33 protein-coding genes (1 of these 33 running past the window's edge) are annotated in these 45,358 nt (G+C 35.9%); 19 read left to right on the top strand and 14 right to left on the bottom strand.

Annotation, left to right across the window (positions count from 1 at the left end; genetic code table 11):
- The first annotated feature begins 86 nt into the window (after positions 1-86).
- Complete coding sequence (locus EKL97_RS11090) at positions 87-431, top strand: metal transporter (RefSeq protein WP_317125142.1); 345 nt, start codon at positions 87-89, stop codon at positions 429-431.
- Positions 432-703: 272 nt separating this feature from the next.
- Complete coding sequence (locus EKL97_RS11085; protein WP_126461885.1) at positions 704-1,384, top strand: DedA family protein; 681 nt, start codon at positions 704-706, stop codon at positions 1,382-1,384.
- A 72-nt stretch (positions 1,385-1,456) separates the two neighbouring features.
- On the opposite strand, the gene groL is transcribed toward EKL97_RS11085, so the two are convergent.
- The 11 genes from groL to EKL97_RS11030 all read right to left on the bottom strand — a co-directional run bounded on the left by groL (position 1,457) and on the right by EKL97_RS11030 (position 13,085).
- Positions 1,457-3,085: a chaperonin GroEL gene (gene groL, locus EKL97_RS11080; RefSeq protein WP_126452813.1), complete on the bottom strand. Its 1,629-nt coding sequence runs from the start codon at positions 3,083-3,085 to the stop codon at positions 1,457-1,459.
- A gap of 59 nt (positions 3,086-3,144) precedes the next feature.
- Positions 3,145-3,420 carry a co-chaperone GroES gene (groES, locus tag EKL97_RS11075; RefSeq protein ID WP_126452815.1) on the bottom strand — a complete coding sequence of 92 codons (276 nt, stop codon included), beginning with the start codon at positions 3,418-3,420 and terminating at the stop codon, positions 3,145-3,147.
- Between the two features lie 140 nt (positions 3,421-3,560).
- On the bottom strand, positions 3,561-3,908 hold the full coding sequence (gene secG / locus EKL97_RS11070) for a preprotein translocase subunit SecG (protein ID WP_126461888.1): 348 nt from the start codon (positions 3,906-3,908) through the stop codon (positions 3,561-3,563).
- A gap of 3 nt (positions 3,909-3,911) precedes the next feature.
- Positions 3,912-4,763 (bottom strand): tetratricopeptide repeat protein, encoded by an 852-nt coding sequence (locus EKL97_RS11065; RefSeq protein ID WP_126563816.1) that lies wholly within the window; start codon positions 4,761-4,763, stop codon positions 3,912-3,914.
- A gap of 103 nt (positions 4,764-4,866) precedes the next feature.
- Positions 4,867-5,370: an LptE family protein gene (locus EKL97_RS11060; protein WP_126461894.1), complete on the bottom strand. Its 504-nt coding sequence runs from the start codon at positions 5,368-5,370 to the stop codon at positions 4,867-4,869.
- A gap of 91 nt (positions 5,371-5,461) precedes the next feature.
- Complete coding sequence (locus EKL97_RS11055; protein ID WP_126568875.1) at positions 5,462-6,718, bottom strand: sigma-54 interaction domain-containing protein; 1,257 nt, start codon at positions 6,716-6,718, stop codon at positions 5,462-5,464.
- A gap of 88 nt (positions 6,719-6,806) precedes the next feature.
- Positions 6,807-8,252: a tRNA (N6-isopentenyl adenosine(37)-C2)-methylthiotransferase MiaB gene (miaB, locus tag EKL97_RS11050; protein ID WP_126461900.1), complete on the bottom strand. Its 1,446-nt coding sequence runs from the start codon at positions 8,250-8,252 to the stop codon at positions 6,807-6,809.
- 161 nt (positions 8,253-8,413) lie between these two features.
- On the bottom strand, positions 8,414-9,199 hold the full coding sequence (locus EKL97_RS11045) for a hypothetical protein (protein ID WP_126568874.1): 786 nt from the start codon (positions 9,197-9,199) through the stop codon (positions 8,414-8,416).
- 23 nt (positions 9,200-9,222) lie between these two features.
- Positions 9,223-9,954: an MIP/aquaporin family protein gene (locus EKL97_RS11040; RefSeq protein WP_126554732.1), complete on the bottom strand. Its 732-nt coding sequence runs from the start codon at positions 9,952-9,954 to the stop codon at positions 9,223-9,225.
- Between the two features lie 18 nt (positions 9,955-9,972).
- Positions 9,973-11,469, bottom strand: a complete 1,497-nt coding sequence (glpK, locus tag EKL97_RS11035) for a glycerol kinase GlpK (RefSeq protein WP_126568873.1) — start codon at positions 11,467-11,469, stop codon at positions 9,973-9,975.
- Between the two features lie 32 nt (positions 11,470-11,501).
- A complete protein-coding gene (locus EKL97_RS11030) occupies positions 11,502-13,085 on the bottom strand; it encodes a glycerol-3-phosphate dehydrogenase/oxidase (protein ID WP_126568872.1) in 1,584 nt (527 codons plus the stop codon).
- Positions 13,086-13,231: 146 nt separating this feature from the next.
- Between EKL97_RS11030 and EKL97_RS11025 the strand changes: the two genes are divergently transcribed.
- The 8 genes from EKL97_RS11025 (at position 13,232) to EKL97_RS10990 (ending at position 23,991) form a co-directional block, all read left to right on the top strand.
- Positions 13,232-13,996 (top strand): DeoR/GlpR family DNA-binding transcription regulator, encoded by a 765-nt coding sequence (locus tag EKL97_RS11025; RefSeq protein ID WP_126461915.1) that lies wholly within the window; start codon positions 13,232-13,234, stop codon positions 13,994-13,996.
- A 341-nt stretch (positions 13,997-14,337) separates the two neighbouring features.
- Positions 14,338-16,866: a type I DNA topoisomerase gene (gene topA / locus EKL97_RS11020; RefSeq protein ID WP_126568871.1), complete on the top strand. Its 2,529-nt coding sequence runs from the start codon at positions 14,338-14,340 to the stop codon at positions 16,864-16,866.
- A gap of 66 nt (positions 16,867-16,932) precedes the next feature.
- Complete coding sequence (locus tag EKL97_RS11015; protein WP_126568870.1) at positions 16,933-18,084, top strand: formimidoylglutamase; 1,152 nt, start codon at positions 16,933-16,935, stop codon at positions 18,082-18,084.
- A gap of 127 nt (positions 18,085-18,211) precedes the next feature.
- On the top strand, positions 18,212-19,615 hold the full coding sequence (gene gldK, locus EKL97_RS11010; RefSeq protein ID WP_126568869.1) for a gliding motility lipoprotein GldK: 1,404 nt from the start codon (positions 18,212-18,214) through the stop codon (positions 19,613-19,615).
- Positions 19,616-19,656: 41 nt separating this feature from the next.
- A complete protein-coding gene (gene gldL / locus EKL97_RS11005) occupies positions 19,657-20,304 on the top strand; it encodes a gliding motility protein GldL (RefSeq protein ID WP_126461927.1) in 648 nt (215 codons plus the stop codon).
- A 46-nt stretch (positions 20,305-20,350) separates the two neighbouring features.
- Entirely contained in the window at positions 20,351-21,895 is a 1,545-nt protein-coding gene (gldM, locus tag EKL97_RS11000; RefSeq protein ID WP_126568868.1) for a gliding motility protein GldM, read from the top strand.
- Between the two features lie 50 nt (positions 21,896-21,945).
- Positions 21,946-22,836, top strand: a complete 891-nt coding sequence (gene gldN, locus EKL97_RS10995) for a gliding motility protein GldN (RefSeq protein WP_126462161.1) — start codon at positions 21,946-21,948, stop codon at positions 22,834-22,836.
- Positions 22,837-22,938: 102 nt separating this feature from the next.
- The gene (locus EKL97_RS10990; RefSeq protein ID WP_126562705.1) at positions 22,939-23,991 is read left to right on the top strand and encodes an NAD(P)/FAD-dependent oxidoreductase; all 1,053 of its coding nucleotides are present in this window, start codon (positions 22,939-22,941) and stop codon (positions 23,989-23,991) included.
- A gap of 2 nt (positions 23,992-23,993) precedes the next feature.
- Here the strand turns inward: EKL97_RS10990 and EKL97_RS10985 are convergent, their stop codons facing one another.
- Positions 23,994-24,377: a DUF983 domain-containing protein gene (locus tag EKL97_RS10985; protein ID WP_126461936.1), complete on the bottom strand. Its 384-nt coding sequence runs from the start codon at positions 24,375-24,377 to the stop codon at positions 23,994-23,996.
- Between the two features lie 73 nt (positions 24,378-24,450).
- Between EKL97_RS10985 and EKL97_RS10980 the strand changes: the two genes are divergently transcribed.
- Positions 24,451-26,358, top strand: a complete 1,908-nt coding sequence (locus tag EKL97_RS10980) for an ABC-F family ATP-binding cassette domain-containing protein (protein ID WP_126461939.1) — start codon at positions 24,451-24,453, stop codon at positions 26,356-26,358.
- 32 nt (positions 26,359-26,390) lie between these two features.
- On the opposite strand, the gene EKL97_RS10975 is transcribed toward EKL97_RS10980, so the two are convergent.
- Complete coding sequence (locus EKL97_RS10975; protein WP_126461942.1) at positions 26,391-27,359, bottom strand: App1 family protein; 969 nt, start codon at positions 27,357-27,359, stop codon at positions 26,391-26,393.
- Between the two features lie 64 nt (positions 27,360-27,423).
- Here EKL97_RS10975 and EKL97_RS10970 point away from each other — a divergent pair, with 64 nt between their 5' ends.
- Positions 27,424-28,323, top strand: coding sequence for a diacylglycerol/lipid kinase family protein (locus EKL97_RS10970; RefSeq protein WP_126461945.1), 900 nt, complete (start codon positions 27,424-27,426; stop codon positions 28,321-28,323).
- On the opposite strand, the gene EKL97_RS10965 is transcribed toward EKL97_RS10970, so the two are convergent.
- Positions 28,316-29,464, bottom strand: coding sequence for a GNAT family N-acetyltransferase (locus tag EKL97_RS10965; RefSeq protein WP_126461947.1), 1,149 nt, complete (start codon positions 29,462-29,464; stop codon positions 28,316-28,318). The two genes, EKL97_RS10970 and EKL97_RS10965, sit on opposite strands and share 8 nt — an antisense overlap.
- A 174-nt stretch (positions 29,465-29,638) precedes the next feature.
- Between EKL97_RS10965 and EKL97_RS10960 the strand changes: the two genes are divergently transcribed.
- From EKL97_RS10960 to EKL97_RS10930, 7 genes are all read left to right on the top strand, one after another.
- Positions 29,639-29,914, top strand: coding sequence for a 4a-hydroxytetrahydrobiopterin dehydratase (locus EKL97_RS10960; protein ID WP_126562706.1), 276 nt, complete (start codon positions 29,639-29,641; stop codon positions 29,912-29,914).
- A 318-nt stretch (positions 29,915-30,232) separates the two neighbouring features.
- Entirely contained in the window at positions 30,233-31,087 is an 855-nt protein-coding gene (locus EKL97_RS10955) for a leucine-rich repeat domain-containing protein (RefSeq protein WP_126461956.1), read from the top strand.
- Between the two features lie 600 nt (positions 31,088-31,687).
- On the top strand, positions 31,688-32,128 hold the full coding sequence (locus tag EKL97_RS10950; protein WP_126568867.1) for a hypothetical protein: 441 nt from the start codon (positions 31,688-31,690) through the stop codon (positions 32,126-32,128).
- A 174-nt stretch (positions 32,129-32,302) separates the two neighbouring features.
- Positions 32,303-33,589: a hypothetical protein gene (locus EKL97_RS10945; protein ID WP_126568866.1), complete on the top strand. Its 1,287-nt coding sequence runs from the start codon at positions 32,303-32,305 to the stop codon at positions 33,587-33,589.
- Between the two features lie 144 nt (positions 33,590-33,733).
- Positions 33,734-35,125 (top strand): gliding motility-associated C-terminal domain-containing protein, encoded by a 1,392-nt coding sequence (locus tag EKL97_RS10940; RefSeq protein WP_233588577.1) that lies wholly within the window; start codon positions 33,734-33,736, stop codon positions 35,123-35,125.
- Between the two features lies 1 nt (position 35,126).
- Complete coding sequence (locus tag EKL97_RS10935; protein WP_126568865.1) at positions 35,127-37,355, top strand: PorP/SprF family type IX secretion system membrane protein; 2,229 nt, start codon at positions 35,127-35,129, stop codon at positions 37,353-37,355.
- Between the two features lie 158 nt (positions 37,356-37,513).
- Positions 37,514-45,358, top strand: the 5' portion of a protein-coding gene (locus EKL97_RS10930; RefSeq protein ID WP_126568864.1) for a T9SS type B sorting domain-containing protein. Its footprint extends 2,007 nt past the window's final position; 7,845 of the gene's 9,852 nt are visible here — the first part of the coding sequence; the start codon lies at positions 37,514-37,516; the stop codon falls past the right edge of the window.

Here is a 45,358-nt window from a genome sequence, read left to right as displayed (position 1 = left end):
ACTGATAAATAGAATGATGAAAACTCAAAAGGTTTTATATCAAGATATTATAATAAGTAAATAAATGAACACCTCAAAAAAATTAAATGATGAAAAATATAACACTAGTAATGTTACTGATTTTTGTTGGGTTTACGGTTCAGGCTCAAGAAGGGAAAAGCAAAAATGCTAAGGTTGAATTTCATGTGAGCGGGAATTGTGACATGTGCAAAAAGAGAATTGAAAAAGTGGCATTTAGTGTTTCTGGTGTGAAATCTGCCGAATGGCATATGGATTGTGGTACTTTATATCTGATTATAAACGAACAAAAAACGAATGTTCCAACAATTCAAAAAGCGATTGCGAAAGTAGGTCACGACACAGAGGGAGCCAGGGCTTTAAAGGAAGATTATGACAGTCTTCATGCTTGTTGTCAATATAAACGAAAATAATTTTAAAGAAACGCCAAAGTGAAAACTTTGGTTTTTTTAATGCCATACTTTAATTTTTTTTGAGTAAAAATTGTAGTTGTTAACTATGAAAAACGGTTATACACATAACTAAAATCAGGATTTTTATAAACAACTTTTGGCTGTAAATAATGTAAAGATAATTCTGCTACTTTAAATAGTTAATAAAACTTTAAAATAGTATCATAAATTGTGGTTGAGATATATTATCCGTACTTTCACGCACGAATAATTTTAGCATAAAACACCTTAGAATGAACGATTTTGATTGGAAGAATTTAATTGACCCACTTTTTTATATTCATTTTGATGTTAATGGAATTAAATTGGGTATTTATATAGTTTTATTTATTGTTTTTGCGGAGACGGGTCTTTTTGCAGGTTTTTTTCTGCCAGGAGATAGTTTATTGTTTTTGGCAGGAATTTACAGTCGCGAATTGATAGAGAATATTTTAGTTATCAATAATGATTTTCTAAATGTGGTCCTCCTATCCACACTTGTCGCATTGTCAGGAATTTTAGGAAACGTAGTAGGCTACTGGTTTGGTTCTAAAAGCGGGTATTATCTATACAACAAGGAAGATAGTTTTTGGTTTAAGAAAAAGTACTTGGTTCAATCAAAAGATTTTTTTGAAAAATACGGAGGTAAGGCAATTATTTTTGCTCGATTTCTTCCAATATTGAGGACTTTTGCACCAATAGTTGCCGGAATCGTTTCAATGGATAAGAAGAAGTTTATGTTTTATAATATTTTAAGTTCTTTTATTTGGTCGTTCACCCTAATTTTTGCCGGACATTATTTATATGGTTTTTTACTTGAGAATTATCAGATTGATCTAAAGGAGCATATCGAATTAATTGTATTGATTTTAGTAGGGATTACTGTTTTACCGGTAATTTATAAGTTTAGCAAAAAAGCTAAAGTTCAAGAATAAACAAATTATAACTCATAAAAAAACCGTCTCAATTTTTTATCGGGACGGTTTTTTATTTGAAAAGAATTGAGATTACATCATCCCTGGCATGCCGCCACCCATTGGGTTTCCACCACCATTATCTTCTTTGATATCAATCAAAGCACACTCAGTAGTCAATATCATTCCGGCAACTGAAGCTGCATTCTCTAAAGCTACACGAGTTACTTTTTTAGGATCAATAATTCCTGCTTTAAGCATGTCGACATATTCGTCTGTTTTTGCGTTATAACCAAAATCACCACTACCTTCAGCGACTTTTGCAACAACTACAGACCCTTCAAGACCTGCGTTTTCAACAATAGTTCTCAATGGAGACTCCACTGCACGAGATACAATTTGAATTCCGGTTGCTTCGTCAGCATTATCTGCTTTAATAGCGCTAAGTGCATTTTTAGCTCTCAGTAAAGCAACTCCACCACCAGCAACAATTCCTTCTTCAACTGCAGCACGAGTAGCGTGAAGTGCGTCATCTACTCTGTCTTTTTTCTCTTTCATTTCTACTTCAGATGCAGCACCTACATAAAGTACAGCAACTCCACCAGCTAATTTAGCCAAACGTTCTTGCAACTTTTCTTTGTCATAATCAGAAGTGGTAGCTTCCATTTGACCTTTGATTTGGTTGACACGATTTTTGATCATATCCGCATCACCTGCACCACTTACAATTGTAGTATTATCTTTATCGATAGTCACTTTCTTAGCAGTACCTAACATTTCGATAGTTGTGTTTTCTAAAGTGTATCCTCTTTCTTCTGAAATTACAGTTCCACCAGTTAAAATAGCGATGTCTTCTAACATAGCTTTTCTTCGGTCTCCAAAACCAGGCGCTTTTACAGCGGCGATTTTCAAGGCTCCACGTAATTTATTTACCACTAGTGTAGACAATGCTTCCCCATCTACGTCTTCAGCAATAATCAATAATGGTTTCCCAGATTGTGCTACAGGCTCAAGAACCGGTAATAATTCTTTTAAAGAAGAAACTTTTTTGTCATATAAAAGGATGTATGGATTTTCTAGTTCTACCTCCATTTTTTCTGAATTGGTAACAAAATAAGGAGAAAGATATCCTCTGTCAAACTGCATGCCCTCAACAACATCAACATACGTATCTGTTCCTTTAGCTTCTTCAACAGTAATAACCCCTTCTTTTCCCACTTTTGCGAAAGCAGCAGCGATTAACTCCCCAATTACTTCGTCATTGTTAGCAGAAATTGAAGCGATTTGTTTGATTTTTTCAGAATCCGTACCTACTACTTTGGCTTGTTTAGCCAAATCAGCAACAATAGCATCAACTGCTTTGTCTATCCCGCGTTTCAAATCCATAGGATTGGCTCCGGCAGCAACATTTTTCAATCCTTCTTTTACGATCGCTTGTGCCAAAACGGTTGCAGTTGTAGTTCCGTCTCCGGCTAAATCATTCGTTTTAGAGGCTACTTCTTTTACCATTTGTGCGCCCATATTTTCTAGTGGGTCTTTCAATTCAATCTCTTTTGCTACAGTTACACCATCTTTAGTAACGGTTGGTCCGCCAAAAGCTTTTCCAATAATAACATTACGACCTTTTGGCCCTAGCGTTACTTTTACTGCATTTGCCAATGCATCAACACCTCGTTTTAATCCGTCACGTGCTTCTATATCAAATTTTATATCTTTTGCCATTTTAAATTTTGTTTAATGTTTATTTGAAGGGACAAGTCACGACTTGTCCGTACTTTAATTTAGATAATTGCAAGAATATCGTCTTCACGCATGATCAAATAATCTTTTCCTTCTAGTTTCAATTCAGTACCAGCATATTTTCCGTACAAAACAGAATCACCAATTTTCACTGTCATAGTGTGGTCTTTTGTTCCGTTTCCTACAGCAACAACAGTTCCTTTTTGTGGTTTTTCTTTGGCAGTATCAGGGATGAAGATTCCTGACGCCGTTTTTGTTTCAGCAGCAACGGGCTCGATAAGGACTCTGTCTGAAAGAGGTTTAATGTTTAAATCCATGATTTTATATTTTTTAGTATTCAATATTAATTAATAAAGATGAAGATTTCAGAAATTGTGCCATCTTAATCAAACTGACACATTTTCTTATAAAAAATGCCAGCTTTGACAGGCTGGCATTTAGAATATGTAGAAGTGATTTATTTTACTGGATTTGTAGCTGCAGGTGTGTTTTGAGCAGGTACTGCTATAGGAGTAGTTGTGTTTGGTGCAGCGGTTCCCATATTGTCAATGATTTTAGAATCAGTATCACTTAATGTTCCTGTAAAGCTCAAGCTTGAAAGTAATATAAGTGCGATTAATATAGTTGCCAATGTCCAAGTGCTTTTGTCTAAAAAGTCAGTTGTTTTTTGTACCCCGCCTAACATTTGAGAACCACCTATTGTAGAGGATAATCCACCACCTTTAGGGTTTTGAACCATGATTACTACGATTAATAGAAAACAAACTATAGTTATTAAAACTAAAAAAATTGAAAATGTGCTCATTGTTTAATTATTATTATGTTGTAAAATCTTAATATCCGTTATGCGGTCTGCAAAGAAACTACTTTTTTCTGGATATTTCAAAATTAATATTTCATAAGCTTGTATCGCTTTTTGATATTTTTTTTGTTCCAAGTAAACTCGGGCTAAAGTCTCGGTCATCAAGTACGAGTTATCTGGTGCATTTAGGTCTAAGGATACTGAGGAAGCAGCGCCGTGTTTTACAGGAGAAATCTTTGGACTTGTTTCTATAAATTTATTGATTAAGTCTAATTTTTTTCTTTTCTCCTCGTCCATTGGAGCAGCCGGTTTTTTAGAATCCTCATTCTCTCTTTCTATAGGTTCTGTACGAGAGAGCTGTAGCCATTCTTGGAAGGAATGTTGTTCTTTTGCCGAAAAATCCAACGGTTTTCCAAGATCCATTTTTTCTGCTATTGGTATAGAATTCGTTTGGATTGGGGCGGTTGGTGAAGCTTCCTTTATTGAGGTAAGAATGGATTGTTCTAAAGGATTTAATTTGGGTTCTTTTTTTTCTTGAAACGAAATAATTTCACTTTCAACTACCGGAATGTCAAGGATTTCAAGTGCTTTTTTAGTAAAGAGACTTTTGTGAATTGAAGTAAAAACATCGGAGGTAATAAAGTCAAATAAAATGGATCTGTCCGTTGTATAAGCAGCCGTTATTTTTAAAGCACCATTGTATTTATAACTGTTCTCATTGTACAGGCCTTTTAGGTGAAGTGCTCTGGCGCTCTGAAAATAAGGAAATTCGTTTAATACTTTTTCCAAAGCTTCTGTTTGCTTTTGATGTACAACATCAGGTTTGTTAATCAAATAAGTATAATCAGTTACATTCATTTTTCAAGTGTTCGATGTTCAGTAATCAATGTTCAACAATCAGGCTTCAAGTTTTAGTATATTGCACTGAATACTAAAAACTGCCAACTGGATATTTCTTTATTTACCATTTAGCCAGAGATTCATTAAATATATCTTGTGTTATTCTTTCAAAAATATCTTTTAAAGCAGCATTCAAGGTTGCGCCTGTCAATTGTTGTTGTGCAGGATAATCAAAGAAAAAAGTAAATGGTTTTTCAAAATCATCTGTTTCTTTTTTCTTATTGGTAAAACGAACATTCACACGAATTGTCAAACGGTTTTGAGAAGCTTGCTGGTCTGCCGTTGCTGTCATAGGGCTAATTCTGTAATCAACAATTTCTCCTTCATAGGTTAAATCTGCACCATTTTGTACCAAGTTTAAATTGGTTTGATTCTGAATCAAATCTTGAAGTTCTAGTGTAAATGTCCGGTCAATTCCGGGTTCAATTAATTCAGCATTATTCTGAAAAAAGCCCACTTGAAATGTTTCAGCATCAATTTTCCCCGTCCCTGTAAAGTTGTAAACCGAGCAGCTGTTGATGCTTATTATAAGTACGGAGAGAAGTATACGTTTTAGATATTTCATTTTATTTTTTAAAAATTGCTTCGCCGGCTCACCAATGTTCGGGTCAAATATATTCATTTTCAATTAAACACGTTGTATTTTTCGGACTACATTATAAATCAAATTGTTTGATTTTCCGGTATAAAGTTCTTTCGGAAATTCCCAATTCATCTGCAGCGGCTTTTCGTTTTCCTTTATTTTTTTCTAATGATTTCTTAATCATTTCTATTTCCTTTTGTTCCAGACGCAAGGTTTCCTCTTCTTCGACAGTTTCGGCAAAAAGATAAGTATCATCCCTTTCCTGATAATCGTTGTCATTGTTTTTTGCAGCTATTAAAGTTGCTCTTGGTTCTTCTTCAAAATCAATTTCACTATCATTTTCCTTAGATCCATATATTTTCTTGATCAAGTTTTGATTTGTTTCCTGGACTTTAGAAACGCCATTCTGGATGAGTTCTAAGGTTAGTTTTTTTAAATCATTTAGATCGCTTTTCATATCAAAAAGTACTTTGTACAAAATTTCTCTTTCGGTACTAAAATCACTTTCGTTTTTTTGGTCTTTAATAACGGAAGGTAAATTGTTTCCTTGTACGGGTAAATAGGATTGTAATGTCACTGCAGATATCTCCCTGTTGGTTTCTAAAACGGATATTTGTTCCGCTACATTTCGCAATTGACGGATGTTTCCGCTCCAACGAAATTTTTGCAATAATTGCACAGCACTTTCATCCAGTTTCAAAGGCGGCATTTTATATTTATGGGCAAAATCAGCGACGAATTTCCTAAACAATAAGTGAATATCCTCTTTTCGATCGCGCAAAGGGGGCAAAGTAATATCCACCGTACTTAAACGATAATAGAGGTCTTCACGGAATTTCCCTTTTTCGATAGCATCAAATAAATTGACATTTGTGGCCGCCACAATTCGCACATTTGTTTTTTGTACTTGTGAAGAACCTACTTTTATAAATTCACCATTTTCAAGAACACGCAACAAACGCACTTGGGTGGTCAAGGGTAATTCGCCCACTTCATCCAGAAAAATAGTTCCTCCATCAGCCACTTCAAAATAACCTTCCCGAGTTCCTGTTGCTCCGGTAAAAGCGCCTTTTTCATGCCCAAAAAGCTCACTGTCAATGGTTCCTTCTGGAATGGCGCCACAGTTTACAGCAATGTATTTTCCGTGCTTTCTGTGCGAAAGCGAATGAATAATTTTGGGAATATTCTCTTTTCCAACTCCGCTTTCTCCGGCTACCAAAACGGTAATGTCAGTAGGAGCAACTTGAATGGCTTTTTCTATCGCACGATTAAGCTTCGGGTCATTCCCGATAATCTCAAATCGTTGTTTTATGTTTTGAACTGATTCCATATTGTTATTGCGAGGCACGAAGCAATCTCATTAATAATTACTTAAATTCTTTTATTTCTAATGAATTAAAAATTAGCCACTAATTTTATTAATTCATTTCACTCAAACCAACTGCTTTCCCTTTCAAAGTGCCGCTTGTACAACTTTCAACTTTAACCAAAACAAAATCTCCTATTTTATAATCTTCTTTCGGAAAAACTACGGTAATACTTTGTGAATTTCTGCCGGAAAACTCCTCAGTCGATTTTTTCGAAACTTTTTCTACTAAAACTTCTACGGTTTGTCCAATGAATTCTTCACTGCGGAACCAAGCATGTTTTTGTTGTAAATCGACAATTTCTTGCAGTCTTCTTGCTTTTGTTTCATCGGTAACATCATCTTCCATTTTTCTTCCAGCCAAAGTTCCCGGACGTTCGGAATACGAATACATATACCCAAAATTATATTTTACATATTCCATTAAACTCAAGGTGTCTTTATGGTCTTGTTCGGTTTCTGTAGGGAAACCAGCAATCATATCCTGTGAAATGGAACCATTTGGAATAATAGTCCTGATTTTGTCAATCAAAGTCATGTACTCTTCACGCGTGTGCAAACGGTTCATTTCTTTCAGAATTCTATTGCTTCCAGATTGGACAGGCAAGTGAATGTGTTTGCAAATATTAGGATGTTTTGCAATCACGTGCAACACACTTTCATGCATATCCTGCGGATTAGAGGTTGAAAATCGAATACGCATTTTAGGAAAACCTACGGCTACCATTTCAAGGAGTTGGTCAAAGTCAACAGCAGTTGCTTTTTGCATTTTGGTAGCGTTCTCAAAATCTTTTTTTAATCCGCCGCCGTACCAAAGAAAACTATCCACATTTTGTCCCAAAAGTGTAATTTCTTTGAAACCTTTGTCCCACAAATCCTGAATTTCTTTCATTATACTTTGTGGTTCACGGCTGCGTTCGCGTCCTCTGGTAAAAGGTACCACACAAAACGTACACATATTATCGCAACCACGAGTAATTGAAACCAAAGCCGTAATTCCGTTGCTCATCAATCGAACAGGAGAAATATCGCCATAAGTTTCATCCTTCGATAAGATCACGTTAATGGCATCACGTCCTTCTTCTACTTCTTGCAAAAGGTTCGGCAAATCTTTATAGGCATCAGGACCTACAACGAGGTCAACAATTTTCTCTTCTTCCAGAAATTTACTTTTCAAACGTTCTGCCATACAGCCCAAAACGCCCACTTTCATCTTTGGATTAATGCGTTTTACGGCATTGTATTTCTCTAGACGTTTGCGAATTGTTTGCTCTGCTTTATCCCGAATAGAACAGGTATTCACCAAAACTAAATCGGCTTCTTCCAGAATTTGCGTCGTATTATATCCGTTTGAGGATAATATAGAAGCTACAATTTCACTATCCGAAAAATTCATTGCGCAACCGTAACTCTCAATAAAAAGTTTCTTCGTGTTCTCGGGTTTGTTTTCTAAAACAAGACTTTCTCCCTGCTTGCTTTCTTCTATTATCTTTTCCATTGCATATTTTCAAAGTGCAAAGATAACGCAATTGAAATAAATATGACAAGATGTCAGATTAAGAATTAACACTATTTTGGGTTTTAATTTTGGAATAACGAAAACGTTCTTTTGTTTCTAAAAGAACGTTTTCGTTATCAAACCAGGTGTTGTTGTTGTAATTAGAACAATACCACACCCAATTGAATTCGGGCAATTTTAAGGGCTGGATTCCACATTGCTACTGCGGAAACAGGAAGTTTGTAATTTAGAATGTGAATGTTTTTATACGCCCTGATTCCGGTATTTACAATATCAAAATTACTGTTGGGATCATTTGTATATAAATGGGATTCTCCGTTTAAGGCAAATCCGGCTCCTAAATAGGCCTCTAAAGTAATTTTTTGATTTTTCAATAACGGATATCCTAATTCAACATAGGTGGAATATCTGTTTTTATAATCGAGGTTATCCATTAATTCGCGATCATTGCCGTAAAGCAGAAAATCAGCTTCTATCCGCAAAGGAAATCGGTCAGGAAATTGATAGGATGTTCTTAAGTCAAGAATGTGCGTGGTTGTTTTTCGATCGTAATTAAAAACGGCAGGGTTTTCAATATTTGTAGTATTGAATAGGTCCCATAAGGCGATTGAAAAACCATTTTTTTTGTATTGAATGTAATAATCAATTTCTTTGTACTCGCCATCAAACCCATTCCCGCCCCAAAGACCCACGGTTAGATTTCGTTTTTTGTCCAAAGCATAATGAATGTTTCCCATGGCAGTCATGCTTCCGTTGATAACCAGTCCTCTCCAGAGGTGGCTCGTTTTTAATTCTACATCAAAATCTAGTCGGTTCGTTTTTGTGTTTGCTACAGCTGCTGGAGTGGTATCGGCAACAGGAGTTTCTTGGGCATATCCAGCTAGCCCTATAATAGAGATTATAGTGGTGAAAAATAATTTTCGCATGATTTTACTTTTAAAAAAGAAGGTTAGAGAAGTAACATATATAAGGTTGCGGCCAAACAGGAACCTATTATAGGGCCAACGATAGGAACCCAGGCATACCTCCAATCGCTGCTGCCTTTTATGGGTAAAATAGCGTGCATGATTCGAGGTCCCAAATCTCTTGCAGGATTTATAGCATACCCTGTGGTTCCTCCCAAGGATAATCCTATAGCCCAAACTAAAATAGCGACCGGTAAAGCGCCAACAGTTCCAAGTCCAATTGCAGCGCCAGTATCAGAACTCATGATCAGCTCTGGACCGGCAATATAGAATATCACGAAAATTAATACAAAAGTGGCGATGATTTCACTCATTAAATTGGAGGAGTAATTCCGAATCGCAGGTCCTGTGCAAAAACAAGCAAGTTTTCCGCCTTCATCTTCTGTGGCTGCAAAATGATCTTTATGGGAAAGCCAAACTAAAAAGGCTCCTAGCATAGCTCCAATGAATTGAGCCAAGATGTAGGAAGCAACCTGTGACCAGGCAAATTTTCCTATGAGTGCCAAGCCTAAGGTGACAATAGGATTTAAATGCGCACCGCTAATCGGACCGGCAACAGCAACGCCTACAAAAACGGCAAAACCCCATGCTGTACTGATGACAATCCATCCGGAATTATTTCCTTTGGTTCCTTTAAGAACTACATTGGCAACTACGCCATTACCTAATAAAATCATTAGCATGGTACCGAGAATTTCTGCAATAAATGGAGTCATAATGTATGGTTTTAATGATTAATTTTCTATCCAGTTTCCAGCTCGGCCTACCGCTTTATCCCAGTTTTTTACCAATTCAGTGACAGTGTCTCTGGGCATTTCGGGTGAAAATTCACGGTCTATTGTCCATTGTTTTTGTAATTCATCTACGCTGTCCCAATATCCAATAGCTAAACCGGCTAAATAAGCTGCTCCTAGGGCTGTTGTTTCTAATGTCTTTGAGCGAATCACTTTGAAATTAAAAAGATCCGATTGAAATTGCATCAATAAATTATTTGCAACTGCTCCGCCATCCACTCGTAGTTCTGTTCCTTTTTTTTCAAAATCGGCCTCCATGGCTTTTGCTAAATCATAGACTTGATACGCTATTCCTTCAAGAGTTGCTCTCGCAATGTGCGCGTTTGTGGTTCCTCTGGTTATCCCAACTATGGCTCCTCGAGCGTATTGGTCCCAGTAAGGAGCTCCTAGACCTGTTAATGCGGGAACAAAATACACACCTCCGTTGTCCGGAACGCTGGCTGCTAGTTCTTCAATTTCATGGGCAGCATCAATCATTTTAGCACCATCTCTTAGCCATTGTACGGCCGCACCACCCACAAAAACACTGCCTTCCAATGCATAAGTTGTTTTTCCGTTAATTTTCCAGGCTATGGTTGTTAATAAATTATTTTTAGAATAAACGGGCTTTTCGCCAGTATTCATTAGCATAAAACAACCGGTTCCGTACGTGTTTTTTACCATTCCGGGATTGATACACAACTGTCCAAAAAGAGCTGCTTGTTGGTCTCCTGCAACGCCTGCTATAGGGATTTTTGTAGAAAACAGCGTGGTTGAGGTTACTCCATAGACCTCACTACTTTGTTTTATTTCTGGCAATATCGATTGCGGGATATCGAATAAATTTAATAATTCCGGGTCCCATTCTAAAGTATGAATGTTTAACATCATCGTACGACTAGCATTAGAAACATCAGTCATGAACATTTTACCTCGGGTCAATTTCCAAATAAGCCAAGTGTCGACAGTTCCAAAACACAATTTTCCTTGTTCTGCTTTTTCACGAGCCCCTTCCACATTATCTAAAATCCATTTTAATTTTGTGGCAGAAAAATAAGCGTCTAAAACCAGTCCTGTTTTTTCTTTGATCATATCTCCGTGCCCTTGAGCTTTCAATGCGTCACAATATTTTGCAGTTCTCCGGTCTTGCCAAACAATGGCATTATAAATTGGAATACTGGTTTCTCTATCCCAAACAATTGTGGTTTCTCTTTGATTGGTGATACCAATGGCGGCGATTTCTTTTCCTGAGATTCCTACTTTTGCAATAACTTCAGCGGTTACGCTCATTTGTGAGGACCAGATTTCGTTTGGATCGTGTTCTACCCATCCTGGTTTTGGGAAAATTTGTTCAAAAGATTTTTGAGACACGTTGACAATTTCTCCATCGTGGTTGAAGACAATTGCCCTGGAGGAGGTAGTTCCTTGGTCAAGGGCAAGAATTAGTTTGTTTTTCATTTTGGGTGTTTTTATGTTAATAGAGTTGTAGATTATTTTACTTGAAATTCTGTTAAAAGGAAACCGTTGGCCAGAGTTCTAAATTCAGCTGTTTGAGCTTCGGCCCAAGGGGTGTCACGGCCTAATTCTTTTGCTAATAATTGAGCAACTTTTTCAGAAGAATCAATCGCTGCTCTTGCGTCTAAAAACAAAAGTCGCACGCGTCTGGCCAATACATCTTCAATGGTTCTAGCCATTTCGAAACGAATAGCCCAAGCCACTTCTGCCATGGTATAATCATAATCAGGATGTAGTTTCTCTTTTAATAAAGGCTCGTCTTCCTGTAATTTCAGTATTTTAGGAATGTCAGTTCCATAAATGTATAAATGATTCTCTCGGTCTGTTACGGAAGTTATTTTATTGCCGTGGATAGCGATGTGTTCCGTTTTACATCCGTTTTTAGGTAAATTATGGACTTTGATGGCTTTGTCAATAACGTCTTCAGCGATTTTTCGGTACGTAGTCCATTTTCCTCCGGTGATGGTGATTAATCCGGTATCCGAAACAATTATTTTATGACTTCTGGAAACTTCTTTGGTACTTTGTCCTTTTTTTTCTGGCGCTGCCAAAGGTCTTAAGCCTGCAAATACAGATAAAACATCGCCTCTTGTTGGTTTTTTCTCTAGAAATCTTTGAGCAGTTTCTAAAACGAAATCAATTTCTTGTTCCAAGGCAATTGGCTCCAGACTCGATTTTTTAACCAAAGTATCGGTGGTTCCTACCACAATTTTATCATGCCACGGCACTGCGAATAAAACGCGTCCGTCACTTGTTTTTGGAATCATTAAAGCATGTTCGCTTGGTAAGAACGATTTGTCAAAAACCAAGTGAATCCCTTGGCTTGGAACAATATATTTCTTGTATTCCAAATCATTCATTTTCATGATTGAGTTGGTAAAAACCCCGGTAGCGTTAATAACGGCAGTTCCGTTTAATTTATATTTGGTGCCGGTTTCTTTATCTTCAAATTCTACTCCCGTAACTTGGTTTTTATCGTCTTTCAATAAATTAATCACTTTCGAATAATTCAAAAGCGTAGCTCCTTTTTCAACGGCTGTTTGCGCAATGTTGATTGCCAAACGCGAATCATCAAACTGTCCGTCTTGATATACAACGCCGCTAACCAATCCTTTTTGTGTAATGGTCGGAAGCAATTCTATTGTTTTTTTTCTGGACACATATTTAGAAGAGCCTAAGCTTAATCGTCCGGCTAACATATCGTATATGGTTAATCCTACGGTATAGAAATAACCGCCCCACCAATTATAATTTGGAATCACAAAGGATTGGTTTTTCACCAAGTGACCAGCGTTTTGTGCCATTAGGCCTCTTTCTTTTAGGGCTTCGCGTACCAAAGCAATGTCTCCTTGTTCTAAATACCGAACCCCACCATGAACTAACTTTGTGCTTCGACTGGAGGTTCCTTTGGCAAAATCAATTGATTCCAACAGTATGGTTTTGAAACCTCTGCTAGCTGCGTCTAGCGCTATTCCTAATCCGTTAGCACCACCGCCAATGATAATTACATCCCAATTTTTGGTTTGTGTAAGTTGAATTAATTGTTCTGATCTTTTCATTTTATTGTTTTTATACCGTAACACAATATTTCGTTTTACAAACATAACGAAATAAATCGAAACAAAATGAAACTATTCAAAATAACCTGTTTTATTTTTTATTTCTAAAAGAATACCTATCTTTATTTCAATATTTAAACAGTAGTATGACTATAATTAATATCAGACAGGAACTAATAATAGAGGAATTAAATCAAAAAGGGTATGTTCATGTGGTGGAGCTGTGCGAAACACACAAGGTTTCGTCCGTAACCATACGGAAGGATTTGAGTTTTTTAGAAAGCAAGAATCTGTTGCATCGTACCCATGGAGGCGCTAGTAAACAGCCCATTTATGCGTTTGAAAGAAATGTAAGTGATAAAGAATTGCTTCAGGTAGAGCAAAAGAAGCTTATCGCAAGAGCGGCTTTGAGTTACATTAATGACAATGATTACATCATTATGGGCTCCGGGACTACGATTCATAATTTATCTAAAGTGATGGGGGGCTTTCAAAAATTAACTGTACTGACTCCTTCGCTTAAAGTTTCTTTAGAGCTCTGCAAACATTCGGAAATTGATACCATTCAACTGGGTGGTGATATTAGAAAAGCATCAACTTCAGTTGTGGGTGCTATTGCTGAAGGAATTTTGAGCCAGTTTTCCTGTAATAAATTATTTATTGGAACTGATGGGCTTCATTTAGAGTTTGGTTTAAGTACTTCAAATGCTATGGAAGCTCATTTGAATCAAGCGATGATTGATGTAGCCGAAAAAGTAATTGTTTTGGCCGATTCAACTAAAATGAATGTCAGGGGTTTTGGTAAAATCTGCAATGTAGAAAAAATTGATGTTTTAATTACCGATGAAGGTATCGATATCGAAACTAAAACGAAACTGGAAGAAATGGGGTTGAATGTCGTTGTTGTGTAAAAGGGCTTCTTTTAAGTTTTAAGTAACAATCATTGTATAATGGGGTGTTTTAAAATTAGAGAAAATGATGGAACAAGTTGATTTTAAGATACTATTGGCTATGTTTTTTGTTTTGACTTGACGACTTTTAAACTTTTCACATACTTAATTGCAGTTGGATTTTAGGAAATAGATCATAAAAAGGCAGTATTTTTAATAAAACCGCAGTGATTTATTTTTTTTAAAGTATAGGATTCAAATCATTCAAAACTTGCAACTGAATGATTAAATTGACTTTTAAAATTTAAAAAACTTAAAATTTAAAAAAATCTTCTACTTTTGCCGACATAAACAATCGGAATATGGCAAAGAATTTAGTTATAGTGGAATCACCTGCAAAGGCAAAAACAATCGAAAAATTTCTAGGAGCAGATTTTCAGGTCGAGTCAAGTTATGGGCACATTGCTGACTTGCCGTCTAAGGAAATTGGTGTTGATGTAGAAAATGGCTTCAAACCCAAATACGAAGTTTCTGCTGATAAAAAAGTATTGGTTACTAAATTAAAAGGACTTGCTAAAAAAGCTGAAATGGTATGGTTAGCAAGTGATGAGGATCGCGAGGGAGAAGCTATTTCTTGGCATTTAGCCGAAGAATTAAAATTAGACGCGACCAAAACCAAGCGGATTGTTTTTCATGAAATCACTAAAACTGCAATTCTAAAAGCCATTGATAATCCACGAGAAATTGATTATAACTTAGTCAATGCGCAGCAAGCGCGTCGTGTATTAGATCGATTGGTAGGTTATGAATTATCTCCTGTACTTTGGAGAAAAATAAAGGGAGGGCTTTCGGCAGGCCGTGTGCAATCAGTATCAGTTCGTTTGATAGTGGAACGGGAACGGGAAATTCAAAACTTTAATGCTGTAGCTACGTATTCTGTTGTGGCAGAATTTACTAATGAAACCGGTAAAATATTCAAAGCCAAACTGCCTAAAAATTTCAATACTAAAAAAGAAGCCGAAGATTTTTTAAATAGAAATATAGGTTCTACATATAAGGTAGCCGATTTGGAGACTAAACCTACCAAAAAAACACCAACAGGTCCGTTTACCACATCAACATTGCAACAAGAAGCCGCTCGTAAATTGTATTTGCCGGTAGGAATTACCATGCAACTGGCGCAACGCCTGTATGAAGCCGGACTGATCACGTATATGAGAACGGATAGCGTGAATTTATCTAAAGATGCGATGGAAGCGGCTCAGGCTGAAATTATTAAATCCTACGGAAAAGAGTTCTCTAAACCTCGAACTTTTGTCAATAAAAGTAAGGGAGCACAGGAAGCACACGAGGCAATTCGTCCTACGGATATGTCCCGTCATACGGTAAATATAGACAAAGATCAAGCGCGTTTGTATGACTTGATCTGGAAAAGAACCTTGGCTTCGCAAATGAGTGATGCACAATTAGAACGTACTAACGTGAAAATTGAAGCGAATAATCATGGTGAAATATTCACGGCTTCCGGAGAGGTTTTGCTTTTTGAAGGTTTCTTGAAAGTATACCTTGAAGGGCATGATGACGATGAAGAAGAGCAGGAAGGCATGTTGCCGGCAATGAAAGTCAATGAAAAATTACAAAACAATTACATCTCAGCAACCGAAAGATATTCTAGAGCGCCTGCAAGATATACCGAAGCTTCATTGGTAAAAAAATTAGAAGAGTTAGGAATTGGTCGTCCGTCTACCTATGCGCCAACAATTTCTACGATTATCAACAGGAATTATGTAGAAAAAGGAAATCTGGACGGGCAAGAAAGAAATTACGTGCAATTGATGTTGCAATCCGGAAAAGTAGCAGCGAAGGTGCTGAAAGAAAACACCGGATCTGATAAAGGAAAATTAGTTCCTACAGATATTGGAACAATTGTTACGGATTTCTTGGTAAAGAATTTCGGAAATATTTTGGATTATAATTTCACTGCAAAAGTCGAAGAGGATTTTGATGAAATAGCGGAAGGAAATATTGAGTGGACTAAAATGATGCAGGAGTTCTACGATAAATTTCACCCTATAGTGAAAGATGTAGAGGCCAATGCAGATCGTGAAAGCGGGGAGAGAATTCTTGGAACCGATCCAAAAACAGGAAAGCCGGTTTCGGTTCGTTTAGGAAAATTTGGACCAATGGCTCAAATTGGTGCCGCTGATGATGATGAAAAAAAGTTCGCCAGTTTGATGAATGATCAAAATATTGGGAACATCACTTTAGAGGAAACGCTGAATCTATTTTTATTGCCAAAAAATCTTGGAGAATATAAAGGCGAAGAAGTTGAGGTAAGTAATGGTCGTTACGGCCCTTATATTCGTCATGGTGCGGCTTTTGTTTCTTTACCAAAAGGAGAAAATCCACTGGATGTTGATTTTGAAAGGGCTCAGGAATTAATCGATGAAAAGGCTATTGCCGATGCTCCAATTGCCGTTTATAAAGGCGAAGGTGTTCAAAAAGGCGTTGGTCGTTTTGGTCCTTTTATCAAATGGGATGGCTTGTTTATTAATGTAAGTAAGAAATATAATTTTGATGATTTGTCTCAAGTTGATATAGAAGCATTGATTGAAGATAAATTGCAAAAAAATATCGATAAAGTATTGCATAATTGGGAGGATGAAGGTATTCTGGTCGAGAAAGCCCGCTGGGGTCGCTCTGTAATCACCAAAGGAAAACTCAAAATTGAATTGAGTAAAGACGTAGATGCTGCCAAATTAACATTGGCGGAAGTCCAAGAAATGATTGCCAAAAAAACGCCTGTTAAAAAAGTAGCCGCCAAAAAAGCACCAGCAAAGAAAGCAGCTGTCAAAAAAACAGCCGTTAAGAAACCTGTCGCAAAAAAGTAATTAGTCACTAATTCCGGTTTCATCGCTCTTTGTTAAGAGTTGTGATTAAGGAAAAAAAATATAAAAATGGAATTTGATTTTCTAAAGCCCGTTGATGATGAAATCCTGGAATATATAAATGGATTGACTTCACAGCAACTGGGCGGTAAAATTGTGTTGCATACCCAGGAACAATTCCCTGATTTAAACAAGATTAAAATTGCCGTACTAGGTGTTTTAGAAAACCGAGGCAATGCCAATGCGGTGTCCACTGTTGATTTACTCTCGGTTAGGAAAGAATTATATGGATTATTTCCTGGAAACTGGGATGCATCTATTGCTGATTTAGGTGACATTCTTGCTGGAAGCTCTACGGAAGATACCTACTTTGCCTTAAAAAAAGTAACAGCAAGTTTAATAAAAAAGAAGATTATTCCTATTGTTATTGGGGGTTCTCAGGATCTGACCTATGCTTTGTACAGAGCGTATGATGATTTAGAACAGATGGTGAATTTAGTTGCTATCGATAATAAGTTTGATTTTGGAAAAGAGAATGAACAGGCCTCGGCCACTTCTTATTTGACAAAAATAATTATAGACGAGCCGAACAATCTCTTTAATTATTGTAACATAGGCTATCAAACGTATTTTAATTCGCAAGAAGAAATAGATTTGATAGAGAAATTGTTTTTTGATGCCTATCGATTAGGGGAGGTTTCGAATAATATAGCTATATCTGAACCTGTTTTAAGAGATGCAGATGTGGTCAGTATTGATTTAAATGCTGTAAAATCATCTGATTCCGGCAATTTTAGTTCATTTGCACCCAATGGTTTTAACGGGAAAGAAATATGCGCGCTGTCACGATATGCAGGGATAAGTGATAAAGTTTCCGCATTGGGGATCTTTAATCACAATAATTCCGCACAAGAATCAGTGATCATAGCACAAATAATTTGGTATTTCATAGAAGGCTTTCATTATCGCTCGCATGAGTATCCTTTTGGAAGTAAAGAAAACTACTTGAAATATATAGTTCCCATGGAAGAAGAGGATCTTGTTTTTTATAAAAGTGATAAAACAGACCGATGGTGGATCGAAATTCCATTTATTTCAAATGTTAATAATAAATTAAAAAGAAACACGTTATTACCATGTTCTTATGAAGAATATTTAATGGCTTGTAATCAGGAATTGCCCGAAAGATGGTGGAAAGCGCAGAGGAAAAACATCATTTAGGATAATTTTATGCTTATTTATTCTTTTTTTATAAAATAGAGTTTGTTTAGTTTAAAAAAATTGTTTTTTTAAAAAATAATAAATAGGTTTACACCCTTAAAAATAATGAATATATAACCAAATTTATATGAAGAAGTTCATTGCATTTACGTCAATTTTGACCCTTTTAATTGGCTGTGGTAAATCAAGCGACAGAGGAGAACTAGTTGGTATTAATGGAGGGAAATGGCATCCGGAAAAACCTCTTGGAATGGCATTAATCCCAGGTGGCGCTTTTATAATGGGTAAGTCAGATGCTGATTTAGCCAATGTAGAGGACGCTCCAACAAAAACAGTTACGGTTCGCTCCTTTTATATGGATGAAACGGAAATTACCAATAGTGAATACCGTCAGTTTGTAGAGTGGGTAAAAGACTCTACAATGAGGGTGAGATTAGCCATTTTAGCTGATGAAGTAGGGCAAACTGCTGATGCCTCAACGGCTAAAGGTAAGAATGCAGGAAGCATAGGTGACTTTGCTTTTAATGATTCGGATCCAGAGAAAATGACAGCCTATGACAAATACATGTATGATAATTATTATAGTGTAGGAACCGCTGACGATCCTTATGCCGGTAGAAAGCTGAATAAAAAAGTAAAATTAATAATGGATACGAAACTATATCCGGATGAATATTATACTGAAGTAATGGATTCTATGTATTTGCCAATAGAAGAATCATACAATGGTCTTCGCACTATTGATGTTAATAAATTGAAATTCCGTTATTCTTGGATGGATATTCAGGCTGCTGCCAAAGCAAAAGACGGAAGACGAAAAGACTATATCAAAACCGAAGAAATAAATGTATATCCCGATACTAGCGTTTGGATTAAAGATTTTGCCTATTCCTACAATGAGCCAATGCATAATGATTATTTTTGGCACAAAGCCTACGGAGATTATCCTGTGGTAGGGGTCAAGTGGACTCAAGCGAAAGCATTTTGCGCCTGGAGAACATTATATAAAAACAGCCATATCAAATCAAAAAAGAAAGGACAAGACTTAATCAATTCTTTTCGATTGCCAACCGAAGCAGAATGGGAATATTCAGCCAGAGGAGGTTTAGAATCTGCTACTTATCCTTGGGGAGGGCCATATACTAAAAACGACAGAGGTTGTTTCTTGGCAAATTTCAAACCCAACAGGGGCGATTATGCAGCAGATGAAGCCTTGTATACTGTTGAAGCAAAATCGTATGAACCAAATGGTTATAATTTGTATAATATGGCAGGAAATGTTTCGGAATGGACCGATTCTTCATATGATCCAAATGCGTATGAGTATGTATCGTCAATGAATCCAAATGTTCAGGATACTTCAAATAAACGCAAAGTACTGCGCGGTGGTTCATGGAAAGATGTTGCTTATTTCCTACAGGTAGGTACAAGAGATTATGAATATGCTGATTCAGCCAGGAGTTATATAGGTTTTAGAACCGTTCAGGATTACATGGGAGTTCAAACTACCGGAATCGGAAAAAAGAGATAATTAAAACAAACCAAATCTATTCATTTTTTAAAAACACTATTATGGCATTATTAAGTAAGAAAGCAATGAATTTCGCATACGGCATGGGAGCTGCTGTTGTAATCATAGGCGCACTATTCAAAATCACCCATATTGAATTTGGTTTTATTACAGGAAATTTAATGCTAACTATAGGTCTTGTTGTAGAAGCAGCCATTTTTGCGCTTTCTGCCTTTGAACCGGTTGATAATGATTTGGATTGGACTTTAGTATATCCGGAATTAGCTAACGGTCAGGCTAAACCAGCAACTAAAAAAGTAGAAACACCATCTGATGCACAAGGATTGTTGTCTCAAAAATTAGATATGATGTTAAAAGATGCCAAAATTGATGGGGAATTAATGGCTAGTTTAGGTAATAGCATCAAAAATTTCGAATCAGCAGCAAAGGGAATTGCCCCAACAATAGATTCTATTACATCTACTAAAAAATACAGCGAGGAGTTGACTTTGGCTGCAGCCCAAATGGAGTCATTGAACAGTCTGTATAAAATACAATTACAAAGCGCCTCCAGAAATGTACAAATTAATGAAGAAGTTGCTGAAAACAACCTAAAATTAAAAGATCAAATGCAGTCATTGACTTCAAACCTATCCTCTTTGAATAATGTATATGGTGGAATGCTTTCTGCAATGAATAATAAAGGATAATTAGTTTCAAACTATAAAAAAATATTAAACTAATTATTTAGAAAATATGGCAGGAGGAAAACTAACCCCTAGACAGAAGATGATTAACCTAATGTATTTGGTTTTCATCGCAATGTTAGCATTAAATATGTCCAAAGAAGTGTTGTCTGCTTTTGGATTAATGAATGAAAAATTTGAAGGGTCAAACGCTTCAGCCCAACAATCAAACGCTCAAATGTTAGCTGGATTAGATGCGAAAGCAGCGGAAGCAGGTGGCGAATTTGCTGCAGCGGCCATAACAGCTCATAAAGTAGAAGTGATAACAAAAAATTTTTACGATTATATTGGACAAATAAAAGCGGAAGTTTTAGTAGGAACCGAAGTGGATCCGGAGACGGGTAAACTACCGTATGAGGCTATGGACAAAGGAGATAATATTGATAATTTATGGTTCAGTCCCGCAGGTTACTCCGCTAAAGGAAAAGAAGTTATTTCAACAGTTGAAAAGTATAAATCGGACATGAAGTTGGCTTTGGGTGATAATAAAAAATTAGCGCCAATTTTATCTGAAGTTCAAGCTAAGTTTAGTTTGGCAGATGTTAAGAATAAAGACGGTATTTCGGTAGCCTATTTAGATTATCATTTTAAAGGCTTTCCAGCAGTTGCTTCTTTAGCTAAGCTATCTGCTTGGCAGAATGATGTTAAAAAAGCAGAATCAGATGTGTACAGTACGGCATTAGGTAAAGCGGCGGTTGCAGCGGCATCTTACAGTAATTATCAAGCTATCGTTGTATTGGATAAAAATGCTTATTTCCAGGGCGAACAGGTTACAGGTAAAGTAGTTTTGGGACGTTATGACGAGAATACCAAACCAACAAGTGTTACTGGTGCAAGATTAGATCCAGCCACAGGACAGGCTAGAATAGCTATGACCGCTGGAGGTGTTGGAGAACAAAATATTGCGGGTCAATTTACGTTTATTGAAGATGGTAAAACAATTCCATTGAAATTTGCTGGAAAATATGTTGTGGTGCCAAGACCTAATTCTGCAACAATTTCAGCAGATAAGATGAATGTCGTTTATAGAGGCGTATCCAATCCTATGACTATTTCCTTTGCAGGTATTCCGGATAATGCTGTTAATGCTTCTGCTCCAGGTTTATCAAAGGTAGGCAACGGTAAATACGTTATGAATCCTGGTGGTGGTAATGAAGTTATAGTCAGCGTATCAGGAAAAATGTCTGACGGAAAAGTGGCTACTGATAAAAAAGTTTTCAGAATCAAAGGTATTCCGGGGCCAGCTGGAACTATTAGGGGAGAAATGGGAGTGGTCAAAGGTCCTAAATCAAACTTAGAGATAGCTACAATCGGAGCTAAATTAGTTGATTTTGATTTTGAAGTTGGTTTAAATGTAGTTGGTTTTAATTTAAAAGTTACCGGACAGCCGACAGTAGTTGTATCAGGAAACAGATTAAATGCACAATGTAAGGCCGTATTATCAAAAGCAGGAAGAGGTGATCAAGTGACCATTTCTGAGATTAAAACCAAACTTGTTGGTGCAGGAAGCTACTTATTGCCAAGAACAGCTCCAGTAATTTTTGAAATACAATAATTAGTACGTTTTTATATAAACCTACTTCAATATCTTATAATGATACTATGATGAATGTAAGAAATTTTTTAATCGCTATAGTCTGTTCCACAGGAAGTCTAGCTTCGGTTGCACAATCTAATTTGCTTAATGCAAAAACTCCTGACGAAATAGGTCTAAAATCTGATGCACAATTAATTTCAGATAACGATAGGCCTTTGTCCTATGGATATGTGCATGATAGAGATGTTTTAATGGGAAAAACAACCTGGGAAATAATCGATTTAAACGAAAAGATTAATTTTTCATTGTATTTTCCTGTAGATACTGCAAATATTGGTTCGGATAGGCGTTCGTTATACGATGTGCTGACTAAAGCCATAAAAAGTGGTGAATTAACAGAAGTGTATACAGATAGTTATTTTAACACTAAAAAATCATTTAAAGACATCCAAGCTTCATTAACTCGAATAGATACTACAGACGCCGGTAGAGAACAAATAAATGCAGGGAATCAAATATCAGAAGAGTATATTCTGAGACAGGATCTTTCTGCTCAGGACGTAACACAGTATAAAATTAAGGGGTATTGGTATTTTGATAAAAGGCAGAGTGAATTAAAGTATCGTTTATTGGGTATTTGTCCAGTGACTCCGGATGTTTATACGATGAATAGTGATCAAAAAGATTATATTGAGTTGTTTTGGGTGTTTTTTCCAGCAGCAAGAGATGTGTTGCATGATGCTAAAGCATTCAATGATAAAAACTCAGCGATGCCGATTTCATTTGATCAAATCTTAAATTCAAGACGTTTTAATAGTTTTATTTACAAAGAAGAAAATGTTTATGGAGACAGATCCATTGAAGAGTATATGAAAGATAATGCCCAGAATCAGTTGTTAGAATCCGATCGAGTGAAAGAGAAAATTCGCAATTTCGAATCTGATATGTGGAATTATTAATTTCAGTTTTTTTACTATAAACACAAAACTCTTACTGTGATGGTAAGAGTTTTGTGTTTTAATGTATTTACTTTGTCTTTAGTTTAAATTATATTTCTTCAAATGATTGATTATTTAATAATTGGTTCAGGTTTAGCGGGTATTTCATTTGCAGAGGTTGCGCTGCGAAATGATAAAAGTATTTTAGTACTGGATAATAATTCTCAAAATTCTTCAAGAATCGCCGGGGGGTTGTATAACCCTGTTATTTTAAAACGATTCAGTGAGGTTTGGCAGGCACAAGAGCAATTAGTCTTGATGAATGAATTTTATGCGCTGTTGGAAAAAAAATTAGAATGTACCGTAGATTTTAAGAGACCTATTTTGAGAAAATTTTTCTCCGTAGAAGAACAGAATAATTGGTTTATAGCTTCGGATAAAATAAATCTTTCGCCATTTTTATCCACAAAATTGATTTTTGAGAAATTTTCTGGAATTGATTCTCCCTTTGGATACGGAGAAGTTTTGCAGACGGGTTATGTTGATACCGCATTGTTGTTGCGTAAATACAGAGACTATCTTATCCATAATAAGATGTTTCAGGAGGAGTCTTTTGATTATGAGGCGCTTCAGGTTGACTCAAATGGTATTCGGTACAAAGACATTCAAGCGAAACATATTGTTTTTGCCGAAGGCTTTGGAATGCATGGAAATCCTTATTTTAAACATTTGCCATTAGACGGTACAAAAGGGGAGCTTTTTGTCATTAGAGCACCTAATTTGCGTTTAGATGTGATCGTCAATACAAGTGTCTTTATTTTGCCTCTTGGAAATGATTTGTTCAAGGTAGGAGCCACTTACAATTGGAAAGATAAAACAGATTTACCTACTCCAGAAGGAAAAACGGAATTAGTGGAAAGAATAAAAGAGATTATTACTTGTGATTTTGAAATTGTGGCTCATTTTGCCGGAGTTCGCCCCACGGTAAAAGATAGAAGACCACTCGTAGGAACACATCAAAATTATAATTCAGTACATATTTTGAATGGTTTGGGCACACGAGGAGTTATGTTAGGTCCTGCAATGGCAAAAGCTTTATTTGACACTATTGAAAATAAAATTCCTTTAGACACTGTAATTGACATCAATCGATTTGTATCTAAAGGAAAAAAATAGTGTTATTTTTTATTTAATTTGTGATCATACGAAACAAACATGTTGATGTAAATATTCCTTGCCCATCGCAAAACAAAAGGGAATAAAATAACCAGTGATACTATTATTGCAAGGAATGCAACTTTTAGACTGGATTCGAAGAGAACAAAAGAGATGACAAAAGCAGCAATTCCTATTGCTACATTTAATCCGTAACTAACGTACATAGCGCCATAAAAAAAAGAAGGTTCAATTTGATATCTTAAACCACAATGACTGCAATTTTCGTGCATTTTCAATATTTTGTTTAGATGTAACGGATTTTTATCTAAATACATACTCTCATTCTGACATTTAGGACAAGTTCCTGTTAAAATGCTATATAATTTGGATCCTTTTTTTAACATTTGCAAAAAATTTAATTTTTCCTTTTTTGGAGTTACAAATTTACGCATTCAAAAAGGAATAAAATCACAATACATGCTTAATATACACAATTTATCCGTTTCATTTGGTGGTTCCTATTTGTTTGAAGAAGTTACCTTTCGATTGGGTGCCGGAGACCGCGTGGGTCTTGTGGGAAAGAACGGAGCGGGGAAATCGACCATGCTTAAAATGTTAGCAAAAGATTTTGCTCCAGATTCAGGTGTTATTTCTCAAGAGAAAGACCTTCGCATGGGATTCTTGCGTCAGGATATTGACTTTGAACAAGGAAGAACGGTTCTGGAAGAAGCATATGAAGCGTTTACAGAGATTAAAATTGTAGAGAAAAAGCTCGAAGAAATCAATCACTTATTGGTTACCAGAACGGATTATGAAAGTGATGAATACAGTCAAATCATTGAAGACTTATCGGATTACACCCATCGTTTTGAATTATTGGGCGGTTATAATTATGTGGGGGACACGGAGAAAATTTTACTTGGTTTAGGATTTAAAAGAGATGTTTTTGATAATCAAACCGAAACTTTTTCCGGTGGATGGAGAATGCGTATCGAATTAGCCAAGTTATTATTGCAGGCCAATGATGTTTTGCTGCTGGATGAGCCCACGAATCACTTAGATATTGAGAGTATCATTTGGCTGGAAAGTTTTCTTCGCAATTATCCCGGTGTGGTGGTAATTGTTTCGCACGATAAAATGTTTTTAGATAATGTGACAAACAGAACAATCGAAATTTCCCTTGGTAAAGCCTATGATTTCAATAAACCATATTCTCAATATTTAGAATTGCGTCATGAGATTCGTGAAAAACAATTGGCTACGCAAAAAAATCAAGCAAAAAAAATAGAAGAAACAGAGAAATTAATCGAAAAATTTCGTGCCAAAGCCTCTAAAGCCTCCATGGCACAATCGATGATTAAAAAACTTGACAAAATAGAACGTATTGAAGTAGATGAAGATGACAATTCCGTTATGAATATTACTTTTCCAGTTTCGAAAGAACCGGGACGAGTAGTTATAGAAGCTGAAAATGTGACCAAAAGCTACGGGGACAAAACGATTTTGAAAGATATCAATCTATTAGTGGAGCGTGGAAGTAAAATAGCATTCGTAGGACAAAACGGGCAAGGAAAATCAACTTTTATTAAGGCTATTGTTGACGAATTCGAGTATAAAGGAAATATCAAGTTAGGACATAATGTACAATTGGGGTATTTTGCACAAAATCAGGCTGAATATCTGGATGGCGAAATCACTTTGTTGCAAACGATGGAAGATGCGGCGGCAGATACGAACCGAATGAAAGTACGCGATATGCTGGGTTCTTTCTTGTTTCGTGGTGACGATGTAGATAAAAAGGTAAAAGTCCTTTCCGGAGGCGAAAGAAACCGTTTGGCGTTGTGTAAATTATTGTTGCAACCTATTAATGTTTTATTGATGGATGAGCCTACTAATCACTTGGACATCAAATCGAAGAATGTGTTAAAAGCCGCTCTTCAAAAATTTGGCGGTACTTTATTACTGGTTTCTCACGATAGGGATTTCTTGCAGGGCATGTCAAATTTAGTATATGAATTTAAAGACCAAAAAATAAAAGAATATTTAGGGGATATCAACTATTTTTTAGAACAACGCAATATGGAAAACATGCGTGAAGTAGAAAAAAAAGAGGCTCAGAAAGTAGCATCACCTAAAGAAAGCAATAAAGCATCATACGAAGATCAGAAAAAAGGAAAAGCATTACAAAACAAGTTAAGCAAGATCGAAAGCCAAATCAAGCAATTAGAAAAAGACATTCAGCAAGATGATAAAATGCTGGCTTCTAATTATGATAAACATATTGAGGATGCTAAGTTTTTTATGGCGTACAATAAGAAAAAGGCTGAGTTAGACAAATTTCTTTTAGATTGGGAAGCTGTTCAGGAAGAAATTGATACTGTGTAAAAAAGAAGAGTTCCGGTTTTGGAGCTCTTTTTTTATTTAATAATCCCAATAGATTTTGAATGTGCAATAGCTTCACTACTGTTTTTGAAATAACAAATAGAAACTTTTAAGGTTTCTAAATTTTCCATAATTGTAATTATTTTTTCTTTTTTAGAAGTCCCAGTTTGTCGGATATAAACTGCTTTTACGGTAACTGGGAAAATTTTACAAATAGCTTCGTATAAATAGGGGTCATGTTGTGAATCATCCCCTAGAAGTACATACTCTAAATTGGGATAAAACTCTAGAATGTGTTTTATTTTGTCAAACTTGTGGTTGTGATCCCCACTTCCGGTGATGAAAAAATCAGCCAGGCTCGTCTTGATGTCTTTCAGTAATAAAACGGCTTTTGGAAGCTTATGAATTTCAGTGAATTGTATGACAAAACGATACAAATTCCATTCACTGCTGGAAACATAAAAGAACGCATTTAACTCGTGTTTGTTTGTTCTTCCTGCCGAACTCAAGGCTTGATAATGGGTAACTACATCATCAAAAGTTTTTCTTTTATATATGTTTTTAAACAATAAAACATATAATTTTTTTAAAGGATTCAGCGTGTGAGAAACTAAAAAAGTATCATCAATGTCAGAGATGATTCCCAGATTTCCTTTGTGTGGACGAATATAACTGTCTTTGGCCGTAATGGTTTCGTTATTATGAGTAATACTCACTTTATAATCAATCCAGCCATACTTAGAATCCTGATCTAGTGGCACGCAAAACTTAAAATAACCATCATTTAGTGTTCTGGTATGGATTTTGGAATTGTTTTGTTCTAAATACACATCAGCATTTGCTTGTGTCTTTATTTGAAACATTTTGATTACTGAAGTAGCATTTTTAAAGTTCTTTTTTTGAAAATTATATTCTTTAACTGTTGTTGGTTTGAACACATGCCCCATGACAATTAATTCTTGCTCATTAGCGTAGCCACGATATAATTTTAAAATTGGTTTCATTTATTGTAGTACTTTTGATTGGAGATGAATTTAATTAATTTTAATTAATAAAAGAAGATAAAGTTTGAGAAATAACATTATTGTTGTTGTTAATCCTATTTCCGGTGACATTGATAAATCTGAATTTATTGATGCTGTGGCACTTTTTGCTGAAAAAGAAAATTTTAATCCAGTAATTTATAATACCTCGGGAGTAAATGATATTGATAAAATAAAGGTGCTGTATCAAACCTACAAACCACAACGAATTATTATTACAGGGGGTGACGGAACCATAAAAATGGTAGCCGAAGCAATGGAAAATCAAGATGTAATTTTAGGAATTTTACCCGCCGGATCAGCTAATGGATTGGCAGTAGACTTGAATTTACCTGCCACACTTGAGGAAAACTTAGAAATTGCTTTTCACAATGAGTACATGATGATTGATATGATTTCTATTAATGGAAAAAAAAGTGTTCACCTAAGTGATATTGGACTTAATGCAGAATTGATTAAGAACTATGAAAAAAGTACGATTCGGGGAAAACTGGGGTATGCTTTGCAAGCGGTGTCTACTCTGATTGATTTAGATGAGCCTTTTTTTGCCACAATAACAGGTGATTTTCCCACTATTGAATGTGTAGCGAGAATGATTGTTATTGCCAATTCAAAAAAATACGGAACAGGAGTTTCTATTAATCCTAACGGACTAATGGACGATGGGAAATTTGAATTAGTGATCTTGAAAAATTTAGATTTAGTAGTGCTTGGGAAAATTATTACCGGAAATATAACAACAGATGATGCAGAAGATATAGAAATAATATCAGTAAAAAATGCTTTAATCACGACTAGTGTGCCGGTTAGCTTTCAAGTTGACGGTGAATATTGTGGATCCGAAACTAAGCTAAATGTCGAAATTTTACCCAAACACATGAAAGTTGCCGTACCATATACTGATCCAGATTATGGATTTATTTGAACGGATTGCGTTCTTGCCATTTGATTTTAGGTTCTAAATATTTGAATATCTTTGGCATAAAATGATTGGCAACCCTATTGCTGTGGCCTATTAATCCATACATTTTTATAGGCTTAGCGCCAACAGAACTTTTGATTTCCAAAGCAGTTCTTGCAAAGATAATTTCCTGAAAGCCTTTATTAATTGAATAGGCAATCATGTCATATAACATATTCAGGTACAGCATTTTCTCGCGCTGAACACTTTCATCATATCCCAGAAAGTAGGTATCCATTATGGAACCGTTTTTAATCAAAGTATTGAAACCTATTAGTCTGTCCTTTGAAAAATAACCATAAAAAAGAAATTTGTCTTTGAAAATTTCTTTAAAAATCCTAAAATGATTTTTTGGAAGAAAAAAAGTATTAAAGGGAGCATTTTTAGCCACATGAAGGTACAAATCATAAATCGTTTCTTCCAAGGCAATGATGTCTTCCAGGTGTAATTTTCTTTTTTCAATCTGATCTGCCTTCTTTCTTGCTCTTTTATATTGATCCCGGTATTTTTTTGAAAGAGAGTCAATATAATTTTGTTCTGTTTTCCAGGCTTCATTAATGGTGAAAACCATATTAGGCTGTGTCGAAAACGGATATTCATTTTTGAATTCCGGAATACGGAAGGTTTTGATTTCCTCGCAATTGAAATCTTTGTAGGTGGTAATGTGAATTTTTTTGCCTTTGGATTTAAAGCGTTGTTTTAATTCAGTTACAGCAGTATTCAATACTTGTAAAGCTCTCTTTTTATCAATGGTGTCTAACAAAGCAAAAGAATTTTGTCCGGTTAACATATTGTTGCCAATAACCAGTACATGAGATCCAAAGTTCCTGAAAACAAAATTTCGTACCGCTGTCTTGATACACTTATCACGTTCTCCAAAAGATTCCAGTTTGTTTAAATCCAGAAATTGGGAAAGCGCAATCCCTACTAAAGTGTCATTTTCAAAGAGTCCAATATAATGACAAATCATGTTCTCAGGGGATGATCTTTCTAAAACATCCAGATATTTTTTGGATAAAAAAACAGTCGAAATCGCCATGTCATCCCAGTTTGAATGGAGCTGCGCAGTAGTAGTATAAATTTTAAAGGAGTATGCTGAATTCAAATTAAAAAGAAATATTTTTCGCCAAAATTAGTTAATAAAGTTAAATTATTTTTCAATATATCAAAATTTACTAACTTTATATTCCTGAAATTTGGATCTTCATAATTGTTTTAATCTGGATATTGTTTTACATCAGCAAGTTACAGGCAGATCAACCCATAAATAAATAAAAGTATGAAAACGTACACCGAACAATCCATTCAATCAGAGTTGAAAAAATTGAAAGACTGGCAGTATATTAATAATGGAATTGAGAAAAAGTATATGTTCCTGGATTTTACTCAAGCCTTAGGTTTTATAGTTCAAGTAGGAATAAAAGCGGAGAAAAAAAATCATCATCCGGAATTATGCAACGTGTATAATAAAGTAACCATTCGACTGACTACTCATGATGCAGATGGTGTAACGGATAAGGATCTTGATTTGGCAAAAGCCATCGAAGAGCTTTAGGGAATGTAGTTTTATTGTTGTTGTTGAATTTTGGGGCAAATTACTACTCTCATATTTGTGAAATATCCATCCAAAATATACTGCCAGTCAGGTGTTTTGTAATTTATTTTGTCCTGATGAAGCTAAATTTAATTAGAATTGTTCTAAGAAAAAGGAAGTTCAATCATTGACAGAGTAGTTATAGAACGCACTCTAAAAAATATTTTGCTGTAAGAGATATCTCTATTTAAAATTATAAAACATGTATTTCATCGGTTTTATTTGCTGATTAACTAGAAACCATCTATTTTAGGAATGTAAAAGACTAAATTTAAAGGGATGAAAAGTGTAACTACTCTGTTTTTAATCATTTTTTTTTCATGTTCAATGTTGGCCGATGTATCTGATCAGGAGAAAGATGCCTTAGTAAAACTGTACCAGTCCACTAGTGGAAGTCAGTGGCATGTCAAGTGGGATTTATCATCACCTGTTACCACTTGGTATGGCATAAAAGTACAAGACGAAAAAGTGATTGCAGTACATCTAGCTGATAATAATTTAGTGGGTGAAATTCCAGCTGAAATTGTTAATCTCGTAGGTCTTCAAGAGTTGGATTTACACAAGAACCAAATATCAGGTTCGATTCCTTTTTTTATTGGAAAATTAAAAGAAATGAAAGTATTGAACCTTTCTTTTAATAAGTTGTCAGGAACAATTCCTTCCTCTATTTGTGAAATGAGTAATTTGAAAGACTTAGAGTTGTATATGAATGCGCTTTCAGGGGAATTGCCCATGCAAATAGGATCCTTGAAACAGTTAGAAATACTATCATTATTTAACAACGAAATTATAGGGGAAATTCCAAATTCTTTATATGATTTAAAAACGTTAAAAATATTGCTCTTAAATAGTAATAAACTTTCGGGAGTATTAAGTAGTGAAGTGGTAAACATGACAGCACTTGAAAATCTTAGTTTATTTGACAACAAAATGAACGGTCAAGTGCCAATAGAATTAGAAAAATTAGAAAATCTTAAAGAAATGAATATTTCATACAATAGATTTAATGGAGTAGTGTCTAAAGATTTAGCAGTTTTAGATGTGTTAAATATGACAATGTTGAATGACAAAGGCGTTGCAGTGCTATTAGAAGTTACGACCAATAGAAACTCAGCGATTGTTTCGGAGGATTAATTTTAAATAAAATAACCGCTTAGTATCTTTTAATAAATTGAATTTAGTTGATTTTGGATAGGTTGATTTTAGTAAACGTAGTTGGTAAAAAACCTGTGTGACTTATCACGCAGGTTTTTTTTAGTTTTAAAATGCTTTACGGATTCGTGTATTAGTTGTCTGTTTTGATCTATTCCTTTTAAATATTTGGGAAGTTTTTTGGATCTCTATTGTTTGAATTTCTTAGTTGTTTTTGGTTATTCTAATGAAAAAACAAATCGGTCAACACCTTTCTTGATGTTTCCATTTCAAAATGAGTTCTCCATTAGTTAGCTTAGACTTATTTCTTTAGTGGATAGGTTTCTTACTCCATGAGGTTCTGTTTTGAAGTTCAAAAAGTAGCATTCCAAAAAATAAATTAATGTTTTTATTAAGCCCTGTTAATTCTCTATTATTGACTATGTCGTAAAATCGAAAATAATCGATAAAAAACAAGTTTGTTCGATGATCATACATTTTTAACATATTTTGTAGTCTTTTACATTCAAATAAAAACAATATAAACATTGTAGAATGCGTTTTATTGTATATTTTTGTTTAAATTAAAATTTAATCTAAATTATGAAATTGAAAATTATTTTTTTTAGTCTGTTTTTTTTGTTATCTGTAACAGGTACCGTTTCTGCACAAGATAAAAAGGTATCTACTAGTATTATCAGCTCGACGACAACGATAAAAAAGTATCACGAATTGAAAGAGCTGCAGGGAATGAAAAAAGCGGAATTGATGGAGTTGTATATAGAACGTATTAATGTACTTGTGAAGACATTGCCTTATATTGCCTTAGTCACTAAACCAGGTGTTACTTTGGCTGATTTAGGAATTCCTAATGATAATAAAAAGGCTTTGATTCAACAGGCTGAAAGTACTAACGATTTCCTTGATGTGACCTTGGATTTTCATAAAAAAATGGTTCCCTATTCTGACACAAATAATTTAATAGCAGCCATCTTATTTTATGAAAACACAATGAAATCATTACATGAATTCAATGAAATGTAAGATTTATTAATTTAGTTGTCTTTTTAAATTTTTATAAGAGTAATGTAGCATTAATCGAGTTATAATATAATAAATACTCGTTATCGATGCATTTTGAAATCATTCAGAAAATCGTACTGACGTTTTTTAGTAATACACTAAAGATAAACTCCTACCATCTAACTTATAGTCCTAATGAAATCGATATCACAAATTACATATATGGTCCTTTTTATAGTTTTTAGCGTAAACGCACAACAAGAAAAAGGAATTACTGGTTCAAATAATTGGTTAAATAATTGGACAGAATTTAAGCCCAATAAAATCGATTATGGTGAGCCCAATCAGATTTTGGCCGGTACTATTGCAGTAAACACAAAATTGTATAAAAAAAATAAATACATACTGCAAGGCAGTGTCTATGTTGTCAATAATGCCACTTTAACCATTGAGCCTGGAACGGTTATAATTGGGGATTACGAATCTACTGCTGCACTTATTATAACTAAAGGAGCAACAATTATTGCAGATGGACTAGAAACAGATCCGATTGTTTTTACCTCAAACAGGAGTGTCAAAAGAGCTGGGGATTGGGGAGGTATCGTTATTTTGGGTAATGCACCAATAAATAAATTGGATAATACCTCTTCTGTGAATTATGGTTTGGACACTTCTTTAACGTCTTACGGTGGGGAGGAAACAAACAGTAATTCGGGGATTTTAAGGTTTGTGAGGATAGAATTTGCTGGTAAAAAAGTTAAAGGGAAAGAAAATTTTAACGCATTATTATTAGCAGGCATCGGGAACAAAACAATTCTGGAGAATATAATGGTTGGTTATTCGGCAGGAGATTCATTTGAAATATTTGGAGGGGATTTGAAACTTAATAAAATGGTTTCTTTTAAATCCAGAAGGAATGATTTTAAATTTAATTATGGGACACAGTGTAAAATAAATAACTCTCTGGTAATTCGTGCTTCTTATATAACTAGTAGTTTGGGGTCACGATGCATAGATGTCTGTTCATATGATAGAAAAGAAGAAGTTGATTTTTCTAAAAAACAAACATCGGTGATTGCAACAAATTTAACATTGGTTAACAACAGCGAAAACATAAATGCTGATATTCAATCTGGCTTGGTAAAAGAGGCGATATATATAGCTGAGAATGCTTCCTTTGATTTTAAAAGAAGCGTTATTTCAGGTTTTAACCCGGCGGTATTATTAAGCGACAAAATTGAAATTAATGAGGAAAATCTTCAAAAAATTAGGTTTGAAGAAATGTATTTCAATTTCTGTAGAGGGAATATTTTTACAGAATATAATTCTAATAACGAAGATTTAGAAAATTGGTACGGCAATGGTTCTTTTTCAAATGTATATTCTCAAAGCGACAATAATGAGACATTTATAAATTTTACAGATGAGAAAAACCCTGATTTCAGATTGCGGATAGGAAAGATTACAGCTTCAAATGATTAAACAGACAGTATCGTTTTTATAAATTTTAACTATAAAAATGATACTTGCTTTTATTAGAAGTATGGGTGAGTAGTATTGATAAAGATAGAAGATGTGATGAGCGGTTTTGTAAAAAAATATTTTTTTTGTTTTATGTTGTTTCTTTTGCCGTTAACTAAAACTGTTTATGCTCAGATAGTTATTGGCAACCCTTCTTTACAGTTTAGCCAAATTTGTGCCAATGGAGGTTTTAACTCTTTTAGTGTAGACTTTTCTTTCTCACCAGTTACAGGATTAAGTGATACCAATCAATTTATTGTTGAGATGTCAGATCCTAACGGAAACTTTACTAATCCTACCGTTCTTTTTACTTCAAGTCCCGGATCGGTTACAATCTCTCCGGCAACTTTAACTTTCTCAGTGCCAACAACAACAGCGGGAGAGCAATATAAACTTAGGATCAAAAGCACAGGACCTGTTGCTACAAGTTCAAATTCTGCTGTGTTTCCAGCCTACTATAAAATTCAAGATTCCCCGTTTTCTATTAATAACTTTAATGCTACAGCGATGTATTGTTCAGGGGAGAGTTGTGTTTTAACGATTGATAATCCCGGAACTGGGTCTAATGACTCTCCGTTGAAATATCCTGGATTGACTTATAGATGGTACAAAGAAGGTAGTTTAGTTCCTGTTGCGACTACCCCCAGCTTAACGGTTAATCAACCAGGGAAATATTATGTTGAAACTAATTATGGTTCTTGTACCTCAAATTCATACTCAAACCGGGTAATCGTAAGTGAATCTTCCTCTACGGCCGTTGCTACGATAACGTCCAGTCTTGGGAATCCTTTTTGTTCTAACGGAAGTTCAACAATATTAACTACGGTAACCGGAACCAGCTACCAATGGTATAAAAATAATGGGGTGTTAACAGGTGCAACAAGTCAAACTTATGTAACCAATCAACCGGGTCAGTATACTGTAGTTGTTGATTTTGGCGGATGCATTGCCAATGCTTCGATAGATTTGGAACAGTATCAATTTAATAGCAGTATTAATGTTCCGAAGACAAGCACCATCTCACCAAATGAATCGTTGACGGTATCCGTAAAAACAACAGCCTCAAATCCGGAGTACCAATGGTATTTTAATAATGCTGTTATTCCGAACGCCATAGGAAGTGATTATGAGGTTACTATGGAAGGGAGTTATAAAGTAGTTATCAAACAAACTTCAGGATGTGTTATGTCAGAGGAATTATCTTTTCAAATCAATAATGATGTTGATGCGCAAGTTGTAAGCATACCTAATTTAATAAGTCCAAATGGAGATGGAATCAACGATACCTGGATTATACCCCAAGAATATGCAAGTGGTTCGGATGCAGAAATACTATTGATAAGTTCTTCTGGGGAATTGGTACTTAAGACAAATAATTATCAAAATAATTGGCCTGAAAATATAACAGTTTTTAAAAATGTAAATCAAGTGTATTATTATATAATTACCACACAAGATCGGAAAGTGAGAAAAGGTTCAATAACAGTGCTTAAATGATATGAGGAAAACTTTACTAGCCATAGTCTTTTTTTATGGTACATTTCAGGCACTCCATTCCCAAGATAAAAGGGATGGAGTTAGTTCGTTTTCGCTGCCTGTGAGAAATTCTTTGAAGTTTAACAGATTTTTGATCAATCCCACTTTCAGTTTTGTCAAGGAACAAAGTACCTATCTCAGTTTTTACAATAAAAGACAATGGGTTCAATTTGATGATGCACCACAGACATATTTATTCGGATATTCAGGTAGATTCGCGGAAAATGGAGGTATGGCCGTCGGATTGTTTCAACAAAATTATGGGGTGCTCACCACTTTTGGGGCCATTACAAATTTTTCTCAAAATATTAGACTTCAGGAAGATAGTAATCTGACTTTTGGAATGAATGTAGGCTTTTATAAAAGTGGTTTAAATAGAGGTAAGGTGATTACCAATGTTTCCGATCCGTCGTTAGAAAGCATACCGTCAAATACTTTGATTACCATAAATCCGGGGATAAACTATGGAACTGCTTTTTTAGATTTTGGAGTATCGGTAAATAATCTGGTTTTATACAATCTAAAAACCTCTAAGATAGTTGAAGATGATCCTGGAAATAGTGTTGAAGCCCATATCATGTATACGGGCTATTTAGACACCTATGGTCATTTTTACAAAAGCAAATTTTCTGCCCTAATTAAGTCGGAGTTTAAAAAGGATAAAACAGTTGTTTCTGGGTTAATGATGTTTGCCATTCCCAGTGGAGTTTGGGCTCAAGCAGGATATAATTCGGTTTATGGAATTTCTGCCGGGATGGGTTTGAATATAACTCCAAAGATTTCCCTCGAATATAATTTTGAAAAGGGGACAGGAAATTTATCAAATTTTGGTTCATCGCATGAAATTGTGTTGGCTTACAAGTTTAAAAATAAAACCTATTATTATGGCGATGATGAGGAGGAGGAAGGATCACTTATTCCGCCTGCTGAAAGAAGATATGTTCCTGTTAAATCGAAAGAATCTTCTATTTTATCTCCAATCGATGTGCAACGATTGAGAGAGCCAAAACAGGATTTGATTGCGAAAAAAGAACAAAAAATAGTGCGAAGATTAAAAGAAATTGCCGAGGCTAAGGCTAGAGCTAAAGCAGATTCCCTTGCTCAGGTTAAGGCAAGAGCAGTAGCGCTTGCTCAGGTAAAATTAGCCTCAGACGCTAAAGTTAAAACGAATACTCCTGTTCAAACAAAACCAGTTGCCCAAACCAAGGCCAAATTGGAAGTTCCTTTTCAGGCTAAACCGACTGTTACTGCTCAAGCCAAACTCGCTGCCAAAGTTAAAGCGGATTCTCTTGCTCAAACAAGATTAGCTACCTTGCCCAATGATGTAAATGCCAGATTGATGGATAATTTGGCTAAATTGAAAAAAGGTGTTAAAAACACTCAGCAGGAGTTATTGAAAAAATTAGATATAACAGTTGCAAACAAAGGAAAAGACCATAAAGATTTAAAAGAAAAAAATGATTTGAGTGAAAAAGGAATTTTCAGGGCACCAAAACCATTCAAAAGCGTTACGGCAGAAAATAAGGCATTAGAACCATTAAAATCGGAAATAACTGAGCTAAATAATAGTGAGACGCAAAAGATTAAACGGTTAGAGAGTCTACGCAGCGCAAGAATCAAAAAAGTATCTAATAAGAACGATGAGTTCAATCAATTTTATCTAAAAACAATTGAACAATTGAAAGCGGAACAATTGATAACAATTCAGTTAAACCAAACTTTAATTTCCTCGTTAGAGAAAATCAACACAGAGGCAGAAATAAAGAAAAAAAGAAGAATAAAACGTGCTGCATTTGAGAACGACCAAGAAAGGTATTTGAAAGACAGAGCTACATTAAGCCAAATAAAAGAGAAAACACCTTATAGTGAAGTCCCATTAAAATCGGAAGATTTTGATTATGGCGAGGAACAGTCCTTTTTGCAAATTCTTAGGAATATTAAAAATTTGAGAAGTGGTTATTATCTGATACTTGCAGTACATCAAAATAGTACTAAAAGAGATCAATTCTTAACCAAAACAGTAGCTGCAGGTCAATCGAATGTTGATTTCTTCTACGATGTTACTACGAGTAAATATTTTATTTATTATGAAAAATTTGATTCGATAGACCAGGCAAATGATGCATTAAAATCCGGAGGGAATAAGCCATACAATGGTAAGATGTCAATAGTTAAGGTAGAAAATAATTAATAAAAATAATTCATGAAGAAAACGACAGTAATAATTAATTTTTTAGAATAGAAAAAACAGAATTCTATACTTTCTCATTAACCTTCATGCCCCTGAGGGTTAATGGGAATTAATAAAAAATTAATAAAAAATTTTCTTGGAACTATAAATTTCCTCAAATGAGATTAAAAAATCACCTATTAATTGTTAAGTTATTTTTAGAGAATAGAGGTGCTTTTTCGACGCCAATTTTTGCTGTTTTACCCAGGTTTATCGGTAGAAATTGTGATGTAAAGCAAGATGATACTTTAAAATTTTTGAAAAAGACGGTTTTTTCTAAAGTAGCCTTTGCTATTTCTATGTTGTTTTTGATTACTTTTTCTTACGGACAAAATTTCAAACCGTTTTCGCCAAGGTTTGATTCTGATGTTAGGGGGAGCATGGTTATGATGGGTAATAATATCCTTGGTAAGGATAATAATCCTTATAATGTCGATTCAGGTGTTTTGTCATTCAATGAAAACATTGATATGAAATACATTGATATTGATGGTGATCCCGATACGTTTTCATCTAGCAGCGCCGATTTGATTATGCCGAATCCCCAATGTTTTAAAATTGTTTATGCAGGTTTGTATTGGGGAGCCTTATTGCAAACAGGGAGTAGATCAGATATTAATAAAATCAAGCTCAAAATTCCCGGCAGTTCGTATCAAGATGTGACAGGAGCTATTATCTATGATGCTAATGTAGCTCCTATTGGGACTAATGCAGATAAACCATATGCGTGTTATGCCGATATTACGGCTTTAGTGCAAGGCGCGACCAATCCGATAGGGACTTATACGGTAGCAAATATTACTTCAAGTTTAGGATTTAACGGAACCACAGGTCTTGCCGCGGGTTGGAATCTTATTGTGATTTATGAAGATCCTGAGAAGTCGGCGCAATCGATTACCACTTTCGATGGGTTTAGTGCGGTGAGTGATGGACAAACGACAGTTTTTGACGTTTCTGGATTTCGATCCAGGCCGGCGGGAGCGGTTAATTTAGCTTTTGGAATAGCGGGTCTAGAGGGTGATAAGGATGAGGTAGGGAGTAAATTAGAAATAAATGGGAAAGCCATAACTACGAAAGAAAGGCCATCGAATCATTTTTTCAATAGTACTATTAATAATTTGGCGGGTAATTTTACGGCAAGAAATCCCAATGGATCCAATACGTTAGGATTTGATTCTGGGATTATTAGCGTTCCTAATCCGCAGCAGACAGTTGTAGAAAACAATGCTACATCGGCAGAAATAAGTTTGCAAATGGCTCGTGGTAAACAAGGAACTTATTATTCTTATTTTAATGTATTTGCCATTGATATCATTGCACCAGAAATAGTACTAACCAAACTGGTACAGGATGCTGAGGGAAATGACGCCAGTGCAGCCAATGTGGTTTTAGGGCAGAATTTATTTTATGTGATTGGTTTTCAAAATACAGGAAATGATCCTGCTACCCAATTTACTATAAGGGATGTGCTTCCTAATAATATTATATTCAATTACCCTGCCGATATTACTTACCTGCCGCCCGGAGTTACAGCAACCTATGATAAGGCTACCAGGTCAATCACTTTTTCAATAGATAAAACATTAGTTGAGATTGGTGACCCTCGCTACGAAATACGTTTCAAAGTACAGGTTGTTCCCACTTGTAACCAATTGAGTAGTGCCTGTTCTAATGAGATAAAGAATCAGGCTTTTGCCACTTACAGAGGACTAGAGAATCCAATGTTGGTTACCGATGATCCCAGTTTGCCCTCTTATACCAATTGTAATATTACCACTGCACCAACCGCCACGAATTTTCTTGTAGGGGTTTCGGGGTGTTCTTATGGGGACAGTCAGGTATTGTGCGGAAACAATGTATTATTGACCGCATCCGATGGGTATGCTTCCTATTCTTGGTCGAGGGATCCGTCCGGAGTTCCGGAAATTGGGACAGGTCAAACTTATTTGGCCACGCAATTAGGTAAATATTATGTGCATAATACGGCAGCACCCCCTTGTTTCTTAAATATAGTCGAAGAAATAACTGTTGTACCTTTTGGGAATACTGTCACCAATCCAGTAATCCCTTTTGCCGATAATGTGGTGACCTGTTCTAATGATGGAAAATCGCTTCCGCTTATTTACTTGTGTGGAGCCAATGCTACCAGAGCAATACAATCTAATGTATCTGATGGTTCTACTATTGTATGGGAAAAATTAAATGAAGCCAGTTGCGCTGCGGTTTCAGATTCCAATTGTGCCAACGAGAATTCAGCTTGTACTTGGGCACAAGTTGGAACGGGACCCGATTATACAGCTACTGCTGCAGGTCAATACCGAATGACATTAAATTATTCCGGAGGGTGTTTTAATCGGTTTTATTTTAATGTCTATCAAAATTTATTATCCCCGACAGTCACAAAGAAGGATATTGTGTGTAGCACTCCCGGGCGCATTACGGTGGGAGGGGTTCCTTCGGACTACGAATACAGTTTGAGTCCAAAAGGCCCTTTTCAATCAAGTAATGTTTTTAATATAACAACTCAAAATTTATACACAGTATATATTCGGCAAGTGGGAGTTACCAGTAATCCTTGCTTGTTTACTGTCCCTGATGTTTTTATCCGCGAAAGAAATTTTACTGTTTCAGTGGTTGCTACAGCGCCACTTTGTAATGGAGGAAAAGGAAGTTTAAAATTGGCTGCGAATGATGTGGAACCTCAATATTTTTATAAAATATCCCAAGGGGGAGTATTAATCAACAGTGTGGGGCCCATACTTGCGAGTGATTATACATTTGCTAATTTGAATTCAGGAGTTTATGACGTTGAGGTTTCGACAGAAGACGGTTGTATTCAAGCTTTTCAAGCAACCGTTCCTGACACTTCCTCATTGACGGCCTCTGTGACACTAACTAAACCTTTAACCTGTACGGATGGGGAAATAACCGTTTATCCAGTGGGAGGAACACCTCCCTATACATATTTTGTCAATAATTCCACAAATTACGAAACTTCCCCGGTAATTGCAGTATCTACCGCAGGCATTTATACTATAGACGTTTTTGATGCCAACAGTTGTACCGCAAGAGTTTCTATTTCGGTAGCCGGAATTTCTCGTCCAACTTTTGATGTTGTAAGAACAGATCTGTCATGCTCAGATGTTGCTGGTGATGGAACTATTTCCTTAACGAACATTGTTCCGAATGGGAATGCCCTTCGATACAGTATTGACAATGGGGTTACTTTTTTAAATTCTCCCATTTTTACCGATCTTACAGCGGGAAATTATAATGTGGTCGTCGAGTATACAATTACATACGCAACAGGAACTTCAGTTTGTACAACCCCGCCGCAATCCATTACCATCGCTGTACCTATGGCTATCAAAGGAAGCAGTACATTGACCGCACCTTACACTTGTTTGCAGACAGCAATTATCGAGGCTCAAAGTGTTTCTGGAGGAACAGGTGTTTATCAGTATAGTATTAATGGAACTACTTTCCAAACGAGTAATGTGTTTACAGGATTGACAGGTGGTACTTACATGATCACAATAAAAGACGCGAACAACTGTACCTTTGTAACTAATGCGGTATCCGTTGCACCCTTAACTCCACCTACAAATTTGGATTTTTCGGCTACGGATTTGACATGTCCATCGAACACCTCAAATGTAACGCTGTCGGCAACTGGAGGTTTTGGACTTCAGATGTATAAGATAACTGCACCTGCAGGATTAGCAACACCTTATCAAGAGTCAAATGTGTTTTCCGAATTAGAACCAGGAACGTATACTTTTCAGGTAAAAGATGAAAAAGACTGTACGTATCAAGAAAGCTACAGTATTGCTTCTTTACCGACAGTAGCCGTTGTTGGCCAACTAGTCAGTAACGTACAGTGTTTCGGAACTAATACAGGTTCGGTTCGATTTACGGTTTCATCTTCAACAGGATTCACTTACACAATAAATGGAACCCCACAAGGAGTTGGTGCATCACCAATTAATTTGATTAATCAACCTGCAGGGACTTACACTATAGTGCTTACTAATACAGCTACGAATTGTACCGCCACAACATCGGTTACCATTGCGCAACCAGCAGAGGCATTATCAATGACAACTACGGTTTCCCCTATAAAATGTAATGCCAGTGGAAGTGCAGTAGTTAATGCCACAGGCGGATGGGGAGGAAATACCTATACCCTGACACAACCAGACAATACTGTTTTAGGACCACAAGCAAGCAATACTTTTACAAACCTAACTCAAGTAGGACTTTACACGGCAAGTGTTACGGATTCCAATAATTGTACACAAACTAATACATTTACTTTAAGCACGCCAACACCTCCAACAGCCAGTATTGCAGGATCAGATTTGTGTTATGACACAACGAATCAAGCTACAATAATGGTAACGGCAGGTTCCGGCGTATCCCCGTATACCTATAGTATTGATAACGGAATTAGTTATCAGGCGAGTAATACCTTTTCAAATTTAACACCAGGGAACTATACCATAATTGTAAAAGATGCTTTTGGATGTCTTTCGACACCATTGGCACAAGCTATTGCGTCGCAACTTACAGTCAATACGGTTTTAACCAAAGATTTAGATTGTAGCACACCACCAGATGCTACCATCACAGGAACTATATCAGGTGGCTATGCAGGCTTTAGTTATAAGGTTAATTTTAATAATGGTGGTTATGGTACTTCGGTACCTGTAGTAGGAAACATATTTACGTATAACACTACTACACCAGGAACGTATCAATTTCAGGTGACGGATAGCAACAATTGCCCTGCAACATCTGGAACTATTACCATTAACCCATTGGTTTCACCAGTTATAACTTCTGTGGTACAAACACAACAAATATTATGTAACGGCGATTCAACGGCTGCCATTAAAGTAAATATTGACAACACTAAGGGAACGCCAGCATTTGTAATAAATGTTAATAATGATACAACCGGTATAAATTATGGTACACAAACCTCTGGTTTACCAGCGGGTAATTATACCATAACAGTAACCGATGCTAAGTTTTGTATAGATACCAAAACAATTGAAATTGCGCAGCCAGCTCCAATAGTAGTTAATTATCACGTAGAACATATTGCTTGTGTAGCTGGTGAAATTTCTAAAGGTTCTATTATTATAGATAGTGTTACTGGAGGTTCACCAAACTATAATTATTTCGTAACAGGAAATAATAGTTATAATGCTGAGGAACTAAATAGTGGAAATACTACTTCAGAAGCTTTTAATGTAGTTGATTTTGGGTTGTATCAAATTAATGTAGTAGATATAAATGGTTGTTCTAAATTAATTCAAAATATATTAGTAGCCTCACCTCCTAATGGTTTAGGGATAACGGTAACATCACCACCAGCTGATTGTTCTACCGGTGGGCAAGCTACAGTGGCTGTGAATTCTGCATTTACAGGAAATGGACCTTTTTACTTTAGTATTTATACAGGTCCAGGACAAGCTTACCCAGCATCAGGAACGTGGTTAGCTGAAGATCCTGTAAGAAGTAAACAAACAACGTTTACTAATTTATTGCCTGGAGTTACCTATACATTTATTGTATATGATGATGTATCTAAGTGTTATTACTATCAAACAGCTGCAGTACCAATTCCAACAAATTCAACTTTAAGTGCTACAGGTATAACTTCAAACAACATTACTTGTAAAGGAAACAAGGATGGAAATGTTTCTTTTAGCGTTAAGAGCAAGTATGATTCACCTACCAATATTACGTATGAAATTTTTAATTCATTATCATTAGTCCCCACTGGTATTACAGGTTCAGGAACGATTCCTGCAAAAGGAACATTAGCAGTATCTAATTTAGGGGCTTTGCCTTACGGTACTTATTTTGTTTTAATAAAAGAAGACCTTGGAGCAACTAACGCAGGTTGTAGTCAAGTGACGACAAACTTTACGATAACAGAATCTGCTATTGATTTATCAGTTACTGCTTCAGTAATCAAAAACGCTAATTGTAATCCAAATTCCGGAGTAATTAGCGCAGTAGCCAAAAATGGAACAGCACCATATTTATTCCAATTAACAAATTCAGCAATTGCTCCTCTTTCAGGAGATCCATTGTGGGCTTCCGCTAATACATTCAATGTAAATGCTGGTAGCTATTATGCTCATGTGAAAGATGCGTACGGCTGTATAAAAACAACAGTTGTACAAATAGTTTCACAAGACCCAACACCAGTAGTTGCGGCCGTTATTGCAAATCAATGTACACCAGCCGAGGGTAATTTTGCGATAGATGTAACATTATCAACCGCAGGCACGGCACCCTATAGTTTTGCGATAGATGGAGGAGCCTTCCAAACGCAAACGGTATCATTTACAATATCTAACCTATCATCAGGACCTCATAGTGTTGAGATAAAAGATGTTAATGGTTGTGGGAATAAAGTAGACTTAACAATCTTAGCACCATTAGGATTAACGCCAACGATAAAGGCATTGCCAACATGTGCCAACAACGATGGTGCAATTACCGTAAATGCGACAGGAGGATCCGTTCCGGCAAATTATACGTATACTTTATTAGACGGTACATCCACAATTATTACAGGTCCACAACCGAGCAAAGTATTTTCGGGACTTGCTGCTGGACGTTACCAAGTGCACGTTACCGATGGAGTAACAACATGTAGTCAAAAAGTTCCAGTTGTTTTATCGGCACCAACACCAGTTACATTTACCACTTCTGTAACCAATGTAAGTTGCAAAGGTGGAAACAACGGTGTTATAGCGGTAAACCTTGGCCCGGGAATAAATGACAATCCCGTTTATACCTATGAGATTACTGGACCAACACGTGTTTTTCCTCAAACTTCAAGTATTTTCACAGGGTTAACAGCGGGAACATACACCGTACGTGTAAACTCAGGGAGAGGTTGTTCTTTCACAGATGATGTGGTAGTTACAGAGCCATTACTGGCTTTATCCGTTTCTGGAACGGCTACTCCATTTGCTTGCGCTCCGGATAATAGCAAAACGGCATCAACGGTAACCATTACGGAATTGGCAGGAAGCGGAACATCTCCTTATTTGTACAGCATAGACGGAATCAGTTATACCCTAACAAATACTTTTAGTGTAATTGATAATGGACGTAATGATGCTTTAGATATATTTGTAAAAGACGCCAATGGTTGTATCGCCAATGGTTCGGTGCCAATTACAACCCTAATTCCATTGACGGGAACTGTGAATCCGAACACTCCAATTGACTGTAATGGCACGGGTTCTATTGCTGTTTTGGCAAGTGGAGGTTCAGGTAATTACAGCTATCAATTGTTGCCAGGTGGGGTAGCTCAACCATCAAACATTTTCAACATAACAACTCCTGGAACTTATTATTTCCAAGTGAATGATACAGAAACAGGTTGTTTTATAACGACTGCAGCTTATACCGTAGCGCCATTTAACACGATTGATGTCGTTGCCACGGCAACAACACCGGTAATTTGTTTTGGTGATGCCAATGGGGTAATTAGTATTAATGTAACTGGTTATACTGGAGCTTTTGATTATGAAGTTTTTGATAATCTTGGAAGTTCGGTAGTAACCGGCTCAGGAATTGCACCGACAACCCAATTAATTCCGGGACTTTCTGCCGGTAATTTTACAGTGAATGTAACCGAAAAAATGACTCCATTTTGTGTAAAAAAATCAAATGCGGTTAAGGTGGCTTCTCCGGCTTTACCTTTAGCGGTGGTAGCTAACGAAACGGCTAATGTAACTTGTGCCAATAATCAGGGAACGATAACAGCTACAGGAACGGGCGGTTGGGGATCACTTCAATATGAATTGGTCGGAACAATCAACGTTGCATATTCTACCAGTTCTACGTTTAATAATTTGGTTGCTGGAAACTATACTGTAAATGTTAAAGATGCAAAAGGTTGTATAAGATCATCTAAGCTGGTTCAGCTT

Source organism: Flavobacterium sp. LS1P28 (assembly GCF_003970335.1).
Classification (GTDB): domain Bacteria; phylum Bacteroidota; class Bacteroidia; order Flavobacteriales; family Flavobacteriaceae; genus Flavobacterium.
Note: the sequence above shows the minus strand (reverse complement) of the source record. Positions and strands in the feature narration are given on the sequence as shown.

Excerpts from the sequence above, each read along its gene's own strand:
- EKL97_RS11090 (WP_317125142.1), top strand. The coding sequence starts at position 87 with ATGATGAAAAATATAACACTAGTAATGTTACTGATTTTTGTTGGGTTT.
- EKL97_RS11085 (WP_126461885.1), top strand. The coding sequence starts at position 704 with ATGAACGATTTTGATTGGAAGAATTTAATTGACCCACTTTTTTATATT.
- groL (WP_126452813.1), bottom strand. The coding sequence starts at position 3,085 with ATGGCAAAAGATATAAAATTTGATATAGAAGCACGTGACGGATTAAAA.
- groES (WP_126452815.1), bottom strand. The coding sequence starts at position 3,420 with ATGGATTTAAACATTAAACCTCTTTCAGACAGAGTCCTTATCGAGCCC.
- secG (WP_126461888.1), bottom strand. The coding sequence starts at position 3,908 with ATGAGCACATTTTCAATTTTTTTAGTTTTAATAACTATAGTTTGTTTT.
- EKL97_RS11065 (WP_126563816.1), bottom strand. The coding sequence starts at position 4,763 with ATGAATGTAACTGATTATACTTATTTGATTAACAAACCTGATGTTGTA.
- EKL97_RS11060 (WP_126461894.1), bottom strand. The coding sequence starts at position 5,370 with ATGAAATATCTAAAACGTATACTTCTCTCCGTACTTATAATAAGCATC.
- EKL97_RS11055 (WP_126568875.1), bottom strand. The coding sequence starts at position 6,718 with ATGGAATCAGTTCAAAACATAAAACAACGATTTGAGATTATCGGGAAT.
- miaB (WP_126461900.1), bottom strand. The coding sequence starts at position 8,252 with ATGGAAAAGATAATAGAAGAAAGCAAGCAGGGAGAAAGTCTTGTTTTA.
- EKL97_RS11045 (WP_126568874.1), bottom strand. The coding sequence starts at position 9,199 with ATGCGAAAATTATTTTTCACCACTATAATCTCTATTATAGGGCTAGCT.
- EKL97_RS11040 (WP_126554732.1), bottom strand. The coding sequence starts at position 9,954 with ATGACTCCATTTATTGCAGAAATTCTCGGTACCATGCTAATGATTTTA.
- glpK (WP_126568873.1), bottom strand. The coding sequence starts at position 11,469 with ATGAAAAACAAACTAATTCTTGCCCTTGACCAAGGAACTACCTCCTCC.
- EKL97_RS11030 (WP_126568872.1), bottom strand. The coding sequence starts at position 13,085 with ATGAAAAGATCAGAACAATTAATTCAACTTACACAAACCAAAAATTGG.
- EKL97_RS11025 (WP_126461915.1), top strand. The coding sequence starts at position 13,232 with ATGACTATAATTAATATCAGACAGGAACTAATAATAGAGGAATTAAAT.
- topA (WP_126568871.1), top strand. The coding sequence starts at position 14,338 with ATGGCAAAGAATTTAGTTATAGTGGAATCACCTGCAAAGGCAAAAACA.
- EKL97_RS11015 (WP_126568870.1), top strand. The coding sequence starts at position 16,933 with ATGGAATTTGATTTTCTAAAGCCCGTTGATGATGAAATCCTGGAATAT.
- gldK (WP_126568869.1), top strand. The coding sequence starts at position 18,212 with ATGAAGAAGTTCATTGCATTTACGTCAATTTTGACCCTTTTAATTGGC.
- gldL (WP_126461927.1), top strand. The coding sequence starts at position 19,657 with ATGGCATTATTAAGTAAGAAAGCAATGAATTTCGCATACGGCATGGGA.
- gldM (WP_126568868.1), top strand. The coding sequence starts at position 20,351 with ATGGCAGGAGGAAAACTAACCCCTAGACAGAAGATGATTAACCTAATG.
- gldN (WP_126462161.1), top strand. The coding sequence starts at position 21,946 with ATGAATGTAAGAAATTTTTTAATCGCTATAGTCTGTTCCACAGGAAGT.
- EKL97_RS10990 (WP_126562705.1), top strand. The coding sequence starts at position 22,939 with ATGATTGATTATTTAATAATTGGTTCAGGTTTAGCGGGTATTTCATTT.
- EKL97_RS10985 (WP_126461936.1), bottom strand. The coding sequence starts at position 24,377 with ATGTTAAAAAAAGGATCCAAATTATATAGCATTTTAACAGGAACTTGT.
- EKL97_RS10980 (WP_126461939.1), top strand. The coding sequence starts at position 24,451 with ATGCTTAATATACACAATTTATCCGTTTCATTTGGTGGTTCCTATTTG.
- EKL97_RS10975 (WP_126461942.1), bottom strand. The coding sequence starts at position 27,359 with ATGAAACCAATTTTAAAATTATATCGTGGCTACGCTAATGAGCAAGAA.
- EKL97_RS10960 (WP_126562706.1), top strand. The coding sequence starts at position 29,639 with ATGAAAACGTACACCGAACAATCCATTCAATCAGAGTTGAAAAAATTG.
- EKL97_RS10955 (WP_126461956.1), top strand. The coding sequence starts at position 30,233 with ATGAAAAGTGTAACTACTCTGTTTTTAATCATTTTTTTTTCATGTTCA.
- EKL97_RS10950 (WP_126568867.1), top strand. The coding sequence starts at position 31,688 with ATGAAATTGAAAATTATTTTTTTTAGTCTGTTTTTTTTGTTATCTGTA.
- EKL97_RS10945 (WP_126568866.1), top strand. The coding sequence starts at position 32,303 with ATGAAATCGATATCACAAATTACATATATGGTCCTTTTTATAGTTTTT.
- EKL97_RS10935 (WP_126568865.1), top strand. The coding sequence starts at position 35,127 with ATGAGGAAAACTTTACTAGCCATAGTCTTTTTTTATGGTACATTTCAG.